The organism is Bradyrhizobium sp. WYCCWR15520 (assembly GCF_056174665.1).
On sequence record NZ_JBWBWM010000029.1, the window covers coordinates 1 to 53,693 of the forward strand.

55 protein-coding genes and 1 pseudogene (1 of these 56 running past the window's edge) are annotated in these 53,693 nt (G+C 63.1%); 23 read left to right on the forward strand and 33 right to left on the reverse strand.

What is annotated here, in order from left to right:
- Both AC0QUY_RS29090 and AC0QUY_RS29095 read right to left on the reverse strand, forming a co-directional pair.
- A pseudogene (locus tag AC0QUY_RS29090) lies at nucleotides 1-554 on the reverse strand (IS630 transposase-related protein); the annotation flags it as partial.
- A gap of 90 nt (nucleotides 555-644) precedes the next feature.
- Complete coding sequence (locus tag AC0QUY_RS29095) at nucleotides 645-875, reverse strand: hypothetical protein (RefSeq protein WP_475389687.1); 231 nt, start codon at nucleotides 873-875, stop codon at nucleotides 645-647.
- Between the two features lie 591 nt (nucleotides 876-1,466).
- Here AC0QUY_RS29095 and AC0QUY_RS29100 point away from each other — a divergent pair.
- Nucleotides 1,467-2,861: an FAD-binding oxidoreductase gene (locus AC0QUY_RS29100; RefSeq protein WP_475389688.1), complete on the forward strand. Its 1,395-nt coding sequence runs from the start codon at nucleotides 1,467-1,469 to the stop codon at nucleotides 2,859-2,861.
- Between the two features lie 35 nt (nucleotides 2,862-2,896).
- Here the strand turns inward: AC0QUY_RS29100 and AC0QUY_RS29105 are convergent, their stop codons facing one another.
- The 3 genes from AC0QUY_RS29105 to AC0QUY_RS29115 form a co-directional block, all read right to left on the reverse strand.
- On the reverse strand, nucleotides 2,897-3,133 hold the full coding sequence (locus tag AC0QUY_RS29105; RefSeq protein WP_161855745.1) for a hypothetical protein: 237 nt from the start codon (nucleotides 3,131-3,133) through the stop codon (nucleotides 2,897-2,899).
- 142 nt (nucleotides 3,134-3,275) lie between these two features.
- Complete coding sequence (locus AC0QUY_RS29110; protein WP_475389689.1) at nucleotides 3,276-3,686, reverse strand: DUF1488 family protein; 411 nt, start codon at nucleotides 3,684-3,686, stop codon at nucleotides 3,276-3,278.
- A gap of 77 nt (nucleotides 3,687-3,763) precedes the next feature.
- Nucleotides 3,764-7,561, reverse strand: coding sequence for a tetratricopeptide repeat protein (locus AC0QUY_RS29115; protein ID WP_475389690.1), 3,798 nt, complete (start codon nucleotides 7,559-7,561; stop codon nucleotides 3,764-3,766).
- Between the two features lie 360 nt (nucleotides 7,562-7,921).
- On the opposite strand from AC0QUY_RS29115, the gene AC0QUY_RS29120 reads away from it, so the two are divergent.
- The gene (locus AC0QUY_RS29120) at nucleotides 7,922-8,143 is read left to right on the forward strand and encodes a hypothetical protein (protein WP_057840383.1); all 222 of its coding nucleotides are present in this window, start codon (nucleotides 7,922-7,924) and stop codon (nucleotides 8,141-8,143) included.
- A 5-nt stretch (nucleotides 8,144-8,148) separates the two neighbouring features.
- The gene (locus tag AC0QUY_RS29125; RefSeq protein WP_246738331.1) at nucleotides 8,149-8,592 is read left to right on the forward strand and encodes a hypothetical protein; all 444 of its coding nucleotides are present in this window, start codon (nucleotides 8,149-8,151) and stop codon (nucleotides 8,590-8,592) included.
- A gap of 45 nt (nucleotides 8,593-8,637) precedes the next feature.
- Here the strand turns inward: AC0QUY_RS29125 and AC0QUY_RS29130 are convergent, their stop codons facing one another.
- From AC0QUY_RS29130 to fliL, 4 genes are read right to left on the reverse strand one after another with little or no spacing between them, the layout of a single operon-like run.
- Nucleotides 8,638-9,420, reverse strand: coding sequence for a MotE family protein (locus AC0QUY_RS29130; RefSeq protein WP_475389691.1), 783 nt, complete (start codon nucleotides 9,418-9,420; stop codon nucleotides 8,638-8,640).
- Nucleotides 9,417-9,857, reverse strand: coding sequence for a DUF6468 domain-containing protein (locus tag AC0QUY_RS29135; RefSeq protein WP_161855750.1), 441 nt, complete (start codon nucleotides 9,855-9,857; stop codon nucleotides 9,417-9,419). The genes AC0QUY_RS29130 and AC0QUY_RS29135 overlap by 4 nt, the downstream gene beginning before the upstream one ends.
- Nucleotides 9,854-11,056, reverse strand: coding sequence for a flagellar motor switch protein FliM (gene fliM / locus AC0QUY_RS29140; protein WP_161855751.1), 1,203 nt, complete (start codon nucleotides 11,054-11,056; stop codon nucleotides 9,854-9,856). Before fliM ends, AC0QUY_RS29135 begins: the two co-directional genes overlap by 4 nt.
- An 18-nt stretch (nucleotides 11,057-11,074) precedes the next feature.
- Nucleotides 11,075-11,566, reverse strand: a complete 492-nt coding sequence (gene fliL / locus AC0QUY_RS29145) for a flagellar basal body-associated protein FliL (RefSeq protein ID WP_475389692.1) — start codon at nucleotides 11,564-11,566, stop codon at nucleotides 11,075-11,077.
- A gap of 388 nt (nucleotides 11,567-11,954) precedes the next feature.
- Between fliL and flgF the strand changes: the two genes are divergently transcribed.
- The 6 genes from flgF to AC0QUY_RS29175 all read left to right on the forward strand — a co-directional run bounded on the left by flgF (nucleotide 11,955) and on the right by AC0QUY_RS29175 (nucleotide 16,373).
- Entirely contained in the window at nucleotides 11,955-12,719 is a 765-nt protein-coding gene (gene flgF / locus AC0QUY_RS29150) for a flagellar basal-body rod protein FlgF (RefSeq protein ID WP_475389693.1), read from the forward strand.
- Between the two features lie 18 nt (nucleotides 12,720-12,737).
- A complete protein-coding gene (gene flgG / locus AC0QUY_RS29155; protein ID WP_057859591.1) occupies nucleotides 12,738-13,526 on the forward strand; it encodes a flagellar basal-body rod protein FlgG in 789 nt (262 codons plus the stop codon).
- A gap of 10 nt (nucleotides 13,527-13,536) precedes the next feature.
- Nucleotides 13,537-14,616 carry a flagellar basal body P-ring formation chaperone FlgA gene (gene flgA / locus AC0QUY_RS29160; RefSeq protein WP_475389694.1) on the forward strand — a complete coding sequence of 360 codons (1,080 nt, stop codon included), beginning with the start codon at nucleotides 13,537-13,539 and terminating at the stop codon, nucleotides 14,614-14,616.
- A 5-nt stretch (nucleotides 14,617-14,621) separates the two neighbouring features.
- The gene (flgH, locus tag AC0QUY_RS29165) at nucleotides 14,622-15,374 is read left to right on the forward strand and encodes a flagellar basal body L-ring protein FlgH (protein ID WP_161855756.1); all 753 of its coding nucleotides are present in this window, start codon (nucleotides 14,622-14,624) and stop codon (nucleotides 15,372-15,374) included.
- Nucleotides 15,375-15,609: 235 nt separating this feature from the next.
- On the forward strand, nucleotides 15,610-16,065 hold the full coding sequence (locus tag AC0QUY_RS29170; protein WP_475389695.1) for a YidB family protein: 456 nt from the start codon (nucleotides 15,610-15,612) through the stop codon (nucleotides 16,063-16,065).
- A gap of 44 nt (nucleotides 16,066-16,109) precedes the next feature.
- The gene (locus tag AC0QUY_RS29175; protein ID WP_475389696.1) at nucleotides 16,110-16,373 is read left to right on the forward strand and encodes a GlsB/YeaQ/YmgE family stress response membrane protein; all 264 of its coding nucleotides are present in this window, start codon (nucleotides 16,110-16,112) and stop codon (nucleotides 16,371-16,373) included.
- Nucleotides 16,374-16,532: 159 nt separating this feature from the next.
- Here the strand turns inward: AC0QUY_RS29175 and AC0QUY_RS29180 are convergent, their stop codons facing one another.
- The 4 genes from AC0QUY_RS29180 to AC0QUY_RS29195 form a co-directional block, all read right to left on the reverse strand.
- Nucleotides 16,533-18,056 carry a tripartite tricarboxylate transporter permease gene (locus tag AC0QUY_RS29180; RefSeq protein WP_475389697.1) on the reverse strand — a complete coding sequence of 508 codons (1,524 nt, stop codon included), beginning with the start codon at nucleotides 18,054-18,056 and terminating at the stop codon, nucleotides 16,533-16,535.
- Entirely contained in the window at nucleotides 18,056-18,529 is a 474-nt protein-coding gene (locus AC0QUY_RS29185; RefSeq protein WP_475389699.1) for a tripartite tricarboxylate transporter TctB family protein, read from the reverse strand. The genes AC0QUY_RS29180 and AC0QUY_RS29185 overlap by 1 nt, the downstream gene beginning before the upstream one ends.
- Nucleotides 18,526-19,488, reverse strand: a complete 963-nt coding sequence (locus AC0QUY_RS29190) for a Bug family tripartite tricarboxylate transporter substrate binding protein (RefSeq protein WP_475389700.1) — start codon at nucleotides 19,486-19,488, stop codon at nucleotides 18,526-18,528. The genes AC0QUY_RS29185 and AC0QUY_RS29190 overlap by 4 nt, the downstream gene beginning before the upstream one ends.
- Nucleotides 19,489-19,787: 299 nt before the next feature.
- Complete coding sequence (locus AC0QUY_RS29195) at nucleotides 19,788-20,036, reverse strand: DUF3551 domain-containing protein (RefSeq protein ID WP_475389702.1); 249 nt, start codon at nucleotides 20,034-20,036, stop codon at nucleotides 19,788-19,790.
- A gap of 300 nt (nucleotides 20,037-20,336) precedes the next feature.
- On the opposite strand from AC0QUY_RS29195, the gene AC0QUY_RS29200 reads away from it, so the two are divergent.
- Nucleotides 20,337-20,696, forward strand: coding sequence for a PRC-barrel domain-containing protein (locus tag AC0QUY_RS29200; RefSeq protein WP_161855763.1), 360 nt, complete (start codon nucleotides 20,337-20,339; stop codon nucleotides 20,694-20,696).
- A gap of 844 nt (nucleotides 20,697-21,540) precedes the next feature.
- Nucleotides 21,541-21,945, forward strand: coding sequence for a ClpXP protease specificity-enhancing factor SspB (locus tag AC0QUY_RS29205; RefSeq protein WP_475389704.1), 405 nt, complete (start codon nucleotides 21,541-21,543; stop codon nucleotides 21,943-21,945).
- A 4-nt stretch (nucleotides 21,946-21,949) separates the two neighbouring features.
- Here the strand turns inward: AC0QUY_RS29205 and AC0QUY_RS29210 are convergent, their stop codons facing one another.
- The 4 genes from AC0QUY_RS29210 to AC0QUY_RS29225 all read right to left on the reverse strand — a co-directional run bounded on the left by AC0QUY_RS29210 (nucleotide 21,950) and on the right by AC0QUY_RS29225 (nucleotide 24,795).
- A complete protein-coding gene (locus tag AC0QUY_RS29210; protein ID WP_475389705.1) occupies nucleotides 21,950-22,762 on the reverse strand; it encodes a hypothetical protein in 813 nt (270 codons plus the stop codon).
- A 7-nt stretch (nucleotides 22,763-22,769) separates the two neighbouring features.
- Complete coding sequence (locus AC0QUY_RS29215; RefSeq protein WP_161855767.1) at nucleotides 22,770-23,555, reverse strand: 2-keto-4-pentenoate hydratase; 786 nt, start codon at nucleotides 23,553-23,555, stop codon at nucleotides 22,770-22,772.
- Between the two features lie 62 nt (nucleotides 23,556-23,617).
- Entirely contained in the window at nucleotides 23,618-23,983 is a 366-nt protein-coding gene (dksA, locus tag AC0QUY_RS29220; protein WP_092509290.1) for an RNA polymerase-binding protein DksA, read from the reverse strand.
- A gap of 200 nt (nucleotides 23,984-24,183) precedes the next feature.
- Nucleotides 24,184-24,795, reverse strand: coding sequence for an NAD(P)-dependent oxidoreductase (locus AC0QUY_RS29225; protein WP_475389706.1), 612 nt, complete (start codon nucleotides 24,793-24,795; stop codon nucleotides 24,184-24,186).
- 114 nt (nucleotides 24,796-24,909) lie between these two features.
- On the opposite strand from AC0QUY_RS29225, the gene AC0QUY_RS29230 reads away from it, so the two are divergent.
- On the forward strand, nucleotides 24,910-25,299 hold the full coding sequence (locus AC0QUY_RS29230) for a winged helix-turn-helix transcriptional regulator (protein WP_161855769.1): 390 nt from the start codon (nucleotides 24,910-24,912) through the stop codon (nucleotides 25,297-25,299).
- Nucleotides 25,300-25,301: 2 nt separating this feature from the next.
- Here the strand turns inward: AC0QUY_RS29230 and AC0QUY_RS29235 are convergent, their stop codons facing one another.
- A complete protein-coding gene (locus tag AC0QUY_RS29235) occupies nucleotides 25,302-25,715 on the reverse strand; it encodes a flagellar assembly protein FliX (protein ID WP_161855770.1) in 414 nt (137 codons plus the stop codon).
- Between the two features lie 268 nt (nucleotides 25,716-25,983).
- Between AC0QUY_RS29235 and AC0QUY_RS29240 the strand changes: the two genes are divergently transcribed.
- From AC0QUY_RS29240 to AC0QUY_RS29255, 4 genes are all read left to right on the forward strand, one after another.
- On the forward strand, nucleotides 25,984-27,102 hold the full coding sequence (locus AC0QUY_RS29240) for a flagellar basal body P-ring protein FlgI (protein ID WP_161855771.1): 1,119 nt from the start codon (nucleotides 25,984-25,986) through the stop codon (nucleotides 27,100-27,102).
- On the forward strand, nucleotides 27,102-27,458 hold the full coding sequence (flgJ, locus tag AC0QUY_RS29245) for a flagellar assembly peptidoglycan hydrolase FlgJ (protein ID WP_475389708.1): 357 nt from the start codon (nucleotides 27,102-27,104) through the stop codon (nucleotides 27,456-27,458). Before AC0QUY_RS29240 ends, flgJ begins: the two co-directional genes overlap by 1 nt.
- Before the next feature lie 18 nt (nucleotides 27,459-27,476).
- Complete coding sequence (locus AC0QUY_RS29250) at nucleotides 27,477-27,992, forward strand: hypothetical protein (RefSeq protein ID WP_475389710.1); 516 nt, start codon at nucleotides 27,477-27,479, stop codon at nucleotides 27,990-27,992.
- Between the two features lie 156 nt (nucleotides 27,993-28,148).
- Nucleotides 28,149-28,535, forward strand: a complete 387-nt coding sequence (locus tag AC0QUY_RS29255; protein ID WP_161855774.1) for a hypothetical protein — start codon at nucleotides 28,149-28,151, stop codon at nucleotides 28,533-28,535.
- 18 nt (nucleotides 28,536-28,553) lie between these two features.
- On the opposite strand, the gene AC0QUY_RS29260 is transcribed toward AC0QUY_RS29255, so the two are convergent.
- The 3 genes from AC0QUY_RS29260 to AC0QUY_RS29270 form a co-directional block, all read right to left on the reverse strand.
- The gene (locus AC0QUY_RS29260; RefSeq protein WP_161855775.1) at nucleotides 28,554-28,919 is read right to left on the reverse strand and encodes a hypothetical protein; all 366 of its coding nucleotides are present in this window, start codon (nucleotides 28,917-28,919) and stop codon (nucleotides 28,554-28,556) included.
- 12 nt (nucleotides 28,920-28,931) lie between these two features.
- Nucleotides 28,932-29,297, reverse strand: a complete 366-nt coding sequence (flaF, locus tag AC0QUY_RS29265) for a flagellar biosynthesis regulator FlaF (protein WP_161855776.1) — start codon at nucleotides 29,295-29,297, stop codon at nucleotides 28,932-28,934.
- Nucleotides 29,298-29,597: 300 nt separating this feature from the next.
- Nucleotides 29,598-31,592 carry a flagellin N-terminal helical domain-containing protein gene (locus AC0QUY_RS29270; protein WP_475389712.1) on the reverse strand — a complete coding sequence of 665 codons (1,995 nt, stop codon included), beginning with the start codon at nucleotides 31,590-31,592 and terminating at the stop codon, nucleotides 29,598-29,600.
- 312 nt (nucleotides 31,593-31,904) lie between these two features.
- On the opposite strand from AC0QUY_RS29270, the gene flbT reads away from it, so the two are divergent.
- Nucleotides 31,905-32,333, forward strand: coding sequence for a flagellar biosynthesis repressor FlbT (gene flbT / locus AC0QUY_RS29275; RefSeq protein WP_161855779.1), 429 nt, complete (start codon nucleotides 31,905-31,907; stop codon nucleotides 32,331-32,333).
- 72 nt (nucleotides 32,334-32,405) lie between these two features.
- Here flbT and AC0QUY_RS29280 read toward each other — a convergent pair whose 3' ends face one another.
- From AC0QUY_RS29280 to AC0QUY_RS29300, 5 genes are all read right to left on the reverse strand, one after another.
- Nucleotides 32,406-34,283, reverse strand: coding sequence for a flagellar protein (locus AC0QUY_RS29280; protein WP_475389713.1), 1,878 nt, complete (start codon nucleotides 34,281-34,283; stop codon nucleotides 32,406-32,408).
- A gap of 7 nt (nucleotides 34,284-34,290) precedes the next feature.
- Complete coding sequence (gene flgK, locus AC0QUY_RS29285; RefSeq protein ID WP_475389714.1) at nucleotides 34,291-36,171, reverse strand: flagellar hook-associated protein FlgK; 1,881 nt, start codon at nucleotides 36,169-36,171, stop codon at nucleotides 34,291-34,293.
- 47 nt (nucleotides 36,172-36,218) lie between these two features.
- Nucleotides 36,219-38,030: a flagellar hook protein FlgE gene (locus AC0QUY_RS29290; RefSeq protein WP_475389715.1), complete on the reverse strand. Its 1,812-nt coding sequence runs from the start codon at nucleotides 38,028-38,030 to the stop codon at nucleotides 36,219-36,221.
- Between the two features lie 177 nt (nucleotides 38,031-38,207).
- Nucleotides 38,208-38,708, reverse strand: coding sequence for a peptide-methionine (R)-S-oxide reductase MsrB (msrB, locus tag AC0QUY_RS29295; protein WP_475389716.1), 501 nt, complete (start codon nucleotides 38,706-38,708; stop codon nucleotides 38,208-38,210).
- A 63-nt stretch (nucleotides 38,709-38,771) separates the two neighbouring features.
- A complete protein-coding gene (locus AC0QUY_RS29300; RefSeq protein ID WP_475389717.1) occupies nucleotides 38,772-40,262 on the reverse strand; it encodes an NAD(P)/FAD-dependent oxidoreductase in 1,491 nt (496 codons plus the stop codon).
- A 95-nt stretch (nucleotides 40,263-40,357) separates the two neighbouring features.
- On the opposite strand from AC0QUY_RS29300, the gene AC0QUY_RS29305 reads away from it, so the two are divergent.
- Together AC0QUY_RS29305 and AC0QUY_RS29310 are read left to right on the forward strand one after the other, a co-directional pair.
- A complete protein-coding gene (locus AC0QUY_RS29305; RefSeq protein WP_475389718.1) occupies nucleotides 40,358-40,912 on the forward strand; it encodes a SixA phosphatase family protein in 555 nt (184 codons plus the stop codon).
- A 157-nt stretch (nucleotides 40,913-41,069) separates the two neighbouring features.
- The gene (locus AC0QUY_RS29310; protein ID WP_161855786.1) at nucleotides 41,070-41,495 is read left to right on the forward strand and encodes a universal stress protein; all 426 of its coding nucleotides are present in this window, start codon (nucleotides 41,070-41,072) and stop codon (nucleotides 41,493-41,495) included.
- A 36-nt stretch (nucleotides 41,496-41,531) separates the two neighbouring features.
- Here AC0QUY_RS29310 and AC0QUY_RS29315 read toward each other — a convergent pair whose 3' ends face one another.
- Nucleotides 41,532-41,768: a DUF1127 domain-containing protein gene (locus AC0QUY_RS29315; RefSeq protein ID WP_161855787.1), complete on the reverse strand. Its 237-nt coding sequence runs from the start codon at nucleotides 41,766-41,768 to the stop codon at nucleotides 41,532-41,534.
- A gap of 175 nt (nucleotides 41,769-41,943) precedes the next feature.
- Between AC0QUY_RS29315 and AC0QUY_RS29320 the strand changes: the two genes are divergently transcribed.
- Entirely contained in the window at nucleotides 41,944-43,284 is a 1,341-nt protein-coding gene (locus AC0QUY_RS29320; RefSeq protein WP_161855788.1) for an aminotransferase-like domain-containing protein, read from the forward strand.
- Nucleotides 43,285-43,286: 2 nt separating this feature from the next.
- Here AC0QUY_RS29320 and AC0QUY_RS29325 read toward each other — a convergent pair whose 3' ends face one another.
- Both AC0QUY_RS29325 and AC0QUY_RS29330 read right to left on the reverse strand, forming a co-directional pair.
- A complete protein-coding gene (locus tag AC0QUY_RS29325) occupies nucleotides 43,287-43,895 on the reverse strand; it encodes a YdcF family protein (protein WP_475389719.1) in 609 nt (202 codons plus the stop codon).
- 95 nt (nucleotides 43,896-43,990) lie between these two features.
- The gene (locus tag AC0QUY_RS29330; RefSeq protein ID WP_475389721.1) at nucleotides 43,991-44,596 is read right to left on the reverse strand and encodes a hypothetical protein; all 606 of its coding nucleotides are present in this window, start codon (nucleotides 44,594-44,596) and stop codon (nucleotides 43,991-43,993) included.
- Between the two features lie 69 nt (nucleotides 44,597-44,665).
- Here AC0QUY_RS29330 and AC0QUY_RS29335 point away from each other — a divergent pair, with 69 nt between their 5' ends.
- Nucleotides 44,666-45,100 carry a hypothetical protein gene (locus tag AC0QUY_RS29335; protein ID WP_057861867.1) on the forward strand — a complete coding sequence of 145 codons (435 nt, stop codon included), beginning with the start codon at nucleotides 44,666-44,668 and terminating at the stop codon, nucleotides 45,098-45,100.
- Between the two features lie 20 nt (nucleotides 45,101-45,120).
- On the opposite strand, the gene AC0QUY_RS29340 is transcribed toward AC0QUY_RS29335, so the two are convergent.
- On the reverse strand, nucleotides 45,121-47,523 hold the full coding sequence (locus tag AC0QUY_RS29340; RefSeq protein ID WP_475389722.1) for an EAL domain-containing protein: 2,403 nt from the start codon (nucleotides 47,521-47,523) through the stop codon (nucleotides 45,121-45,123).
- A 358-nt stretch (nucleotides 47,524-47,881) separates the two neighbouring features.
- Nucleotides 47,882-48,388 (reverse strand): YciE/YciF ferroxidase family protein, encoded by a 507-nt coding sequence (locus tag AC0QUY_RS29345; RefSeq protein WP_475389723.1) that lies wholly within the window; start codon nucleotides 48,386-48,388, stop codon nucleotides 47,882-47,884.
- 389 nt (nucleotides 48,389-48,777) lie between these two features.
- Here AC0QUY_RS29345 and AC0QUY_RS29350 point away from each other — a divergent pair, with 389 nt between their 5' ends.
- Together AC0QUY_RS29350 and AC0QUY_RS29355 are read left to right on the forward strand one after the other, a co-directional pair.
- Complete coding sequence (locus tag AC0QUY_RS29350) at nucleotides 48,778-49,842, forward strand: lysylphosphatidylglycerol synthase transmembrane domain-containing protein (RefSeq protein WP_475389724.1); 1,065 nt, start codon at nucleotides 48,778-48,780, stop codon at nucleotides 49,840-49,842.
- 151 nt (nucleotides 49,843-49,993) lie between these two features.
- A complete protein-coding gene (locus tag AC0QUY_RS29355) occupies nucleotides 49,994-51,922 on the forward strand; it encodes an SGNH/GDSL hydrolase family protein (protein ID WP_475389768.1) in 1,929 nt (642 codons plus the stop codon).
- A 29-nt stretch (nucleotides 51,923-51,951) separates the two neighbouring features.
- On the opposite strand, the gene AC0QUY_RS29360 is transcribed toward AC0QUY_RS29355, so the two are convergent.
- Together AC0QUY_RS29360 and AC0QUY_RS29365 are read right to left on the reverse strand one after the other, a co-directional pair.
- Nucleotides 51,952-52,554, reverse strand: coding sequence for a DUF2147 domain-containing protein (locus tag AC0QUY_RS29360; protein ID WP_161855795.1), 603 nt, complete (start codon nucleotides 52,552-52,554; stop codon nucleotides 51,952-51,954).
- A gap of 115 nt (nucleotides 52,555-52,669) precedes the next feature.
- Nucleotides 52,670-53,693 carry the 3' portion of an NAD(P)/FAD-dependent oxidoreductase gene (locus AC0QUY_RS29365; RefSeq protein ID WP_475389725.1) on the reverse strand. 5 nt of this gene lie beyond the right edge of the window, so only the last 1,024 of its 1,029 coding nucleotides appear in the window; its start codon lies off the right edge, out of view — the gene reads right to left on this strand; its stop codon occupies nucleotides 52,670-52,672.

Below are 53,693 nucleotides of genomic sequence, written 5' to 3' on the forward strand. Positions count from 1 at the left end.
GGAAGGTCATGGTCTTCCAGCGGCCGTGAGGAACCTTGGCGGGAAGCCTTTGCCCGCGTGGCGCCCATCCCCGCAAGGGAGCCATATCAGTCCGGGTCCAGGTCTCGTCGATGAAGACCAGCCGTTCAGCTTTGACGCGACCTTGATACTTTGTCCACTGGGCGCGCCGACGCGCCACGTCGGGACGATCGCGTTCGCCAGCCACCACGCTTTTTTTTGAAGCTGAGCTTCTCGGCATGCACGAAGTCCCATACCGAGTGGTAGTCGACCTTCAGGCCGCGTCCGGCAAGCTCGGCAACGAGCCCCCGCAAAGTGAAATCATCGTTCCTAATCCGCTGCGACAGCCAGACCGCGTGCTCCCCGGAAATCGCCTTCGGCTTGTGGCCGCCCATCTGGCCCGGCGCGACGCTGCCGGTCTCATCGACCCGCTTCATCCAGTTGATTGCCGTGCTGATCGCGACCCCAAACTGCTTGGCTGCCTGATTGCGGGACATTCCGCCCTCGATCGCGGCCACCACACGCTTGCGAAGATCCAGAGAGTACGGCTTGCCCATCCATGCTGGCCTCCTTCCCAGCCAGCATGGTGAATCAGAAACCGACCGATTTGGGAATCCCAAATCGATTCAAGCTAACGCCATCCCGCTTTAGCGCGGCGACGTGCGCTCGAGCGAAGCGCGGATTTCGGCAACCGTCTCGTCGCAATATTTGTTCAATTTCTGGAAGCGCTGCTGCAGCGCCCGCAGTTTCCCGGCGCGTTTGGCCGGCCCTTCCCGATCAATATTGAATCTGTCGGCCGGCGATGGGCGGGAGGCCGCAGCGTCTACGGCGGCAAGCGCCGATCGCATCGATGTGTCGTGGCCGTTGCTGGAAGACATTGCACGCCTTATAAATTGAAGTCCGGCCGGATTGGGTCCGGTCGAATTTTCCGTGTGGTCGCGCGCTGGTGCTCCGACTTTGCACCCTGCAGTGTGTTGTTTGGATGCCCGGTCGGGGTCGATTTGGTGGCAAAAGATGGACGCCCCGCCGCGAACGTGCCGCCATCCTCGTATTCTTACGGACTCCGATTTCCACGATTAAGATGCAATCAGAAGCCAGCTTCACCGATGCATTCATTTATTGCTCAGCGATTCGTTCATATGTCCGTACCGCATTCAGAAACCGGTCTGCCGCCGCGCTGCGAAGCTTGCGGGATAGGCACGGTCCGGATCGGAAAGCTGCCCCGGATCGGACTGCGCCCGCTCGTGTACGTATACAAGTGCGATGCCTGCAACCAGATCACGTCGGTCGAGCCGGAGCGGAAGGAAGAAGCGCTACGCAGCCGCTCGGGCTCGACGCGGCGGCCGCGGCGCTAGTCAAGATCGATAGCCCGCAAAAACGCGGCTTCCCCACGCGCCGGACCGGGTTTCTTCCCGGCCATGCCGCATGTAAAGCTTCGGCCAAACTTCGCGTAAAGAAGAGGCAGGGGCATGTCCGAGGGTTTCATTGACGAACTGCACAACGCGCTCGGCAAGGGCGCAGTGCTGTCAGGCACCGACATCGACGCGCGCTATCATCACGACATTGCCGGCAATCCGGTTCCGAAACCCCGCGCGGTGGTGCGCCCGAAAACGACGGAAGATGTCTCCGTGTTGCTGCGGCTCTGTCATCGCGAAGGCGTGCCCGTGACGACGCAGGGCGGCATGACCGGGCTGGTGCGCGGCGCGCTGCCGAGTGCGGACGAAATCGTGCTGTCGATGGAGCGCATGAACAGCGTCGAAGAGGTCGATGCTTCTGCCGGCGTCGCCATCGCGCAAGCCGGCACGCCGCTGCAAAAGCTGCAGGAACGGGTCGAGCAGGACGGGTTGATGTTTCCGCTCGATCTCGGCGCGCGCGGCAGTTGCACCATCGGCGGCAACATCTCGACCAATGCCGGCGGCAACCGCGTCATCCGCTACGGCATGACGCGTGAATTGATCCTCGGCCTCGAAGTCGTCACCGCCGACGGCACCGTGCTCAAGGGCCTGCGCAAATACATCAAGAACAACACCGGCATCGACTTGAAGCAGCTTTTCATCGGCAGCGAAGGCATCCTCGGCGTCGTGACGCGCGCCGCGCTGCGCGTCTTTCCCGCGCCGGCGGAGCGGCAGGTTGCGCTGTGTGCCCTGCCCTCATTCGGACAAGTCATGGCTTTCCTGAGGATGGCGCGGCAATGTCTCGGCGGCGAATTGACCGCCTTCGAGGTGATGTGGAATGCCTACTACCGCCTCACCGTCGAGCGCGTGAAGGGCGTGGCCGGGCCGCTGCCAACGCATCACCCGTTCTACGTTCTGCTGGAGGCTTCCGGCAGCGACCCCGAACGTATCCATGCCGATCTCGAAAAACTGCTCGAGACGGCGATGGATGACAATCTGATTCTCGACGCTACACTCTCGACCTCGAATGCATCCGTCGCCGCGATCTGGCGCATCCGCGATTCCAGCGTAGAGCTTGGCCGCAGCTTCCCTTACGCCGCGAGGATAGGGTTCGATGTCAGTCTCGCCATCGACAGGATGGAAGAATATGCGGATACGCTTGATGCACGAGTCAAAGCGATCGATCCGCTCGCCTTCACCGTCGTGATGGGACACGTCGGCGACGGCAATTTGCATCCCAGCGTGTATCACGAACATACGCCTGACAAGCACGATGAGTTCGAGAAGTTGGTCTACGACCTCACGGGCGAATTCGGCGGCTCGATCTCGGCCGAACATGGCATCGGCATTCTGAAGCGGCCCTACCTGAAAATGAGCCGCACCGAAGAGGAAATCGAAACCATGCGCACGCTCAAGCGCGCGCTCGACCCGAAGAACATCCTGAACCCCGGGCGAATTTTTACGGTGTGAAGGGCCAGGTTGAACTGGACGTTCGCGACCGCCCCTCACTCCCTGAAATCATACTGCTTGCAGAGGTGGTCGCCGATCTGAACCAGCATGGCGACGCATTCGGGATAGCCAGGCTTGGCGATCGTGGCGTCGTCAGCCTTGGCGCGGAATTCCCAGCTATCGCCGTCGCGGATCACCAATATCTCGATGCCGTCGGGACAATCGACATGGACCTTCAATTCGGCTCGCGCCATCGCAATGAGTTCGGCTTCGGTTTTGGCGGGCTTGCTCATCGTGAAGGCGTCCTCCAGCAGATTGTTTGCCCGCAGGGTGCCGCTTTGACGCGCATCTGTCGAGGGGTGACACAAGGAGGCGATAGGACACACGGACGCAGTCGCTGCTGTGCGGCCGTCGTCGAGTCCAACGAAGCCCGCGTTATTGCGCCGCGCTAGCCGGCCGCGCTTCGGCGATAACCCGCAGCGAAGCGGCCTGGTCCACGGCCAGCCCCGAGCCGGTCGTGACCGGGTCCATGAGCGGTGGCTGCAATTTCTGGACGTGCTTGGTGAAGATCCTGACGACCTGTCCCTTTACGCAGGGTCCTTTGTCGAAAATATCGGATGCGATTCCCTCGACGGCGTCCCGCAGCGACAGGAACTGCGCCTGCCGTGCCATGCTCTCAGTCCCCTTGACACCACCGAGCACGTCCATCGCGGCGTCGCTGATCTGGCACTCGACCGTATCAGCGTCATTCAGCATGGTAAACCTGAACGCCAGGCGTTCGTTGTCGTGTCCTATGATTCGGTCCCGGGTCAGTGGCATCGGACGGCTAGCTAGAGACGATTGCATGGAGCGCCGGAGCGGCGCTGACGTCTTCCCTAATGCGTCAACTGGTCAAAAATTGGCCGAACCTGCGGCCGAATCCGCTACTTCGCCTGCTTCTTCAGTTCGATCCGCCTGATGCCTGATATCGCGGGCAAGGCGCCGGTGTGGACAGGCTCATTCCTGGACATATCCGGCGACAGCGGCGCGCGGGCTGTGGCGTCCGGGAAGCGGTTCTTCATTTCGCGGATGAAGCCGTCGAGCGTATCTACGCTGGCGGCCATCTTGGCGATCAGCGAGAATTCGGCACTGTTGGAGGCGGCCGGCTTGCTCGCGGTCTCGAACGCGAACCGGTCGGCCTCGCCGGTCATCAGGGGCGCGTATTTCTCGCGGAAACGGGCCAGGCCGATCGCGTCCTCGGCCAGCGCATAGCCGACCACGGCGCGGACGATGTCGCTCTTCTCGGCGCCGTTCAGCGGCCTGAAATCGCGCCAGCGGTCGGCGTAGTACAGTTCGATCTGTTCGGAAGCTTCCCGCCACTGCCGCGACGCCCAATAGATGTCCGAGCGCAGGCGGATCGCTTCGCGTCCGCTGATGTTGGAGATGATGTCGAGCGCGAGGTCGTGGCGCCCAACATCGCTTTGCGCGCGCGCCTCGAGGAGCAGGCGCTGCTGCCGCAATTCGCCTGAGAGATCGGAGATCCGCGTCAGGCGCAGCGCCGTGATCGCCCGGTCGGGCTTGCGGTTCATCAGGTAGACCATGGCCAGGCGCGCCGCCACCTGCGCGCGCGCGGCGCCCTCCAGGCGCTTGTCGACCTGATACTGCAGCAGTTCCGCGGCCTGGTCGAGCAGATCGATGGAGGCGAGCCGATCCGCCAGCCGCCGGATCATTTCGTCGCCGCGCCGGCCGATCGGGGTCAATTCGCGATACTCATAGAACATCGCGAGCGCATCGACCGGCTTCATGTCGTCGCCCTTCTGGCCGAGATAGATTTCGGTGAACAGCGCGGACGCGGCATCCTGGCCCTGCCGCGACAGTTCGGAGTTGGGCTGCAGCTTGGTTGCGGTCTTGGCGGCGGCGAGCGCCTCGGCATAACGTCCGTTTTCCGAGTAGAGCTGCGTCAGCTTGTTCAACGCCCTCAACTCGATCGCGTCGCCGCGCCAGGTGACGGACAATATTTCCAGTTCGCGCGTCAGCTCGGCCTGGCCGAGTTCGCCGCGCCGGTGCCGCAGCAGGGCCTGCAGCAGCCTCGCCTCCGCCGATGCCTGCCGGTCGCTGGACTGCGCCGCAAACCTGTAGGCGTCGAGCGCGTCCTTGTCGTGCCCCAGCGCCTCCGCCAGACGCCCGCGCAGCACTGCGATCTCGGGCTTCATCTCGGTCGGAATCCCGATCACCTCGAGTTCGCTGCGCCGCCGCGAGGCCCCGCCATAATCCTTCACCTCGAGCGAGGCCCGCATCGCATCCGCAGTGACGATGCGCTGCAGTTCCAGCGGCAGCGCGGCAATCGAGAATTCGGCGTTCTTGAACTTTTCACGCGCGTCGGCCCATTTTTCCTGGCGGGCGAACGCGAACCCTTTCCACAATTGGGAATCGTAGCCGTTGCCGATCGCCGGACTGGCAAGATCCTTGAGCGCGCGCTCGGGATGGCCGATCAGGATGCTGGCGACCGCATGCACCATTATCACGGCGGCATCTTCGTTGCCCGGATTGGTGTCGGAGAGGATGAGGTTGGTCACTCCTCTCGCTTCCTGATACATGCCGCGCGACATGTAGAAATTGGCAAGCTCGAGCCGGGCTTGGTTCTTTTGCTCAGGCCCCGCTGCGCCCGCGGCCTTGATCAGCGCATCCAGCCGCGGCAGAAATTTCTCTTCCCGGTTCTTGCGCCATTCATTGGCGTCGAACAGCGGCCTCACCGCCGCGGTGGCGCGTTCGGCCGCGACATCGGCGGACGACAGCGTCAATCCGCCGGGCCGGCCGAGCATCACCTTGTCGGCGCCGACCTCGGCGCTGATATCGTCGGAATTCGGATGCACCACCACGCCATGCACGGATTCCAGGAGCGACAGCTCGACGAAATCCTGCCGCTTGATCAGGCCGCGGGTCGGCGGCGGCGCGGTCACGACCAGCAGCGTATCGCCGGCGTCGGGATCGACCAGCCGATGCATCGCGCCGGGATTGGCCAGCGGCACGGTGACGCTGGCGAGCGCTGGATCGGTGATGTTGCGCAGCACCGTCAGCGGCAGCGGCGGCGTCTGGCCGCGGTCGGCGAAGATCAGCGTCCACTCGGCGCCGTTGGCGCGGCCTTCGCTTTCAAGCGAGGGAATCTGCGGCCGGTTGAGCCGGATACGGATCGCCTGCCCCTTGTCCAGCGGCAGCCGAACCACGTCGCCGATGATGGCGCCGCCCTTGGCGCGGATCGGTTCGATATCGACCGGTTTGGTCTGGTCGAACACCAGCCACACCGTATCGGCACGGCGGAACAGCGCCGCCGGGGTCGGCGCGGCAAAGGAGAACGTCACGCGCAGGCCGTCACTGTCGCGCCTCGCCTCGACGGTGGGGGTCTTGTCCTTGGCGCTGCTTTCCGGCGGAGGACCGGACGCCGGCGTTGTCGCTGCCTTCGGCGGCTCCGCAAAAGGTGGCGCCTGCCCGGGTGCGACGGGTTTCGGCGCTTCCGCGACGGCGGCCTGGACCTGATCTGGCTGCGCCACTTTCGCAGTTTCCACCGCTGCCTGCGGCTTTTCCGGTGCGGCCGCCATTTTCTCGGGCGCGGGAATAGCGTTGCCATTGGCCGGCGGCACCTTGTCGACGGCAGGCATTGCCGCCTCCGCCGGTGGCGGCGCCTCGCGCACCTGCGCGGGCTTGATCTCGATTTTGGCCTGCTCGGCAATCATCTCCGACGTGGCCGGTGGAATCTCCGCCGGCTGCGGCGGCGGCAAATCCTTCAGAGCCTTGTCGCGTGACATCCGCGAGGCAGGCCCAGGCTTGGCCGGCGGCGCGACCGGCTTGGCCACGGCCTGCGGCTCGGCCAAAGCGGACTTTTCCGGCTGCTGGAAGCCGACATCGATCACATAGTTCTTCTCCTCGCGGAACGAATGCACGTCGACCTCGCCGATCAGCACGATGTCGACTGCGGAAGAGTCGACATCGGCCCGCTGATTGATCGAGGCGATGTTCGGCGGCGCCGCCACCTTCGCATCCGCCAGATCGAAATTGAGCACGCTGTTGAACTGCAGCGTCAGCTTCTGCTCGTTCAGCACCGACGAGACGTTGACGCCATCCGGCATCTCGAACACGAAGCGGACGAAGGTCGGCTGCACCGAGGCGCGGACACGCACCGGCGGTCTCTTCTTTGCGGCTGCCACCGCCATCTGCGCGCGCAGCGCCCGCTCGGCAGCCCGCGCCCGCTCCGCCAGTTCGCGCACGACCGCGGCAGGAAGCGCGGGCGGCGGACCGGTCCAGCTATCGGACAGGAAGTCGACGAAAATCCGCTCCCCCGCCGTCATCGTATTCACGGTTGCCCGCCGCGCCAGTGACAGCCGGATCGCCGTACCGTCGGGATCGCGCCGCGCCGAGCCGACATAATCGGGCGCTGCGTCCGACAATTTGTCGACGGGAATGTCCACCGGGCGCTTGAAGCGGATGATGATGATCGAACCGGCGGTCGAAACGTCGGATTCGACGTCTTCCGCCAGCCTTAACACCAGCCGCGCGAAGCCGCCTGCGGAGGTGAACGTCGCCTCCCCCCGGACGGGCTCGTCGGCCCGGCAGGCTTGCGAGAACGTCAGACCGGCGAATAACAAAGCAACAGCAAGGGGCTGGCCGAGATAATTAAGGCAACGCTGCGCCGCCCGCGCCAATGCGCGGCCCGGCGATCCAGTTTCAGCGGCAGCCCTTCGCCCCATCCAGAAGATCTCGTGCCTCAATGAATTCAGCGGCGAAGCGCTCTCGCCCGCACGTTTGAATCTTGGATTGGGCGGCTTAAGGCTTTGTTAACGTCAACTTATTGATTTCGTTGAAGGGCGGTCGGACGCTGGGTTGAGCCCCTTCTGAGGTACCCAGTAAGCGCCACAGGCCTGGGCCAAGCGGCTATTGCCATGGCGTCGTCCCGCGCCATGATCTGGATCATTAATCTTACGACGGATGGAACTAACATCAGCCATCCCGTCTTAGGGAAACAATGGACCCGGGACGCGGGGCCGGCAGTCAACCAACGCCCCCGGGTCGCCAAACCTGCCTCAGGCAGTCAATTCGGAGTGCGTGAAATGGCAACCCAGATCGTGATGGATCGTACTGGCGACACCCGGCATACATTCGACATCCATGATCGTGCGGAGGTCGAAAAGGCCGAGCGGCGGTTCAGGGATTTGACCGGCGCAGGATTCACGGCAGCGGTACGATCGGGGCCCGGCGAGCAACGGGTGATCCGCTCCTTCGATCCGACGGCGGAGGAAACGCTGTTTTATCCGCGTCTCGTTGGCGGCTGACGGCTGTGACCCAGCAGATCGCGCTTGCGATATGCTCGTTCGTCCTCGCTTTGCTCGGCACGGCGCTGCTTTCGGCGCTTTCGCTGGTGGTGGCGCGATCCGGTTCCGGCAGCAAGACGTTCCGCTTCGAAACCGAGGCGAGAGCCCTCACGCTCTTGAAGGAGTGGCTCTCGCCGAAGCAGCGCGCCTCTTACGAGCGATTCCGATATTTCGACGTCATCGGCAGCCAAACCGGGACGCGGTATCGGATTCATCATGGCACGCAGACGAACATAGAAGAACTCAGCGACACCGGTCATCACGTCTGCAAATGGTGTTTTGTTCCGGATGGCGATCTCGTCGCGGGCGATGTCATGCTGGCGCAGAAGATCGCCCTTGAAACCAACGAGCGTGGCGCTCTTTCGGTGGCCCACCGCTCGTTCGTTTCATCGGGGCCGCGCAGGTTCTGACCGGGTTAGCGCCGATGCGCTTTGCCGATCTGTCGGCATCCCGCATCAATGGGGCTTTTGCGGCAGGATCTTGCCTTCGATCTTCGGCAGTTCGGCCGTGGAGGTGGATTTATCGGTGCCGGCGCGGCGGGCCAGTTCGACCGTCAGCCGCTCGGCCGCTTCCGGCTGCATCAAGCCCAGAATGTCCGACATCTTCCGTGGCGCGATCTGGGAAGCGATTTCGTAGAGTACGGACATCTCCAGCCGGTCGAACACCTTGGCGGCGTCCTTCGGCTTCATGCCCTCATACATGGTGATGATGCCCTTGAAGCGGGCGGCGTCCTGTTCGGACTTTTGCCCGCTCGCGGTTGAGATCCGCGCCTCGGTGGCTTTCATTTCATCGACGCGGCCCTCGATGCGCTTCTCGGCGGATTTCAACAGGCTCTCGCGAATTTCGATTTCACGCGCCCGCTGCTCCAGTTCCTGGCGCCGCGCCTGCAGCCGTTCAAGGATGGCGCGCTCCGACGCCGACACCGATTGCGGGTTCTGGTCGGGAAACACAACGACGCCGTCGTGCTTCGGCGCCTCGGTAGCCGGCGCGGCCGGCTTCGGCGCCTCTTCTTTCTTCTCTTCCTTCTTGACCGAACCAGTGATGTCGGCGGTGTCTGCCCTCGAGCCGCCGGGGAAGCCCAGATTGTCCTGCGCCCAGGAGCGCTTGGCAGGCTGGCTGATCTGATAATCGAACACGTATCCGCCATCGATCACGAGGCCGGCAACCTTCAGCACTGCAAGGCCGAAGATCGCGACCAGCACGACCGGAATGACACGGATATCGCGAAACGACTTCATGCGGCGAGGCCACTCGCCCTTCGGCGCTCGGAGAATGCTTCAGCTGCTGCGGCAACCGCCTTGGCGCTGGAGACCTTGGGCGGCGCTGCGGGTTCGGCCTCCTGCGAGGGCCGCGCCGCGATCGCGATCTTGGACAGCCGGCGAATGACGCCGTCGCCCTCGGCGAGCATGTTCTTCAGATGCCCCGCCATCTGCGTCGCCGCGGTGAGCTGGCTGCCGAGATTTTCGTTGACGTCGCGCACGGTGTGCTTGAGGCCGCCGATCGCCCGCTCGGCGATTTCGGTCGCGGTGATCAGTTCGGCGATCGTGGCCTTTAGCGAGTGCTCGTCCGCCTTCAGCCGCTTCAACCGCTTGTTGAGCAGCATGCAGTAACCGATCGTGAGCACCAGCAGCACCGCCACCAGACTCTCGATTACAATGCCAAGGGAATGACTCATTGTGCCTCCATCAACTTGGTTTGCTCGTCGGCCTTCTCGAACATCGCGAAGGTGGTATTGGGTTTGCGCAACTGCTTGGTGACGCGGATGGCGACACGGTCGCCGACCCGGCCCATTCGCCCTTCGGTCAGCGTGACGTTGCCGCAGCGGACCGACACCAGTGCGTCGGGACGCATCTCCAGCGGCAAGGTATCGCCGACCTTCAGCTTCATCAGGTGCTTGAGCGGAATGTCGGCTTCATAGAGCACGGCATCGACCGATATCTCGGCCTGCGCCACCTCAGTCGCGAAGTGTCCTTCCCAGATCGGATCACGGCCGAACTTTTCGCCCATGAACATCTGCAGCAGAACCGGGCGGATCGGCTCGATGGTCGCATAGGGCAGCAGCAGTTCGATATTGCCGCCGCGGTCTTCCATGTCGATCCGCAACCGCACCAGGATCGCGGCATTGGCGGGCCTCGAGATCGCGGCGAAGCGCGGATTGGTTTCCAGCCGGTCGATCGAGAACGTCACCGGCGACAGCGGCCGGAACGCCTGTTCGGCATCCGCGAGCACCACCTCGACCAGCCGCTTGACCAGATTGGTTTCGATCGTGGTGTAGGGCCGGCCTTCGATGCGCAGCGAGGTCTGGCCGCGCCGGCCGCCGAGTAGCACGTCGATGATCGAATAGATCAGGCTGGAATCGACCGTCGCCAGGCCGAAATTTTCCCACTCCTCGGCCTTGAACACGCTGAGCACGGCCGGCAGCGGAATTGAATTCATGTAGTCGCCGAAGCGGACCGAGGTGATGCGGTCGAGCGAGACTTCGACATTGTCGGAGGTGAAGTTGCGCAAGCTCGTAGTCATCAGCCGCACCAGGCGGTCGAACACGATTTCGAGCATCGGCAGACGCTCGTAGGACACCATCGCGGAATCGATGATGGCGCGAATACCGGAATGGTCGTCGAGGTTGACGTCGCCGACAGTGAAGCCGAGCAGATTGTCGATTTCTTCCTGCGACAGAACCCGCTCGCCGGAATTCTTGTTGCCGAACTCACGGCCGCCATCCTCGACCATGGCCGCCCATTGCAGCGCCATGCTCTCGGAGAGTTCGTTGGCGGCAGCTTCTTCCGCCGCCGCCGCGGGGTCCTCGGAATCCAGCGACGCTTCCCATTGCGCGGCAATGGCGTCCTGGTCCATCTGGTCTTGATTGACGGCCATGATGCTAGATCCGCCCCATCACTGCACGACGATTTCCTTGAACAGCACGGCGCTCACCTGCTGCGGCGCCACCGCGCTGTTGACCCGCTTGGTCAGTTCTTCCTTGAGGCGGAATAGCCCGGCCGAACCGTTGATGTCGGAGGGACGCAATTCGCGCAGGTAGGTCTGGAACAGGTCTGTCACCCGGGGCAGGTTCGGCTTGATCGCCTCGACCTGCTTCTCTTCCTTGATCTCGAGCACGACCTTGACGCGGAGATATTGCACCCGCTCGCCGGGGGCGCCGACCAGGTTGACCATCATGTCGGGTACTTCGACGAAGGAAGGTGGCTTCGGCGGCGGCGCTTCGGCGTGCTTCTCCTCACCATGGCCGCGCATCAGGAAGAACCAGCCCGCGCCGACGCCGAGGATGGCGACGAATCCGGCGACCGCAATGATCAGCTTGAGCTTGCCCTTTTTCGCCGATGCGGCTTCTGCGCCGTCTGCGCCTTCCGCCTGCTCGTTGTCAGCCATTGCCCCGCCCGCTTCGATTCCGAAAAACGAACGCGGTTGCCACCAGCCTGGGTAACGATGCCCCCACAACGCGAAACAAAAGCCGCCAGCGCACACGCGCTCTCCATACCTGCAACGCTAGGGTAATAATGGTTAACGGAACCTTTCCATTCGCGTCCAAGTAGGAAAAATCTGCCGGGCAAACATGGTCAACAAGACCTTTCTGCCGCCCCCGCCGCGCTCCGAAAATATCCTAACCCATTAACAATTCAGCACTTCCGGACTTGGCACAGCTTTCGCTGAGTAACTGGCGTGACCTGCCGGCTTGGGAGAGCCCAAAGGTTACGACGGATCCGGACCACGGGCTTGGGAGAGCCAGTTTTCGGATCGATCAAGGGGAGAACCACCGATGGAGAATATGCTTCTCGTCGGACTATCGCGGAAGATGACGCTGGAACGACAGTTGGACGTCGTTGCCAACAACGTCGCCAATATCAACACGACCGGCTTCAAGGCCGACCGCTCGCTGTTCGAGGAATATCTGCGTTCGCCGGCGCATGAAGACAATTTCATGCGTGCCGACCGCCGCGTTTCGTTCGTCCATGACCGCGCCACCTTCCACGATTTTGCCGCCGGCCCCTCCGAGCACACCAAGAACCCGCTCGACATTGCGATCGACGGCAAGGCCTTCCTGGTGGTGCAGACGGCCGCCGGCGAGCGCTACACCCGCGACGGCGGCCTGCACATCAACAACCAGGGCCAGCTTGTGACCGCCAGCGGCGATCCGGTGCTGGGCAATTCCGGCCCGATCGTGTTTCAGCCGACCGACAAGCAGATCAACATCGCAGCCGACGGCAACATCACCGTGCTCGAGGGCACCGGCACCACCGACTCGGTTCGCGGCAAGCTGCGGCTAGTCTCCTTTGCCGACCCGCAAAAGCTCGTGAAGGAAGGCGGCAACCTCTATTCCGCGGGCCAGGGCATCGCGCCCCAACCCGACACCACCTCGCGGGTGAACCAAGGCTACATCGAGAAGTCGAACGTCAATTCCGTCCACGAAATGAGCCGGCTCATTGAGATCACGCGCACCTACACGCAGATCTCGGCGATGCTGCAACAGCAGCACGACTTGCACCGGACCGCCGTCGAGAAACTCGCCGACGTCCCGGCATAACGCTCAAGGAATAGATCGATGCGCGCACTCTACACAGCAGCGACCGGCATGGCGGCACAGGAACTCAACGTTCAGGTGATCTCCAACAACATCGCCAATATGCGCACCACCGGCTACAAGAAGCAGCGGGCTGCGTTTCAGGATTTGATCTACGACCATGTACGCCGCGTCGGCGCGCAGGCCTCCGACCAGGGCACCATCCTGCCCGTCGGTGTCGACATCGGCGGCGGCGTCAAGACCGTCGGCACGCCGCGCCTGATGGGCCAGGGCACGCTGTCGCCGACCGGCAACGATCTCGACATTGCGATCCGCGGCGAAGGTTTCTTCAAGATCCAGGTGCCCGACGGCACCTATGCCTATACCCGCGACGGCTCGTTCATGATGGATGCGCAAGGCCGCGTCGTCACCGCCCAGGGCAACCCGGTCCAGCCTACGATCACCATCCCGCAGAATTCCTCCGCGATCACCATCAACGCGCAGGGTCAGGTCACCGTGATGCTGCCCGGCTCGACCACGCCGACGCTGGTCGGCCAGATCGGCCTGACGCGCTTCATCAACAAAGCCGGTCTCAACCCGATCGGCGACAATCTGTTCACGGACACCCCGGCCTCCGGCACGCCGCAGGACGGCGTCGCCAACACCGACGGCTTTGGCGACATGCAGCAGGGCAACCTCGAACAGGCCAACGTCGAGGTGGTGACCGAAATCTCCGACCTGATCGCCGCCCAGCGTGCCTATGAGATGAATGCGAAGGTCGTCAGCGCAGCCGACCAGATGCTGCAGTCCACCTCCAACATGTTCCGCTAAAGGACTGGCCATGATCGCCCGCGCCCTCCTCCTGGCCACAGCGCTGATCGCCGCATCGAGCGCGGCCGCGGTCGCACAGACCCAGGACGCTTTCGCGAACCGCAACGTGATCGCCGCGCCCGTGCTGCGCGCCAATGTGCAGGTGTCGGGAGATCTGGTGCGGATCGGCGACGTCATCGACAATGCCGGCAGCGCTGCGCAGATCGCGATCTACCGCGCGCCGGATCTGGGCACCACCGGCTCGCTGCCGGTGGCGCAGGTGCTCAACACCCTTCGCGCCCATCATGTGATCGGCGTCGACACCCGTGATCTCAGGGAAATCTCGGTGACGCGGCTGGCCCGCACGGTCGAAGGCAAGGACATCGAGCTGCAGGTCGCGCGCGCGCTGGAGCGCCGCAATGGCCTCGGCGACGCGACCAACCTGGCGCTGACCTTCGACCGCGATCCCGGCGACGTCCGGCTGGATTCCGGTTTCAGCGGCAGCCCGCAGGCGACGATCGTGCGCTACGACAACCGCAATGGCCGCTTCGACGTCACGCTTGAAATCACCAATGAGAATGGCACGGCGCCGGTCAAGCTGCGTTTCACCGGCACGGCGATCGAGACCGTCGAAGCCGCGGTGCTGACGCGCAATGTCGAGCGCAATGAAATCCTGAAATCATCCGACGTTGTGGTCGAGCGCCGCCCGAAGGCGGAAGTCGGCGCCGATGCCGCCGCACGCGATCGCGCCGTGGGCATGCAGGCGCGCCGCCAGCTCCGCGCCGCCCAGGCGATCAAGACCGCCGATCTCGCCAAGCCCGATCTGGTACAGCGCGACCAGAACGTCACGCTGATCTACGAGACGACCGGAATCTATCTCACCATGCGCGGCAAGGCGCTGGACAACGGCACCGAGGGCGACGTCGTCAGCGTCATGAACCTGCAGTCGAAGCGCACGGTGTCCGGCACCGTGATCGGCCGCGGCCAGGTTTCGATTACGCCGGTGGCGGCCCGTCCGGCGCAAACCAGCGACGCCGCCTCCTCGCTCAGCCCTGCCGCTCCCGTCGCCGTCGCCACCGTCAGTTCGCCAGTCGCTCCAAAAGCCGAGTAATGTAAATGTCAGTTCCCCGTCTCAACCGCATCATCCTCACCGGCGCCATGCTGTCGCTGGCCGCCGCCGCGAGCGGTTGTTCCTCGATCGACCGTCTCTCCCAGATCGGCGAGAAGCCGAAGCTGACGGAGATCGAAAACCCGACCACGCAGCCCGGCTACAAGCCGGTGCAGATGCCGATGCCCAAGCCGGAGCAGGCCTCCTACAATGCCAACTCGCTGTGGCGGAACGGCTCACGCGCATTCTTCAAGGATCAGCGCGCGGCACGGATCGGCGATTTGCTGACGGTGACCGTCAACATCACCGACAAGGCCAACCTGTCCAACGAGACCCAGCGCAGCCGCTCCGCCAAGGAAGACTCCGGCATCACCGACTTCATCGGATCCCAGACGATCACGCAGGCAAACAAGATCCTGCCCGGCAAGATTCTGACCACGGATTCGACGTCATCGAGCGACGGCAAGGGATCGGTCAATCGCCAGGAGTCGCTGACCACCAACGTCGCCGCCGTGGTAACGCAGGTGCTGCCGAACGGCAATCTCGTGGTCGAAGGCAAGCAGGAGATCCGCGTCAACTTCGAAATCCGCGAGCTGATTGTCGCCGGCATCGTCCGTCCCGAAGACATCCAGAGCGACAACACCATCGATTCCACCAAGATCGCGCAGGCCCGCATCGCCTATGGCGGCCGGGGCCAGATCACCGACGTGCAGCAACCCCGCTACGGCCAACAGGTGATGGACGTGCTGCTGCCGTTCTAGTTTTCAATTCAGAGCTCCCACATCTCGTTGCGAACCTAGGCGCGGCGGAGATGTTCAACGCGGCCCTGGCCAGCTCCCCTGGCGAGGGCCGCGGTCGTTTTTGCCGGATCCATCAACTCAAGCTTGCTACCGCCGGGCGGCACGCGTTCGTCCTCCTCGTGCGACGCCCGCCCGCATAGGAACCGAAGCTTCCGCCCCGCGTTCCTCACAGCACCAACCTCCGAGGGAGCCGACCATGAGCCGCGGAATGCCATCGATGACTGCCCTTCTCGGGCTGCTCGCCATTGCCGGATATCAGAACCGCGACAAACTGGCAGAACTTCTCAAGGGCGTTGGCAGCGGCCAACCAAATGCAGGCGGCGGACAGCAGCCGCTGGGCGGCTTGCTTGGCAATCTGGGCGGACTATTGGGCGGCGCCGGGGTTGGCGGCCTCCTCAGCGGCGGGATCGGCGAGCTGCTCGAAAGATTCCAGCAAAACGGCCAGGGCGACAAGGCTGAATCCTGGATCAATCAAGGCCCGAACAAGGATGTCTCGCCGCCGGAATTGAAGCAGGCGATCGGCTCCGACGTTCTGGCACAACTCGAACAGCAGACCGGACTGTCGCAGGAGGAGATCCTGGCAAGATTGTCGCGCGAGCTTCCGGCAGCCGTCGACAAATACACGCCGGACGGCCGTTTGCCCGCAGCATGAATTGATCGACGGGATGTCGGGGCAATCAGGAAGGGAGCATCGAGATGGGCATACTTTGGACAATCATCATTGGTTTCATTGCCGGCGTGATTGCCAAGTTCATGATGCCTGGAGACAACGAGCCCTCAGGCTTCATTCTCACCACCATACTGGGCATCGTCGGCGCCTTCGTGGCGACTTATCTCGGCCAAGCGCTCGGATGGTACAGGCCCGGAGAAGGCGCGGGTCTGATCGGTGCGGTAGTCGGCGCCATCATTGTGCTCTTTGTCTACGGTCTCTTCGCCGGCCGGCAACGGCGATCGATCTAAAGAGCTGGACTGATGGTCTGCGTCGGGCCTGGATCGGTGGCGGCGCGATTCTTCGTCCCCTTGCCAAGCTGGACGCCACGCGATGCTCGGAGCGGAGCTAAGCGCCGCTCGCCACTGCAGGCGCGCCAACGAAGGTTGCCGAACGGCACATCGCTTCGTTCAAAAATCCGGCGCTTCCTCAGCCATCCGCTTCTGGTGGCGCCAATGCTGCCATATGGCCAGCCCGACCGAGGTCGCCGCCGCCAGCAATAGCAGGCCGGAAATCGGCCGCGTCAGGAAGAGCCAGGGATTCGCGTCGGTCATGATCGCACGCACAAGGTTGATCTCGATCTGGTCGCCGAGAATCAGGCCGAGGATCAGGGGCGCTAGCGGAAAGCCGAGCTTGACCAGTACGTAACCGACGACGCCGAACAGTAGCAGCACGTAGACGCTCTGCATGGTGTTGTTAAGCGCGTAGGCGCCGACGACGCAGAGTACGAGCACGACCGGCGCCAGCACCGCCATCGGCACCGACGTCACGCGCAGCATCAGCGGCATCAGCGCGAGGCAGATCAGCAGCATGCAGGGATGCGCCAGAATGTAGGCCGCGTAGATGCCATAGGCGATATCAGGGTTTTGCGAGATGAACAGCGGTCCCGACTGAATGCCGTGGATCGTCATCGCACCCAGCATCACGGCGGTGACGGCGTCACCGGGAATGCCGAACGCCATGATGGTCATCAGCGAGCCGCTGACATTGGCGTTGTTCGAGGCTTCCGAAGCAATGATGCCCTCGGGATGACCCTTGCCGAAACGATCCGGCGTTTTGGAGAATTTCTTGGCCTGGTCATAGGCCATGACGCTCGATGCGCTGCCGCCGATGGCAGGCAGGATTCCGATGATCAGTCCGACGATCGTTGCCCACGCGAGCAGGAACGGTTGCTTGAAGATTTCCAGGTTCACCTTGAGATGCGAGAAGCGCTCGAGCTTGACCCCGACCAGCGATTCCGCCGCCTGGCCGCGCGGCGAATTCAGCTTCTCCAGATCGGTCATGATCTGCGCGAAAGCGAAAATGCCGATCAGCACGGGGAGGAACGGAAAGCCGCCGCCGATGAACGCCGAGCCGAAGGTAAAGCGCGGCACGCTGCCGATCGGATCGTGGCCGACCACTGTTATCAACAACCCGATGGCAGTCGAGATCAGTCCCTTGAGGAGCGAGGATTCGCTGAGACCCGCTACCATCGCCATGGCGAGCACGAACAGCGAGAAGTATTCCCATGGCCCGAATTCCAGCGCGATCGCCGCAAGCGGCCCGGTGAGGAACACCAGGAACAAGGCGCCGAGCAGGCCGCCCCAGACCGAAGCCCAGACGCCGAGCCAGATGGCGCGGCCCGGCTCGCCGTTGCGCGCCATTGGAAAGCCGTCGAACGTGGTGGCGATCGAAGAAGGCGAGCCGGGAATACCAAGCAGACAGCAGGTGATGAGGCCACCGGTCGATCCGCCGACATAGACGCCGGTCATCGCCGCCAGGCCCGCCAGCGGATCGAGCCCGTAGGTGAACGGCAGCACCACGATGACCGTCATGGTGATGGTGACGCCCGGCAGAGAGCCGCCGATCACGCCGATGAATGTGCCGGCAAACAGCGGCAACAGATATTTCCACTGGGCAATGTTGATGAGGCCGTTCCAGAGTAAATCGAGCATCAGAAGCCCGTCCAGGCGCCGCGTGGCAGCAGCACCAGCAGGTATCGTTCGAAAACGAAGTAGCTCACCATGGCGGTGCCGAGCGCGATCGCGGCGAGTACACCCCATTGCCGCGCCGTTTGCGGCCTGCCCAATGCGGCCTGCAGCGCGCCGACGAACAAGACCGTGGCGACGCGAAATCCCACGAGCGGCAGCAGCACCACATAGGTACCGACGATTGCGAACGCGATCACGACCAGGCGATAATTTCGTCGCGGCGCGTCGCCCGCGCAGGCCGGCGCGCGGCGCTTCAGGAGGTCCTGCAGGACCAGAAGCGCGCTCGCGGCTGCCATCAACGACAGCACGATGGCCGGGTAAAAGCCCGGTCCGACCGGAACGATAGGAAGGGACGGAAGCTGGAACGACTTGACGAGGAGGAACAGGCTGACCGCGAGCAGGATCAGACCGGTAATTCCATCGCGGCCGATACTCATTTTTTGATCAGGCCGAGATCGGTCATGATAACCTTGTTCTCATTGTCGATCTTGGCGAGGAACTGCGCATAGTCGTTGGCATTGAGGAACGCCACGCGGGTGCCCTGCAGCTTCATCGCCTGGGCGAAGCTCGGCTCCCTGGTCGCCTTGGTGCAGGCGTCCTCGAGCTTGGCGCGCACCGGCGCGGGCGTTCCCTTGGGGACGAAGATGCCGCGCGCCACTTCGTACACGATGTTCATGCCGAGCTCCTTGAGCGTCGGCACGTCGGGCGCTTCCGGGTCGCGCTTCTCGCTTGCGATCGCGATGTAGCGCAGCACGCCGGCTTCGACCTTGCCCTTCTGCGTCAGGTTGGAGTCTGTGAGATTGACGTGGCCACCGAGCAGCGCGTTCATCCGCGGAGCCAGGCCGTCATATGACACGAACTTGAATTTCACGCCGGCCGCCTTCTCGATCATTGCCGGGAAGATATGGCTGGTCGAGCCGAGCGTGGCGCCGACCGTGATCTCGCCCGGCCGCCTCTTGGCGTCGTCGGCGAGCTCCTGCCAGTTCTTCCAGGGCGTTTTGGCGCTCGCGGTCAGCACCGAGGGCGTCGCTGAGACCAAGCAGATCGGCTCGAAGTCGCTGTATTTGACATCACTGATGCCCGCGTAGAACGTCAGATGGATATAGTCGTGCACCGCGTAGACCGTATAGCCATCGGGCGCCGCAGCCTTGGCCTCGCGCGCGCCGGTGGTGCCGGATGCGCCGCTGACATTGGCGACGACCACGGGTTGGCCGATGTGCTTCTGAAGTTCGGCGGCGAACGGCCGAAAGATATTGTCGGTATCGCCGCCCGCGGCCCATGGCACGATCATCTTGATGGGGCGGTCAGGATATTGCGCCATCGCCGGCGCCGATAAAGCAGCCAGCACCCCGGTCAGCGCGGCAGCGCCGGCCATCGTCACCAACGTCCTTGCCATCCGTCGTCTCCCGGTGTCGTCTCTCGTGGGCCTTTCAGGCTCTCTTTAGGGGATAATAACAGCCGAGCCCCGCAGGGGAAAGCCCTGCGGCGGGTCGCAACCCCGCTACGGCCAGCAGGTGAGGACGTGCTGCTGCCGTTCTTGTTTTCAATTCCGAGCTCCCACATCTCGTTACGACCCGACCCTAGGCGCGACGGAGATGTTCAACGCGGCCTCCGTCAGCTCCCCGGGCGGAGGCCGCGGTCGTTTTTTTGACCGATCACCGCTAAGGCAACGAATGCCTGTCGCGCCGTCCGACTTCAGCGCGGACGACGCAAGCGGTTCTTGTCGATGAGCTCGGCGCTGGCGCCGAAATTGCGGTTTTCTGTACAAGAAGCTGTTCGGCCCGAAGCCGCGGCCTGGCATTGCGCGTTGGTCGAGTAGATGCACTCGCCAGTCCCGCCGGCGAAATCGTCACCCTGAATGCAATAACGGTAATCCTTCGCCGAGGCCGCGTTTATGCCCGCTAGGAAGACAATTGTCACGAAGGCAACAAATAAGATACGCATGTTTCCCTCCTAAGCTAACGCGACATTCGTTGCGCCCGATCTCGGAAGCGCCGCGTGAGCTATTTCACACCGCCCGTGTCACTGTTGGGTGATGGCGCGATGTAGCTGCGCCTCAGATCTCGTCGCTCCGCGAGCAATTGCCGGAATACTCGACTGGCAGGTGCGCTTGTTCAAAACGTAACGCAGGAACTCCGCTGCTCGCGAGACTCGCATCGCTCATGCGACGATGCGTAGCCTTCCCGTCAGGAACGTTTCCACACGCCCTTCGTTTGCCGTCCATCAATCCCTGGAGGAAAACTCATGGCTTTGGAAGCAAACGAAACCGGCAACCTGATCGGCAGCGACAAGGTTGAGGGAACCGCGGTCTATGGCGCCGATCGCAACAAGATCGGCTCGATCGAACGTGTCATGATCGACAAGAAGAGCGGCAGAGTTTCCTACGCCGTGCTGTCTTTCGGCGGCTTTCTCGGCATCGGCGACGATCACTATCCGTTGCCCTGGCAGTCGCTGAAATACGATACCTCGCTCGGCGGCTACGTCACCGGCGTAACGGAAGCGCAGCTCAAGGGCGCGCCGCATTACGGCAACGACAACACGTGGAACTGGAGCGATCCGGTCAGAACGCGCGCTGTCAACGACTATTACGGCGTCGCGATCTGATCGCTGTCACCCCTGCCCTTCAAAAGGCCCGCCTGGATTGGCGGGCCTTTTTGCTGGCAGGCGTGACAGCGAACGCCGGCTCGCATCTTCCTGCGGGTAGAGAACTATTCCGGCTGCTTCGCGTTGGGATCATTCGAAAGGGCAGAACGATGGGAAAATTCTTCTTGATCATTGTCGCTGTAAGCGTCGCAATTTTGCTGGCGATGAGCGCCTATGTCATCAGCCTGTAACCGCGATGCAGTCTGCCGGCAGGCGATCGGAAAGCAACGGCGCGTTTCCCCACCATCGCTCGCGCGTGTCTCGATGGATGCGGCAATCGTCCTCGCCTGGTGGTTCGAGACGGCGCTCACGTCCCCTGACCATGGCAGTTAATGAATTTCATCTTCACGGTCGTTCCCGTCTAACACGCACCCCACCAGTCAACGGCGGCTGCCTGCATTACGTTCCTGCACATGGCCGGCCGATACGATTGGTTAACGGACGCTGCCGGCGGCGAGACCGCGTGGTCTGATGCATGCCAATGCATCGAGCGCGATCAGGCTTTCGATTAACCATTAGTTCGCGGGCGATGGCGGCACGACGGGTTTAGTCGCCAAGTGAAGACGACATGAACCGTCAGACGATTGCGTAGAATGCACCGACAGATCCCGGCGGGCCCGTCATGATTACCGTGTGCTTACCGCCGATACACACGGGCTGCGGGTGCTACGAAAGCCGTGCGCTCCTGTGCCCTCTTTCTTTTTTGAGGGAACCGGTTAGCATGCCACTCGGGAAAAGTGAGCGAACACACACCCAGGTTGTCGTTCGCTCGCGAAGGCAGGGCGCTATTCCGGTGACAGCAGTGATGGAAACGACAGGTCGCGGCGTGCTGGACGCACCGCAAGCGGCGATACTGCTTCTCCTCCTGGCGATCCTTATTCACGCCTCGCCTGCGTTCGCCGAGCCGTGCAGCAGGCCGACGGCGCGCTCCAAGATCGCCGAGACGCTCAAGCTCGCCTCGGACAAGCGGCCGGTCAATCTCACCTTCCGTACCCATGCCGATGGTGTGAAACTGTCGCCCAGTCTCAAGTCGAAATATCCCGACGATATGACCATCATCCTGCAGAATGAATTCGACCAGTTGAACGTCAAGGACGACCGCTTCGAAGTCTTGATGCGGTTCATGGGAAATCCGGAACGGCTCACCGTCCCCTTCAGTGCGATCAAGGCCTTTTGGGACAAGGCCGAGCTGAAGTGTTCCGACGGCTGACGCCTCACTTCGGTGTCGCGCGCCGAATCAGGGCACAAAGCCCGGTCATCCGCGCGATCGGATGCTCGACAAACAGGCGGCAGGATGCGAGCGCGCCCATCAGCGTAGCAGGCGGCGCGGCAGGTTTCAGTTGTGACGCGAGCGTAGCGCCATGCGCATGCCCAAGCGCGCGAGCCGAAAGCGTGAGCGCGTTCAGTCGCCCATCCTGCTGCAGCGGCACGAGCATGGTTCGGACCAGCGCCAGATAAGCCGGCCAGTAGGCGAGATGCCGGTACATGCTCGCAATCAATTGCGGCTTGGTGTCTTCGCCGAATGTATTTAACTCCTCGACCAGCGCGGCCACTTCGGGATCGAGCGCATCCATCGGCGGCAGTTCCGGGATCTTGGTGCCGGATGGTTTTGGCGCGGTCTCGGCGGTCCTCACCGTATCGGCCGGGCGCGGCTCGTAGCGCGCCAGCAGCGCCGAGAGCACGACGAGCGCGAGCGCATTGGTATATTGATAGCTGTCGAGCACGTCACGAATCAGCACGCGTTCGGTCTCGTCGACGCCGGCGGCGAGCAAGGTGTCGGGGGAAAAACCGGGCCAATCCGGCAGCGCGATCGTTCGCCTGACGGCTTCGGCATGCAACGGCGCATCGCCGAGATAGAGCGGCCGCACCGTAGACCATGTCCATTCCAGCGCGCCCGGCATGGTCGCGAGGTTGCGCCAGATCAGATTGACCACGCTGGTGCCAAGCACTTTGCGGATGTCGGCATAGATCTCGGCGATCTCGCCTCTGGCATCTGATTCGAGAACTGACGGAACGCTTTCAGTCATTACGGAGCTATTTAAACGACGCTTTCACCGTGCCCAAACCGTCGAGTTCCATCTCTACGGTATCACCTGCATTGAGCCACACGGTTTTCACGAGGCTCCCGGTCAGCACGATCTGCCCGGCGTGCAATCCCTTGCCCTCCTCGGCGAGATGATTGGCAAGCCAGGCTAGCGCGTTGTGGGGATGGCCGAGCACGTCGGCGCCGCTGCCGCGGCCGGCCTCCTTGCCGTTGACGACAGCGCGGCCTTCGACCTTGAGCAGATCGGGCGCTTTGATACGCGCCACCGCCTTGCCGAGCACGCAGCCGGCGGCGAAGAAATCATCGGCAACAAGCGTCGGCGCGCCCATCGTCTCCCATTTGACGTAGCGGTCGTCGACGATTTCGATCGCGGGGAAATAAGCCTCGATCGCCTCCATCATCCACTCCGCGGTGAACGGGGCTTCCGAAGGCGCAAGATTGCGCGCGAGCCGCACCGCGATCTCGCATTCGACACCGACACGGACGTAGTCGCCGTAGCGCAGCCGGGCGCCGCTGTCGTGAACGCCCTTGGCAAACACGCCGCCGGCGCAGGGATGGAGGATGTCGAGATATTCCTGCATCACCGCGCTGGTGCAGCCGATCTTGTAGCCGACCAGGTCGCCTGCCTGCGGCAGCAGCAGGTCGTGGACCGCGCGCTGAATGCGATAGCCTTCCGCCTCGTCGCCGGGCGCAAGCTCAGCGGAAAGCGAGGCCAGCGGCGCGCGGTTGCGGCGGGCAGTAGCGATGGTCTGTGCGGCCGCAAGAATGTTGTCCATCAGCGGCGGCTTTCTCTTTTGCAACCCGCAGCGCCGACCGCACGCGGTCAGACGCCAGGTCCCTACTCGTCGCGATAAACCTTCTCGCGCTTCTCGTGACGTTCCTGCGCTTCCACCGACAGCGTTGCAATGGGGCGAGCCTCCAGCCGCTTGAGCGAGATCGGCTCGCCGGTCTCCTCGCAGTAGCCGTAGGTGTTGTCCTCGATGCGTTGCAGCGCGGCGTCGATCTTGGAGATCAATTTGCGCTGGCGGTCGCGGGCGCGCAGTTCGATGGCGCGATCGGTTTCGGAAGAGGCGCGATCAGCGAGATCGGGATGATTGACGTTCTCTTCCTGAAGGGTCTGCAGAGTGATCTTCGATTCCCTCAGGATCTCGTCCTTCCACGCCAGCAGCTTCGCGCGAAAATAATCGCGCTGGCGGTCGTTCATGAAAGGCTCTTTTTCGGAGGGTCGATAATTCTTCAACTTTTCCAAGGCCAGCCCATCTTCACGTGCAAGGCGGGGCGGAAAATTGTCCGTCCGCGCGGGCCTTATATAGCGGCGGGTTGTGACAGACAATATCGTACGTCCCCGTGGGAGTACCGCCCCCAAGGCCTTGCACAGGCAAAGCTATCGGGGCGGCCTGCCCTTTAGTAGCCGACCGTGAAGCGCTGGCGGATATGGGCCGGGCGCTCGATTTCGTCGGCGAGTGCGACTGCGAAGTCCTCGAAGGAAATCGAGCTTTTGCCGTCGGCAGCGGTCAAAAGCTGCTCGGTCCCGAGGCGGAACTTGCCGGTTCGCTCGCCTGCCACAAACAGTGCCGAGGGCGACAGGAAGGTCCAGTTGAGTTCCTTCTCGGCCCGGAGCAGGTCGAGGAAGGCGGCGCCCTTCTCGGCTTCCGCCTTGTATGCCACGGGAAAGCCCGGGGTGGTGACCAGCCGGACGCCCGGGGCCACCTCAAGGCTGCCGGCGCCGCCCACGACGAGGTAGCGACCGACCTTCGATTCCTTCGCGGCAGCGATCAGCTTGGCCGGGTCACTGGCCAGAAAGTGGACCGAGCTGATCGCCGCGTCGTGGCCTGCCATCAGACGGGCAAGCCCGGCCTGGTCCATGACATCGCCCCTGGTCGGCGTGACGCCGGCCTGGGCAGCGACCTTTTCGGGATGGCGGATGATGGCGGTCACGCTATGGCCGCGGCGGGCGAGTTCGGCGGTGATGCGCGAACCGGCGTTGCCGGACGCGCCGATGACGGCGATTTTCATGGAGGTCTCCCTTGCGATACGCGAATTTGGTATCCAATGGTGACTAGATAGCGAAAAGAATGTAGGTGTTAAGAGAGCACTTTTGGGTCACCTGATTACGCCGGAGTAACCGCCGTGAAAGCTGCCAATTCGAAAACCCCGAACGCCTATTCGGCCGAGTGCCCGACGCGCCAGATTCTCGATCGCGTCGGCGACAAATGGGCGGTGTTAATCCTGCTTCTCGTGCGCGACGAGCCGATGCGTTTCAATGCGTTACGCCGCACCATTGAAGGCATCTCGCAGAAGATGCTGAGCCAGGTTCTCAAATCGCTTGAACGCGACGGATTGATCAGACGCCGCGCGATCGCGACCGTGCCGGTGACCGTCGAGTATTCGATCACGCCGCTCGGCGCGACGCTGGCCGACGCGGTCGATCCGTTGCGCGAGTGGGCAGAGAAGAATCTGAAGGAGGTATTGAACGCGCAGCGCCGTTACGACGCGGCGCGCAAGGATATCGCGGCGTAAACTTAGGACCGCCCGGCCTTGGCGAGTTCGACTTCAACCCGCAATTCGATCTCGGCCAATACCGCGTCGAGGCCGGGATCGCCGGAGGAGGACTTCAGATTGGCCGCAGCGTCACGCAACCGGTTCACCGTGGAAGCGTCGAGGTTGCCGGAGAGCAATCCGAGCTTAAGTTCGTCGAGCACGTCGAGCGCGCCCCTGCCCTTCGCCACCGACCGCTTGCGGCGCTCGGTCGGATCTTCGACGCCCTGCAGCGCGAGCAGCGCATCGATGTTGCCGGCGGCCTTGGGTGCTGTGGCCGAGCGCGGCTCTTCGGGCGTAGCCGGCGTTTCCGGCAGCGAGAAGCCGGTCGAACTGGTTCGCCGCGTGTGGCTCGCGGGCGATCCAAGCGTGGTGCCGTTCGGTCCGTAGATGCGCATCGTGGTGATCTCGCCGTGAGAGTCGGAAGGACCTTCGCCTTCCTATGGTTAATGACGCGTAAACGGCCCGGCAAAATCTGCCGACATGCGGCAGTTTCGCCCATCGTGGTGAAGCCGCCGTGGCCTCGCGCTTCCAGCGAACATTCAGCGATATCAAGGCATTGCTTCGAAAACGCGACATGGCACGGCGCTCGCATAGTTAATGGTGGGACCGCCGTCATGGGAGTGGCGCCTGCGGTCCAGTGGAAGTTCTCGAGGGGAGCACAGGATGCCCGGCATCCGTTCGGCAAGACTGATTTGGATGGCCTGCGCCGCGCTGCTGGCGCTATCGCCCTCGTCCGCGGGCGCGACGTCGCGGATCAAGGACCTCGCCAACATCGAAGGCGTGCGGCAGAACCAGTTGATCGGCTACGGCCTCGTCGTCGGTCTCAACGGCACCGGCGACACGCTGAACAACATTCCCTTCACCAAGCAGTCGCTGCAGGCGATGTTGGAGCGCATGGGCGTCAACATCCGCGGCGCCACCATCCGCACCGGCAACGTCGCCGCTGTCATGGTCACCGGCAATTTGCCGGCCTTCGGCACCCAGGGCACGCGGATGGACGTCACCGTCTCCGCCCTCGGCGATGCTAAGAACCTGCAGGGCGGCACCCTGCTTGTCACTCCCCTGCTCGGCGCCGACGGCAACGTCTATGCGGTCGCCCAGGGCTCGCTGGCAATTTCCGGCTTCCAGGCCGAAGGCGAAGCCGCCAAAATCACCCGTGGCGTGCCGACCAACGGCCGGATCCCCAACGGCGCCATCATCGAGCGCGAGATCGAGTTCGCGCTCAATCGCCTGCCCAATGTGCGGCTAGCGCTGCGCAACGCCGATTTCACCACCGCCAAGCGCATTGCCGCCGCAGTCAACGATTTCCTCGGCGTCAAGACTGCCGAGCCGATCGATCCTTCCACCGTGCAGCTTTCGATCCCCGCCGAGTTCAAGGGCAACGTCGTCGCCTTCCTAACCGAGATCGAGCAATTGCAGGTCGATCCGGATCTCGCCGCCAAGATCGTGATCGACGAGCGCTCGGGCATCATCGTGATGGGCCGCGACGTTCGCGTCGCCACCGTCGCAGTGGCGCAGGGCAATCTCACCGTCTCGATTTCGGAGAGCCCGCAAGTCAGCCAGCCCAATCCGCTGTCGCGCGGCCGAACCGTGGTGACTCCCCGCACCGGCGTCAGCGTTTCCGAAGACGGCAAGAAGTTTGCGGTCGTGAAAGACGGCGTCTCGCTGCAGCAGTTGGTCGACGGCCTCAACGGCCTCGGCATCGGCCCGCGCGACCTCATCAGCATCCTGCAGGCGATCAAGGCCGCCGGCGCGATCCAGGCCGACATCGAGGTGATGTGATGGACGCGAGCCTTATCAATGGCATCGGCGCATATTCGAAGAAAAAGACTTCGCTGGTCAACGGCCGCAACGACCCGCAGCTCGCCGACGCGCTCAAGAAAATTTCGCCCGAAGCGCAGAAAAAGACGCGCGCCAAGGCCGAAGAGTTCGAGTCGATGTTCCTCAATTCGATGTTTTCCCAGATGACCACCGGCGTCAAAGGCGAAGGGCCGTTCGGTGACACGCCCGGCACCGGCGTCTGGCGTTCGATGCTGACGGACGAATACTCGAAGTCCTTCGCCAAGTCCGGCGGCATCGGCATTTCCAACGACGTCTTCCGCACCTTGATCCTGCAGCAAGCCAATCGCGCCGGCTGATCCAAAAGGAAATTCGACATGAATCAGCGTCCTCAGGCCAAGCCCGCACAGGCACCAGCACCGGCACCGGCACCGGCACCGGCACGATCGATCTCGACGCCGGCCGAGGCGCGCAAGCTCGCCGAAGAACTGATGGAGGTGATGAGCGCTTTGCTCGGCATCATCGAACGTGAGACCGAACTGGTGCGCGCCGGGAACGTGCGCGAGGCGATGCAGTTGGAAGAGCAGAAAGGCGAGCTGTCGCGCCGCTACATGGTCGCGGTCGAAAACCTGAAGAACGCGCAAAGATATCTGGCGCAGGTATCGCCGGAATTGCTGACCACCCTGCGCCGCCATCACGACACTTTCCGCGCGATGCTGCAGATCAATCTCACCGTGCTGGCGACCGCGCACGCGGTGTCCGAAGGCATCGTGCGCGGCGTCAACACCGAAATCCAGCGCAAGAACATTCCGAGCACCTATACGGCTTCGGGACAACGTGCTGCGCCCGGACCACGCAATATCACGCCGCTCTCGGTCAGCCGTTCGCTATAAGAGAATCCCTTTTGGTTCTCTACAATTTTCATTAAGTTTGCGCGGCCGCATCAGAGCGGGATTCAGCGTATTCCCTAACGCCGTGTTGAGGGGTGCCCGGCTATATTGCAACCGATGAGGGGTTGGATTTGACTCGCAGCAAGCCCGGAGGCTGCCATGAGTACAGATTTCAACATCAAACCGGTGGGGGCACCGGTTGCCGCGCCGATCGTTCAGCATGTGAGCGAGGCGGCACAACGTGCGGTCGCGACCGAATTGCCGGCGAGCCAGAGCGTCTCGGCAGTCGATTCAAGCGCGCGCGCCGGCACCGATTCCGCGGCGGTCCGCGTCTCGATTTCGAATGCCAATCCTTCGGTGTCGAACAATGTGGTGATCGATCGCGACGCCCGCGCTGTCGTCTATCAGGTCATCGACGTCAGGACGAGCCAGGTGGTGAAGCAGTTTCCGGAGGAAGCGGTGCTGCGCCGCCGCGCCTATTTCCACACCCTCGACCTGACCAAGGATGCGCCGCAGCGCCTTCGCGCCACCGACCGCAAGGCTTAGGACGCGCGGCGGCTGAGCTTAGCTCGAGCGTGATGCGTAGGCTTGGTCGAGATAAGTCTGGCCGCTCGATGGATCGGTGACGACGTTCTTGATCTGCGCTTTCCCAAGGGCGGTCAGCGTGAACTTGGTGTCGCCGATCCGAAACGAATTGTCCTTGATCAGCACTTCCTGGAACTTGTTGGTGCCGCCGCTCTGGTATTGCACCTTGGCGCGGAATCCCGTGACGTTAGAGACTGAGATCTTGAACGTCTTCTGGTCCGCATATTTTCCCGTCCAACTACCTTCATAGAGATTGGGATCGACCGCCACGTACGGAGTCTTGGACGGGACGGTCATTCCCACCGTCTTGTAATTGGCTGAGATGATATTCCAGAGGTCAGCCATCTTCCGAACCGGTTAGCCGCGACCGGCCAGGCCAGCGGCGAGATTGCAGTTGATATCGATCAGCGACTTCAGCTTGGCCGGGTCCGGATTCAACTGCATGTCTACCGTCTGCTTCATGACGAACACGCCGATGTTGGCGATGTTCTGACGCACCTCGATCGACTGCGGGTTTTCGTCGGCCTGCGCCGCGCTCATGAAGATCGACCAGAGCCGGCGATTGAACAGCAGCGCGTTCTCCATGGCCTTGCCTGGACCCGCCCAGTTGGTCTGGACCTCCTGGAGCTGTCGTGCGGCCTTCAGCAGCGCCTGCGCCTCGATTTCACGGGGGGACGACGTAGTTTGCGACGTGCGAGCGTAGGCTTGGGCTGCATTAGACATTCACTAACCTCTGTGAGAGCGGTTCGCAGGACGACCGCGGAGAATTCAGGAAAACTGCCCAACTTTCATACAGGTAGCGCGTTTAAATATGGTTAGCGAAGGTTACCGATTGTGTCAGAAGCCCGACGAAATCCATATTTTCACCACCATGCCCGCCATCGGTTCTGATGGAATTAAGATCGCAAACCAAATTTTCCTGAAGAAGCTTTTTCTTTGTGCGGCCGATTCTCGCCGCTCGCTCGCGAAAGAAAAACGGCGGGGTTTGCCCCGCCGTTTTGAAGTTCTGTGTCGCTGCCGTGATTAGCGCAGGAGCTGCAGCACGCTCTGCTGGCTCTGGTTGGCCAGCGCCAGCGCGGACACCGCGATCGACTGGCGGGTCGACAGCGCCTGGCTGTTCGCCGCTTCCTCGTTGGTGTCGGCCAGCGTCAGGTTCGACGAGCCAGTCTGCAGCACGTTGATCAGGTTCTTCGAGAAGTCCTGACGGATCTGCACGATCGAGAGGTTCGAACCGAAGGCCGAAGCCTGCGAGCGAAGCGTAGTCGATGCGCCGTTCAGCGCCGTCACGATCTCGTTGATCGCAGCGTTGTCCTTGAAGGCACCCGTGGTCAGGACGTCGAGGCCGAGGCCGGCCGGGTTGAAGTTCACGCCCTGGATGCTCAGCGTGGACTTGCCGGTTTCGTTGAACGTCAGCTTGAGAGTGTCACCGCCGAGCAGGTTGATGCCGTTGAAGGACGCATCCTGCGCGGTGGTGGTGATCTGATTGATGATGTTGTTGTACTGGATGACCAGGTTGTCACGGGTCAGTTTGGCATCTGGATCAACAACCGGAGCCGGAGCCGTGGTGCCGGCGGCGAACGCCTGGCCGGCGCCAACCGCGGAACCGGTGATCGCACCGATCGTGGCCGAAGCCGCTTCGTTCGTCGTGGTGATCGTCAGCTTGCCGGACACGAAAGTGGCCTGCAGGTTGTTGGCGGCGAGAGCCTCGTTCAGCTCGTTTAGCGAGGAGACACGGCCGGGAGCCTCGCCGAACACGATGTCGGTGGCAACACCGCCGCCGGTCGCAGCGATCCTCAGGGTCTTGCCTTCCAGCACGCCCGGGACTTCCGTGCGAGCCTGCGTCACGCCGCCTGGCAGACCGAGCGCGGTGAGAGCTGCAGCGTTGCTGCTGGTCAGCGTCAGGTCGCTCAGCGTACCGGTGTTCAGCGTGATCTGGCCGCCGGTGATCGTCGAGGCCGTCGACGAGCCGGTCAGACCGTCGATCTTCGCCAGCAGGCCGGTGACGTCGCTGTCGATCTTGATTTGGTTCGGATCGTTGCCGATCGTGTTCGCGGCCACGAAGGTCAGCGTCCTGCCGTTGACGGTGATGGTGTCACCGACCGCGAAGGCGTTCGACAGCGAAGGAGCCGTGCCGTCGCCGACGCTCAGCTTGGTGGTACCGGCCAGAGCACCGGCCGTCAGGGCGCCACCGCCACGAGTGGCGGTGCTTTGAGCGGCAGTGTTGATTTCGAGCGCGGCGGCCGCGGTACCGGTCACGACGAGGTCGGCGGCCGTACCGGACCTCAGGGTGATGATGCCGCCCGTTGCTGTCGAGGCGTTGGCCGGGGTCGTGTTGCCCGACAGGGAGTCGATCGCTGTCATCAAATCGCTCAGCGAGGTATCGACACCCATCGTATAGGCGTTGCCCGAACCGACGAGGCCATTCGCGCCCGCCTGGAACGTGATCGTCTTGCCGTTGACGACCAGCGTGTCGTTAGCAGCAACCGCAACGGTGAGTTGGGACAGCAGCGACGAGGGGGTCGCGTTGACCGGGCCGGCCGTCTGGAGCTGGCCGCCCGGGGTGGCCACCGCGGTGCTGGTATACGCACCGCGCTGCGGAGCTGAAGCACCGGTGAACGTGGCGTTGGTCGGTGCCTGATCGGCGACCAGATTGTCGGCCGTTGCGCCGTCGATCACGACGGATGTGAACGACGACTTGGTCGAGTAACCGACCGTCGTCTGCAACGCCTGATTGGCGACAGATTTGGCGGAGTCAACGAGCTTCTGCAGCGAGGTGATGCCGGTGTTGGCGGCCTGCAGGACCTGCACGCCGTTGCCGATGCCGTCGAGCAGATTGTTGATGTCGCCGGCGCGCGCATCGAGCGAAGCCGCGGTGAAGTAGTTGGTGGGGTTATCGAGGGCCGTGTTGACCTTCTTGCCGGTGGCAAGGCGATTCTGCGTGGTGGCGAGCAGATCGGCGGTCGACTGCAGCGAGAGGAGGTTCTGGCGAACCGAAGCCGAGAGAACAATACCGGACATCTTTCATACCTTTCTGGTGTGAAATAAAGAACGAGCCATGATTCCCAACCTCTCGATTGGGCGACGGCTCACTCTGAAACCAAGTCTCTAAGAAAAAATGAATTTGGTCGGATAAGGAGCGCCGGAAGACGTCGAAATTGAAATTAGTTCGGCGCGCGAACGGGCTTCCGTATTCTTACTGGTGAGACGCGGAAAAGCCCCATCAAATGGGCACAACTCGCATCTTCACCATTGGTTAACCATCATCGGGAAGGATGCCGAATCAGCCGGCGGGCACGACAACGCGCGAAAAGCGCCAATGGGAGAACAGGCATGGCCTTGAAAGTCGAGCTCAAACCGCACGAGCGAATCATCATCGGCGCCTGCGTGGTCACCAACACCGATCAGCGCGCCAGGCTGTTGATCGACGGTGACAGGATTCCAATCCTGCGCGAGAAGGACATTCTCACACCGGAGACCGCCGATACGCCGGCCAAGCTGGTCTATCTTGCGGTGCAGCTCATGTACCTGTCGCCGGACCCGATGGCCCACCACCCGACCTATTTCAGCCTGGTCCGCGACATCCTCACGACAATGCCGAGTGCATGGCCTTTCATCGAGGGCATCAACAACTTCACCCTGAACGGCGATCTCTATCATGCGCTCAAGGAAGCGAAGAAATTGATCGGCCATGAGGAGCAGATCCTGGAAAACGCCCGGAAAATGCAATCGCTCGACCAGCCCGATCGCAAGTCAGCATAATCGTCACTCGCATCTCAAAAGAAAAAGGCCTCCGTAAGGAGGCTTTTGTCGTTGGAGTGAACCGGCGCGCGATCAGATCGGCAGGAACTTGGTCAACGTGGTCTGGTAGAGCATCGACGTGGTTTGATACGAGGCCTGCAGACTGGTCTGCAGTGCCAGGATCTTGGTCGCCACCTCGTCCTGGTTGATGCCTTCGATCTGGTCGAGCATGGTCTGCGCCATGCCCTTGAGCTGGGTCTGGCGGTCGGTCGAAGCCTTGATGGCGTTCTGCGCGCCGGCGAACTCCGCCTGCATGTCCTGAATCGATTGCTGACCGTTCTGCGGCGCCAGGTTCGCCGAAATCCGCTGCTGCAGCGCGTTCACCTGCGCCTTCGAGTTCGGATTGGCGGCATTGGTCGTGACCGCGGAATACACCGCGATGTTCTGCAACTGATAGCGCAGCGCCTGCTCGTTGGCGCGCGCGCCATACTGCACCGTGATCGACTGGTCGATGCGCGCGATCGCGGTGCCGCGTGCCGGATCATTACCGACTTCGCCCGTGTACCAAGAGACGGTGTTGGCGGATGTGCCGCCGATCAGATTGGTGGCCGTGGCAAAAGGAGGGCCGTTGACACGCAGCGGCGCCGGATTTGCGCTCGCGGCGGCGCTGAAGCCCAGTGCTGCGAACGCGGCCGCGTTCGAACTTGAAACCGTCAGGCTCGCGCCGTCAGCGCCGTGCAGCGCAATCACGCCGCCAGTGACGGTCGACGGCGTCGTGGCGCCGGAGATCGAATCGATCTTGGCCAGCAAGGCCTGAACATTGTCGGTGATGTTGAGCTGGTTGCCGGTCGCGCCCGACGCGACGAAGGTGATGGGCGTACCGTTGACCGTGATGGTGTCGCCGGCCGCAAAGCTCGCAGCCAGCGAATCCGTTCCCGCCGCGCCGGACAGCAGCGTGGCGCCGGTGATCGGCGCCGGCACCGCGGCCTGATTGTTGACCGCACTTCCCGTAACCGTCGCGGACGGATTGAAGAAATTGTCTGATGCCGCAATGGCGGACGCGGCAACCAGCGAGGTGTCGCTCAGCGTCTGGATCGAAGATGTCAATGCGGCTTGCAGATTCGCGGTGGTTGCAACCGTATCGACGCCGATCAGAAAGGAGCCTGCCGGCGGCGGATTGGTGGTCGTCGCGGTCAGCGCGATCGACTCGGTGGTGCCATCGGGCAGATTGAAGCTGAACGTGATCTTGTCGCCATTGTTCGGATTGACGGCGCCGAGATCGACGGTGACGGCCGGCGGCACGCCGGTCGGCTGCGTCACGGTCGCTCCCGTCAGCGATGAGCTGATCGGACCAAGCTTCAGCCCGAATGACGAACCATCCTCGGCCAGGCTGGTCACGGTGGTCGTCAACGGCGGCGATGTGACCGTCAGATGCGCCATGTTGCTGACGCCCTGATCGGCCTGGCGGCGTTCGTTGATCAGTTGCTTCAAACCGGCCTGGGTTCCCACGCCGTCGAGCATCACGTCGGCCGGCACCGTCGCTGATATGTCGGTGGTGCGGCCGGAAAACAGATAGCGGTCGCCCGACTGACTGTTGAGCAGCGACACCGCATTCGAGAACGCCGCCTGCGCCGTGATCTGGCCCGAGGTCTGACCGTTGTCGTTGAGGACGATGGTTGACGTGCTGGCCGCTTTCTTGACCGACGTGCCGATGTCGGTCAATCCCTGCAGCGCCAGGTTGACGACGTTGAGTCTCGTGTTGACGTTGGTTGCGGTGTCCTTGAACGCGTCGATGCTGCTGACCTGCGCGCGCAAGCTCAGCGCAAAGCCGCGATTCGCGCCCTGCCCTGCATAGGTCGTCGAGACCCGGCCGCTGGCGAGTTGCTGCGTCAGATCATCGAGTTGCTTGCGGATATTGAGGATCGAGGTCCCGATATAGGATGTTCTGCCGTTAACGCCGTCGATCGACATGAAACCCTCACATGGCCTGCATCAGCGTGTCGTACATCTGCTTGATGGACGACATGACGCGCGCGTTGGCGGAATAGGCATTCTGCAGCGCGAGCAGATGCGCCATCTCGTCGTCGATATTGACGCCCGAGGCATCGGTCACCTTCTTCTGCAGTGTGTTGAGCACCACGGACTGACCGTCGGCGAGTTGCTTGGCAGCGGTCGCGGCCTCGCCCTGCTGGCTGATGAACTGCTTGGCGAAGTTGGTCAGCGTGCCCGTGAAAGGAGCGCCGGTGGTCCCGATGCCAGTCTGCGGCGAATAGCGATAGTTCCCCGACTGCAGTTGCGTGAGAACGAAGTCGGCGCGCGTGGTGTCGCCCGAAGGCGTCAACGGGCTGGTGGAAAACACGACGGTGCGCGAGGGATCGCCGAGCAGCCCTAGATTAACGCTGATACGGCCGGCGAGACCTGTCTGCTGCGAACCATTGGCGGTGATCGCACCGGAAAAGAGACCACCATTATCCGTGAACAGTGGAAGCTGTGGGTTGCCGCTGGTGAGCGACGACATGGTCGTGGTGACCGACGCCGCCAGCACGTCCGAGCGATTTGGCGCGCCATCATCGAGCACGCGCAGGGTCGATCCCGACGGGTTTGAGAACTGCAGATCGCTCGCCCCCAGCGCGGCGTTGAGCTGGGAGACTACCGATGCCATGCCGCCGGAAAAATCGATGCCGAGCACCTCATCGTTCGGATCGAGCGTCGCGGTATTGCTCAGCGGCAGCACGCTCGGATCGTCGACGCGCACGATCGAGAGATTGCGCGTGACGCCGGTGGTGTTGTCCTTGTAGCTGACGTGGATGACGTTGCCGGATTGCAGGCCCGTGAGGTCGAGATCGTAGCCGGCCTGCGGCAACGCGGACGCCGGAGTGGCCGTGCCGGCCGTCGTCTTGTCCGACAGTGCGCTCGCCATCGACGCCGCAAACTGGTCGATCTGCGCCTGCGCCTTCACCAGCGTGTTGTCGCGCAGCTCGAGATAGGCGGCGATCTTGCCCGAACGGATCGAGTTGGTCGACACCAGATCGTAGCTGCCACCGTGCGGGAAATTGATGGCGATGGTGCCGACGTTGTTCTTGGTCGGATCGGAGTTGTACAGCGTGTTGGGCGTCATCGTGCCCTGCGGATTGAAGCTTAGCTGCGCAGCCTCGGTCCCGACGAGTTGGACACCCGAATTCGTGAACACCGTCACCTGATTGAGGTCGTTGACGACCGTTCTGATGTCCATCAGGCTGGACAATTGCGTGATGTACTGATCGCGCTGATCCAGCAGCGACGCCGTCGCCGCATCGGTCTTGCCGTTGTTCTGGAGCTGGTTGTTGATGAACGCGATCTGGGCCATCGCGTTGTTCGCCGTAACGATGGAATCGTTGATGCCCATTTCGGCATTGGCACGCAGACTCTGAATCCCCTGCGTCGCCGCATTAAGCGTCTGCGCCATCGTCTGCGCGGCGCTGACGGCGCCGATCCGCGCCGACTGCGAGTCCGGGCTGGTCGACAGGCCCTGAAACGCGGTCAGCAGCTTGTTGAACGAGTCCTCGATGGTGCCGGTTTCGGCCGGATTTCCGTAAACGTTCTGCAAATTTTGGAGAAAGGTCGAACGGATATCGGCGTAGGCCGCGCCCGAAGTTTCCGTGCGCAATTGGGCCTGCAGATATTGATCGAGCTGCCGGTCGACGCCGTGGAGCAGAACGCTCGAGCCGTAGTCGCCGGTCACGCCGGCGGACTGGATGATCGACTTCCTGACGTAACCAGGCGTTTCCGCGTTGGCGACGTTCGATCCGACCAGCGAGATCGCGGCTTGCGTCGCGCGCAGGCCGGACATTGCGGTGGAGAGAGCTTGACTCAAACCCATGACTAATTGCCCATCTCAAATCGCATCGCGAACGGCTCGTCGCGCGATCAGCGCAGCACGTTCAGGAGATCCTGCACCATCGTGTTGGAAGTCGTGATCACCTTGGTGTTGGCCGAGTAAGCCTGCTGGGTGACGATCAGCTTGGTGAACTCGTCGGCGATATCGGTGTTGGATCCCTCTAGCGACGAGCCGACGATGGTTCCGGCCTTGCCGAACAGCGCCTGTCCGGATGCGTCGGTGACCTCGAACGCACCGCCGTTGACGCGCTTGAGGAAGTTGGTGCCGTTGAAGGTCGCGACCGAGATTTCGGCGAGGTCGAGGTTGCGGCCGTTGGAATAGTTGCCGACGATTCGGCCGTTGGTGCCGACGCCGACGGACTGCAACTGGCCGGCCGGGAAGCCGTCCTGCTGGATCTGGTTGACCTGCACGTTGCCATTGGCGTCCGCGAATTGGGTGACGCCGCCGGTGCCGAAGTTGATGACGGGGCTGCCCAGCGAGACGCCGTTGACGACGGCATTGGTGAGCTCCACGGAGGGAATCGCAGGCGTCATCTGGCCCGAGGCGGAGAAGGTAAAATTGGTGTTGACGTTTTGCCACGCGACCTGGGTACCGGTTGCGTTGGGGTTGACCTGGTAGAACAGGTTCCAGGTATCGGTATGGCCCGCGCCGAGCGTGGCGCTGTCGACCTTGGCCCAGCGGAACTGCAGGTTCACCGGCGCGCCCGAGACGTCGTAGGTCGTGACCGCACCTCCCGCTATCGACTCGGCGAGGAACGTCGAATTGTCGTTGCCGACGACCTGGCCGGTGCCGACGCCGCCGCCGCCGCCGCGCGTCGCCGTCACGGTGCCGGTAAAGCCGAGCGCAGCCCAAGCTGAGGTGTTCGAACTGGAGACCGAGAGATTGGCTGTGGTGCCGGAATGCAGCGTGATCGAGCCCGAGGCGATCGTGGACGCGACTGACGTTCCCTGGAGCGCGTCGATCTTGCCCAGCAAGGTTCCGATGTTGTCGTCGACGTTGATCTGGTTGGCGCCGACGGCGGTGCCCGACGCCATGAAGGTGAGGGTTTGGCCGTTGACCGTGATGGTGTCGCCCGCGAGGAAATTGGTGGAGATCGAGTTGGTGCCGGCCGCGCCGTTGAGCAGGGTTGCGGCGGTGTTCGCAACCGACGGCGTCGCTTTGTTGTTCTGAGTGGTGCCGCTTCTGGAGGCGTCGGTAAAGGGCGCCGCAGGCGTGCCGAGCGCCAGCGGATTACGTCCGGCACTGTATGATCCGGGCACGATCAATTCCGATCCGGGAACGGAAACGTCGTGCTTGGTCGTCAGCGGATAGCTGGCGAGGTTGGCGCGATAGTCGATCCTGGTGGTTTGCTGCGCCGGCAAGAAGTCGTTCTGGAATCGGAGGACCTGTGGCGAACTGCCTGATGGGTTGCCGGTGGTCGGGTCGATCGGAACGCCCTGCAGATAATAGCCGGCGCCGTTGACGAGATAGCCGCTCTTGTCGAGCTGGAAGTCGCCGCGGCGGGTGTAGCGGTCGACGCCGTCGAACACCGGCGTGCCGTCGGTGAAGTTGCCCGGCTTTTGCACTGCGAAGAAGCCGTTGCCGTTGATCGCCATGAAGGTCGCGACCGAAGCCGTCTGCACGTCGCCCTGCACCGAGTTGGTGGAGCGGGATTGCGTGGTGACGCCACCCGCGAGCTGCGCGGTCGCTGAGGTCTGCGGAATCAGATCGAGGAAGGAGGTGTCGACGCGCTTGAACGCCGTGGTCTGTGAGTTGGCGATGTTACCCGAGACGTTTTCCAGCGCGTAGGAGTTGGCGCGAAGGCCGCCGACCGCGGTGGTGAGAGCGCCGAAGATACCCATGACATTTTCTCCAAATTCGATCCGGGCGGCTCGCCGGTGCAGGCCGCGTCGGGAGAAGATGTCGCAAGCGTCGTGCCAAACAGGAAAACTACGATAAATCAACGCCTTAAATAAAAAGCCCCGGTCCAGAGACCGGGGCACATTTGCCGGGCGGGCAACAATTGCCGGGCACAAGCCCTACGAGGCCGAGGGCGCTGCCGGGTGGAACACCATCCCAAATCCATCGATGCAGTAGCGTAGTCCGGTCGGCTTCGGCCCGTCGTCGAAGACATGGCCGAGGTGGCCGCCGCAGCGGCGGCAATGCACTTCGGTGCGCAGCATGCCGAAGGTGCGGTCCTCGGTCTTGCCCAGCGCATTGTCGAGCGGCTGCCAGAAACTCGGCCAGCCGGTGCCGCTGTCATATTTGGTGTCCGAGGAAAACAGCGGCAGATCGCAGCCGGCACAGGCGAAAATGCCCTTGCGTTTTTCCTTCAGGAGCGGGCTCGAGCCCGGCCGCTCGGTGCCGTGCTTGCGCAGGATTTCATATTGCTGCGGCGTGAGCTGCGCGCGCCATTCGGCGTCGGTCTTTTCCACCTCGAATTTCTCCGCGGCTTGCGCCGGCGTGGTGCGCAGCCAGCGGAAAGCGGCCAGGCCAAACAGGCCGGCTACGGATGCGAGCAGGATACGGCGGTCGAACATGGCAATCTCCGTGCGTAGCGGACGTAACGGTTCGCCATCAAATACGGACCCGGTCCGCCGACGTTACATTGATCCGTCCCGAATTTTCTCACTTTCCTGCGAGGAGACGACGGGCATCCCGCCGTCCTGCGGCTCCGCCGGCCGCGGCGGCTGCGGCCGCACCGGGCGTGGCGCGCCTGGCGGCGGACGGTGCGGTGGCCTGGTTCCGGCCTGCCGGTTGGCCTCCGCCAGCCGCGCCTCACGTACGCGTTCCCGGGCACGGGCGCCCTCGCGGTAACGGGCCAGCGCGCCCGCCGCGGCGGCTTGGCCCCGCCCCCACAGGCCGATCAGATGGCCGGCGGCACGACCGGTGACACCGCCCGCCCAGACCAGTTCGAACGGCGAGAACAATCTCCAGCGGTCCTCACCCCACAGGATGCTGCGCGCGATCACCTGCCCTGCCATCGCCGAAGTGTTCAGTCCCTGCCGACCGAAGCCGCTGGCGACCCACAGCCCTTTGCGGAGTTGGCCGATCTGCGGCATGCCGTGCACGGTCACTCCGACCGCACCGCCGAACACGTCCGATATCGGGACTTTGCCGAGCTTGGGGAAAACAGTCGCAATGCGGCGCTGGATGGCCGGGCCAAAGCGGTGCGGCCGCGCGTCCCACGTGGTTTCCGGGCTGGCCCACATCAGCCGATCGCCGTCGACGATCCGGAAATGATCGATGCCGTCGCTGTCGGTCACCGATCCCCTGAATGCGATCACTTCGCCAAGCCGCTCGCCGAGCGGCTCCGTCACCGCGGCATAGCGCCAGACCGGCAGCAACGTCTCCGACAAGCGGCGCAAGGGAGCGCCGAGGTGAACGTTGCCGGCCAGCACGATATGCGAGGCGCGCAGCCGTGCCGAGGGCGTCACGATGCGCTTGCGAATGCCGGACGGATCGATGCTGACCACGGGCGTATCCTCGAAGATACGCGCGCCCGCCCGCCTCGCCTGCGCGGCGAGGCCGTGGATGTATTTGCGGCCGTCGATCTGGAACGCGCGCGGATAGTAAATACCGTGGAAATAACGCCCGGTCCCGAGTTGATCGCGAACGCGATCGACCTGCCACCCCTCGACCTCGGTCTCGAAATCCTCACTCAGCATCTGCAGCCGGCTGATCAGCGTTTCGCCGGCGTCGACATTGGAGACCTCCAGCGCACCCTCGCTCAGCGCAATGCCCGGCATCGCCTCTTCAGTCGCGGCAGCGCGAACGTAATCGGCGCCCTCCTTCGACATCACCCACAATTCACGCGCGTCCTCGAGGCCAACGCGCTCGATCAGGTCGCCGATCGGAAGACTGTAGCCCGGCATCACAGTGCCGAGCTGATGACCGGACGCATTCCAGCCGACATGCCGGCCCTCGAGCACGGCGACGCTGGCGCCGAGCCGTGCGGCCTCCAGCGCTACGGTGAGACCGGCAAGGCCGGCTCCCACCACGCAAATGTCAACATCGAGGTCGAATGAGAGGCGCGAGCGAAAAGGCGCGTCGTCGTCGGGGCCGTTGGTCGCACTTGTGAAAGTCTCGGGCATAGCGTTTCTTAACGGACCGCTGCGGCGCTTGTCACCTTATCCGAGACATGAGCTTGTAGATTAGTCCAGACTAAGACCGAATCGAGATTGCGCCCATGCGCCGTTTGATGCTGCTGCGTCACGCCAAGACCGAACATGACGCGCCTTCGGGCCATGACCAGGACCGCCGTCTCGACGAGCGCGGGCGGCTGGATGCCGCCGCCATTGGAACCTGGATCGGCCAACATCCGCCGCTCCCCGATGCCATTCTGGTTTCCACCGCAGTGCGGGCGCGGCAGACCTGGGAGATCGCACGCGATGCGATCAAGGAAGCAGTGCGGGAACGGCATCGGCAGCCGCAGGTCGAACTGCTCGACGAACTGTACGGCGCCGAGCCGGCACAGCTTCTGCAGATCATCCGCATGGCGGAGGTCACCGACCCCGCGCGGCTGATGCTGATCGGTCACAATCCCGGCATGCATGAGCTGGCGCTGATGCTCACCGGCAGCGGCGACAAGGCGGCGAAGAAAGCGCTTGAAGACAATCTGCCAACCGCCGGCCTTGCCATCCTGGATTTCGCGACCGACGACTGGTGCGAGGTGGCGTTCCGCCGCGGCACGCTCGTTCGCTTCACCAGCCCGAAACTGCTGAAGCAGGCGCTGGACGATTGAGCCCCGCGGACATCCAGGCCCGTCCGTGCTAGGCTGGCGATGACCTGTTTTCGAGCGAATTAGCAACAAGTTCGCGTAAAAGAAAACGCGTCAAAACAATGGGCTGGCGTCGGGCTCTGACAAATCGGAACCGGACCGGCCGCAGCGGGAGGGGCAGATGTTCAAGTCGATTCTCGTGCCGATCGATCTGGCCGATACCGATCTGGCCAAGCCCGCGATTGCGACCGCCGCAACGCTGTCACAGACCTGGAACGGCTCGGTGCGCCTGCTCAATGTGTTGCCGATGACGCCGGTGATGCTGGCGGAATATGTGCCGGCCGATTTCGATGCCCAACAGCAGGCGACCTCGGAGGAAGCGCTCGCGATCGTGGCTGCAGAATCCGGCATCGCCGCGCCGCGCATTTCTACTGCGGTGCGAAAAGGCGGCATCTATCATGAAATCCTCGAAGAGGCGGCCGCGATCAAGGCCGACCTGATCGTGATGACCTCGCACCGGCCGGCGATGCGGACCTATTTCCTCGGCTCCAATGCCGGCCATGTGGTGCGCTATGCCAAATGTTCGGTGCTGGTGGTCCGGCACTGAGGGTAGCGCCGCCGCAGCACGGCGGCGCCGTTAATCTCACATCGTCCGCCCGAACGTCGGATCAATCAGGCCGCGCACGGCCGTCTCGATCTGGCTGCGCTCCACCCCGATATCGCGAAGCGCGCGGTCGTCCAACTCGCTCAGCGTTTTGACGGCTTCGCGGTGCGCAAAATGGGTGATGATGCCGTTCACCCAGCCCTCGAGCAGGCGGAAAAATCCGGTCCGCGCATTTCGGGACGCAGGCTGACCTGCCGTCTGGGATACCGTCGTCATCGTTCTTCTCCTTGCTTTTGCGCGGCAAACCGCTGCCGCCGACGCAAACGCCCAATGCGCTTGCGCCTATTGATCCGATTGCTTGCACCCCTCTCAGTGCAATCTCTGGCTTGATGGGTTCAAAATGATCCGATACATTTCTCGGTGCAAGGAAAACATTGCTCTCGGTGCAATTATGTCAAAGTTCGAGTACCTGAAGCTTGCCGATACCGTCGCTGCCGAGATCGCCAATGGCGCGCTCAAGCCCGGCGACCGCCTGCCGCCGCAGCGCAGCTTCGCCTACGAGCGCAAGATCGCAGTCTCGACCGCGAGCCGCGTCTACACCGAGCTGTTGCGCCGTGGCCTTGTGGTCGGCGAAGTCGGGCGCGGCACATTCGTTTCAGGTGAGACGCGCCGTGGTGTCGCGATGCCGGTCGAACCGCGCGGCGCGCGCATCGACCTGGAAGTGAATTATCCGATACTGCCGACGCAATCGGTGATGATCGCAAGAAGCCTTGCGGGACTGGAACGCCCCGAAGTGCTCGATCTCGCGTTGCGGCACTCGACCACGACAGGCACGCTGGCGGCGCGGACCATTTCCGCCGAATTTCTCTCCCGCGAGGACTGGACCCCGGCCCCCGATCAGCTCGTCTTCACCGCAAACGGCAGGCAATGCATCGCCGCCGCCCTTGCGGCGATGGTGCCAAGCGGCGGCCGCTGCGGCGTCGAGGCCTTGACCTATCCCTTCATCAAGGACATCGCCGTCAGGCTCGGCGTGACGCTGGTGCCGCTCGCGATGGACGAGCACGGCGTTCGCCCGGACGCAGTGCAGAAGGCTCACCGCGAAGCGCATTTGTCGGCGCTCTACCTTCAGCCGACGATTCAAAACCCGCTCGGCATGACCATGCCGCCGGCGCGCCGGGCCGATTTGCTGCGCGTGGTCGAGAAACTCGGCCTCACCATCATCGAGGATACGGTCTACGGCTTTCTCGACGAAGAAACGCCGATGGCCGCGCTCGCCCCGGATAGCTGCATCACCCTCGACAGCCTGTCGAAGAAGGTGGCGCCCGGCCTTGCGCTCGGCTTCATCGTTTCGCCGCCGCGCCTTCGCGAACGCGTCATGGCCGCGGTTCGATCGGGCGGATGGACGGCTTCCGGATTTGCGTTTGCTGCCGGGCAGCGGCTGATGGCTGATGGCACGGTCGCCGAACTGTCACGCCTGAAACGGATCGACGCGGCGCGGCGCCAGCAGATGGCGGCCAAATACCTCGCCGGCTTCGAGGTTCAGGCCAACGTCAAATCCTACCATCTTTGGCTGACCTTGCCGCAGCATTGGCGCTCGCAGACATTCGTCGCGGCCGCGGCCCGCCGCGACATCGCGCTGACGCCCTCGACCACCTTTGCGGTAACTCCCGGTCATGCCCCCAATGCCGTTCGCTTGGCGCTCGGCGCCCCCACCACCGAACAGCTCGATCTGGCGCTGCGCACGCTGTCGGGGATGCTGACGGCGAAGGAAGACGTCGACACGACCGAATAGCGCTATCGGTCGCAGGTTTCGCCCGCCGGCCACTCCGCGATAAAGCCCCTCGCCTTGTAGGGCTCGATCTTGTCCCATTCACCGAGCATGCGGCGGCTGAATTCCGCGTCGGCGTGCCAAAGCGCCCGCGGCGTCTTGAAGCTATCGACCATGACCAGCATCTTCTCCACTTCCGGCCAGTGCCGGTGCAACGTCATCGGATAGCGGCGCGCCGTCCAGGTATTGCCGAGGCAGATCACGCTGCGGATGTTGCCGAGCCCCAGCGCGGCGTCGATGATGGGCAGCGAATAGATCACGTTCTCGCCGGTGTTCATCGCGCGATCCTCTCTCAGGATGATGTTGGCCGGAACGCCGCGCGCCATCATTGCATCGGCAATGATCGCGCATTCCGAGCGGTCCGATCCCGGCGTCACTCCGCCGCTCACGATGGTCCAGCGGAAATATCCCGCCCGCCACAGCCGGCAGGCTTCGTCGACACGTTCGTCGACATCCTGGCGCGTACCGAACACGAACAGCAGGTCGGCCGGCCGCAGCGGTGTCTCGACCAGATGCCGCGCATTGATCGCGGCAATCTCGGCTTCGGTCGGCGATCGCGTCGTCGGAATTGTCACGGCCACTCGCTTCGTATCAGGGAATGCCGCACAAAGTGCCGCGCCTTGTGGCGCTTCGCGAAATCACATTTCGTGTCGCTTGATTGCGAATCAGACTACGGCAGCAGTGTCTCGGGAAGCGCGTCGAACGAATATCTGCGCGGCCGATTGCGCTTGATGAAGCCGCCGACGGTCCAGGAAAACCAGATCGCCATGCCGACCAGAAACAACGCGCCGATGAATTCGGATGTCGCGAGCGCCCGTACAAGAAGTCCGACCATGGCGACGGCCAGCAGCGCCAGCATTGCAACTGCCACGGCATAGGTCACCGTCCCGATGCCGCCGGTCAGGGAAGCCGTACTGCCCGCCGCCTTCATCCTTCGATGCAGCTCGGTGATGAAGGCGCGGTAGCCCTGGTCCTGCGGCGTCATCAATGCAACCGTCTGCCAGCTCGTCGAAAGGATGGCGATCCGTCCGCCGCCGGTCCTTGCGATATCGGCGCGAAAGCGGTGGGATTGCATCGTCATCGGCCGATATGACAGGCGGATCGAAGCAATCTCGGCATAGGGCCATACGCCGGACCGGCTGCCGATCCGCCACGACAATCCGGCGTCCGTCAGTTCGAATTGCTGCGCCGACGAGATCAGCGACGCCTTGTAGGCGTAGCTGACCGTGCGCGCGCCCTCGCCTTCCGTTGCCTGGTTCGGTAGTGATGTCGGCAATTCAAAATATCCGTGACGTTTGAGCCCGCCTGCTTGCGCGGCGCGCCGGCTTTACCTTACAAGCGGGCCATGGCCCAGACGACTTATTTTCCGCGCCGCCTGATCCTGGCCGGCGCGATAGTTTCCGGAGTGCTGCTGGCGCTTGCCGTGCACATGCTGGGCGCGCGCTACGGGCTCGATCTCGGCGGCCTGTGGCGGTCCAATACCGGCGAGTTCATGCCCGCGGGCGCGGCGATCGCGTGGTGGCTGATTGCGACCGTGGGCTTTTCCGGCGGCTATTTCACCGCCAATTTGATGCATGGCGCGGCCTCGGGCCAGATTCCGCAACGGATGCGGCAGTTCCTGATCGTGGTCGGTGTGCTGATCCTTGCCGGAGCCGGACAGGCCGCCTCGGCGCCGAGCCCGGTCCCGACCGTATCGGGCGTGCTCGCCGGTCTCGCCGCCCTGTGCCTCGGTGCCGTGATGGCGTTTTGCGGCGCGCATTTCGCGCTGCGCAAGGCCTGAGGAAAGCAGGCTTAAAACAATCAGGCGACGACCTTCGCGCGGGCCTTCGACAGCATCGTTTCCACCTCGGCCACGGGACGCGGCGGGCTGAACAAATAGCCTTGCGCCTGTGTGCAACCTTCCTGGCGCAACAGGTCGAACTGCTCGACGGTCTCGACGCCTTCCGCCGTGGTGACGATGCCCAGACTCTTGCCGAGGCCGGTCACGGCGCGGACGATCGCCATCGAATCATCGCGCGTCGCCAGTTCAGTGATGAACGAGCGGTCGATCTTGATCTTGTCGAACGGGAAGCTGCGCAGGTAGCTGAGCGAAGAGTATCCGGTTCCGAAGTCATCGAGCGAAATCCGCACCCCGAAGGCGCGAAGCTCGTGCAGAACGGAAAGCGTGGCCTCACTGTTCTGCAGCAATACCGATTCCGTGATCTCGAGCTCAAGCCGGTCCGCCGGAAGACCGGAGGCTTTCAGCGCCTCCTTCACCGTCAACACCAGATTGGGATTCTTGAACTGCACCGGCGAGAGATTGACGGCGACACCGACATCCCGCGACCACCGGGCGGCGTCCATGCAGGCCTGGCACAACACCCACTCGCCGATCGGCACGATCAGGCCGGTTTCCTCCGCCAGCGGAATGAAGTTGACCGGAGAGATCATGCCGCGCAGCGAATGATTCCACCGCACCAGGGCTTCGAAGCCAACGACGACGTCTTTGGCGACGTCGCGGATCGGCTGGTAATAGACTTCGAACTCCTTGCGCTGTAGCGCCGCGCGCAAGTCGAGTTCCAGGAGCCGCCGCGCCTGCGCGCGGGCGTCCATCCCGGTCTCGAAGAAACGATAGGTGCCGCGGCCGTCTTCCTTGGCGCGATAGAGCGCGAGATCGGCCTTCTTGAGCAGCTCGTCGGGATTCTTGCCGTCTTCCGGCGCCAGCGAAATGCCGATGCTGACGCCGATGACGAGCTGGTGGCCGGCGATCTCGTAAGGCGCGGAAACCTGCTCGACGACGTGGCCGGCGAGCAAGGCGACGGCGGACGGATCGCAATCGTTGCAGAACTGCACGATGGCGAATTCGTCGCCGCCGAGCCGCGCCACCGTATCGTTCTCGCCGATGCATGCGCCGAGGCGACGGGCGACTTCCTTCAACAGCGCGTCGCCAACGGGATGGCCGAGCGAATCGTTGATGTCCTTGAAGTGGTCGAGGTCGAGACAGAGCACCGCGAGCTGATCGCTGCGCTTGGCGAGCCGCAACGCCTTTTCGAGCTGCTCGCGGAATAGTATCCGGTTCGGCAGATTGGTCAGCGCGTCATGGCGCGCCATGTGGGAAATCTGTTCCTGGGCCTGCTGCCATTCGGTGATGTCTTCGAAGGTAGCGACCCATCCGCCGCCGTTCTTGGGCTGATCGACCACGCGGATCGACCGTCCATTCCGGGTCAACGTCCTGGTCACGCTGTCGCCGGCCCTGGCGGCGGCAATCACGCTGGCGACGAACTGATCGGGATCACCGTCCCAGCGATTGAGCGCCTTCTGCTGCCGAAGCACGTCGAGCAGCAAACGGCCTTGAAGAGCCATGCCGGTGCGCCCCATCATTTCGGCATAGCGTTGATTGTTGAGCAGGATGCGGCCATCCGCATCGAACATGCAAAGTCCCTGCGACATGTTGTCGAGCGCGGTATCGAGCAGGACTTTCTGACTATGGAGTTCGCCCTTGGCGCGGCGGTCGATCATCGCCGCCAGCAGCGACAGGCCGAGGATGGCGAATGCCGCGACCGCCGTCAGGAACGATAGCGCGGTCGGGGAAATCGACATCGTGTCGGAGCCGAGAGTCGGATCCGGAATCAACGTGACCGCGCCCATCGCCGTGAAATGATGCGAGACGATGGCAACCGTCAGCAGCCCGGTGGCGGCCATGGTATGGACCGGATTGTCACGGCGTATCGCGACAAGAAGCGCGATGGCCGCGAACAGGCTGCCAAACACGATCGAGGCCAGCACGAGGCCGTGCGACCATACAATGAACGCCGGCAGCTCGAGCGCTGCCATGCCGGTATAGTGCATCGCTGCGACACCGCCGCCGATGACGGCGCCGCCAAGGGCAACCACCCACCGACGTGAACTGGATAACGCAATGCAAAGACCGGTGGCCACGATGGCTATCGCGAAGACCAGCGACAACAAGGTGACGGGTATGCTGTATCCGGCACCTGCACCCGGATCGTAAGCCAGCATCGCGACGAAATGAGTGGCCCAGATTCCACAGCCTCCGACAGCCGCGTCGAGGCCGATCCAGACCGCGCGCGTCCGGCCGCGCGACGCCCTGGCGCGATGAAACAGGCTGATGGCGACAGCGCTGGCGAGCCAGCAGATGGTGCCTGCCAATACGACCAGGCGCCAATCATGTTCAGTGGTGAGGCAAGTTAAGACGCGGTACATTACAGACTCCCCCAGCGGTCTGTAACAACGGTCCCATTCGTATATTTGGAGTAACCACCGCAATCCGGACTGGGCGGATGGTGAACAAACGTTTTGGAACTCAACCGGCCGCAGCGTGCCGATGGTTAACGGGCGTTAGCGAGCACCACAGCTGCAGCGGGGCCCGAAAAGCGGCCTGGATCTGAGGTGAGCGTTGCGCATGGGTCATCCCTTCAGGGCGCCCATCCGCTCAAACGGGTCCGTTTCAATATAACATTTCGCTAGAGATCGAAGCATGAATGCAACCGCCGCCCGCGCGAGAAAAACGCCGCGCGAGATATTCTTCCCGCGCGGCGTTTTGCCTCAACCAGGGCGACGATCAGCTAGCGGCGCGCAGGTTGACCTTGCCTTCCGCCAGCGAGGTCAGCTTCTTGTCGGTCGTCTTTTCCTCGTCGAGCGTCTGCTGCAGGATGCTGGCGCAATCGTTGCGCCCAAGCTGCCGCGCCCACGCAATCAGGCTGCCGTAGCGGGTAATTTCATAGTGCTCGGCGGCCTGCGCGGCGTTGATCAGCGCTGCGTCCAGCACAGCCTTGTCTTCGACCTCGGCCGCAACTTCATCGGCTTCCTCGATGATGCCGTCGATTGCCGGGCAATCGACCGCCTTCACCTCGGCGCCGTGCATGCGGAACACCTCTTCCAGGCGCTGTACATGCGTCCTGGTTTCGTCGAGATGCGTCAAAAAGCCCTGCTTTAGCTGCTTGTCGGTGGCCTTGTCGGCCATTTTCGGCAGCGCCTTCACGAGTTGTTTCTCGGCGTAATAGATGTCCTGCAATTGGTGGATGAACAGGTCGTTCATGGTCTTGATGTCTTTGGTGAAGAGTCCCATTGCCGTCGTCCTCCGTTTGGAACACGCGGGTGCACGGCCTGGTTTTTGGCCCCGTCGCGCGCTTCGTGTTCGATGCTGATGGAGGCTAACCGGCTCGCGAATGCGATGTTCCTAATGGCCCCGAAAACGTCGCGATGGAACGCTGGAACGCCGCGGCCAAAAACAGCACCGCGGAAACGGACCTCATTGCGACTCAAAATCGTTAACGCAGCGACATATGTAGGGCGTATGACAAAGACGGCGAGCGAAGCCAAAAGGCATGCTTGTCAAGGGCTGCACAACCGTCCGGTTTTGGCTTATGGGTTGCGCGCACGGTGCCCTCTGCCCGTCGACTGTCACGTGCCGTGACAGGCCCACCTTTACCTATTGCCGCCCCGCCGGGAGGATGAATGCATCGGCTGCTGACCGCGCTCGGGCGCGGCTTCAAGGAGAAGATCGGCTGGAAACGGCTAGGAATCGCTGCGAGTCTTCTCATCATAGCTCTTGCGATCACCCATCTGGTTCGCACCCTCAGGGGTGTCGATACCGGGGTGATTCTGACTGCGCTGACCGAAATCGCGCCGCATCGCATTGCGCTAGCGGCGCTGTGCGTGGTCGGTGCGTTCTGCACGCTCACTTTCTATGATTTCTTCGCATTGCGAACCATTGGCAAGAATCACGTCCCTTACCGCATCGCCGCGCTGTCGAGCTTCACCAGCTACACCATCGGCCACAATATCGGCGCCACCGTCTTTACCGGCGGCGCGATCAGGTTCCGGATTTATTCCGACTACGGCCTGACGGCGATCGATGTCGCAAAAATCTGCTTTCTCTCGGGCCTCACCTTCTGGCTCGGCAATCTGTTCGTGCTCGGCTGCGGCATGGCCTGGCATCCCGAAGCGGCATCGGCGATGGACCTGCTGCCGCCGGCGATGAACCGGCTGATCGCGATCGGCTGCCTGGCCGGCATCGCGGCGTATTTCGTCTGGTTGCTGATGGGCAAGGGCCGCCGCGAGCTCGGGCAGAACGGCTGGAAAGTCGTATTGCCCTCGGCGCGACTGACGCTGCTGCAGGTCCTGATCGGCGTCGTCGATCTCGGCTTCTGTGCGCTGGCGATGTATCTGTTGATGCCGATGTCGCCGCATATCGATTTCGTTTCGCTGGCGGTGGTGTTCATCCTGGCGACGCTGCTCGGCTTTGCCAGTCACGCGCCCGGCAGCATCGGCGTGTTCGACGCGGCGATGCTGGTGGCGCTGCCGCAGTTCGGCAAGGAACAATTGCTCGCGACGCTGGTGGTGTTCCGAATTCTATATTTCCTGATCCCGTTCGGCATCTCGATCTGGATCATGGGGACGCGCGAGCTCTGGCTCAGCGTGGTGCAGCCTTGGCTGGAACGCCGCCGGCTCAGCGAAGCCTGCACCGCCAAGGCCAGGGTGCGGCAACGTGTCGAGAGAGGCCAATCCCGCGGCCAGTAACGCCGTCGTTATCTGCGCCGTCTGGTCTTTTGGGCCGAAGCTGGCTCATTCTCTTATTTCCGCCTTACCGCTAACGTCAAACGACGCCATGGCTGGAATTCTCATACGTTCGATGATGTCGGTCGCGCTGATTGCCGCTGGGCTGGTCGGCATGTCCGCATCCGCTGCGCAGGCCCAGACCGCCGGCGGCTATGGGCCGCTGCAGATTTCCTGGGAAGTGCGCAACCGCTTCCGCCTGTTCCGCGAGGAGCGGGACTTCCTGCTGCACGCAGAAGCCGGGCGCGGCCGCAGCGTGCTGGCGTCGGAGCAGGTGCTGGCAATCCAGAGCGACGGTCGCGGCTGGGCGCGCAACACCGTGAACCGACTCTGTATCGATCTCGCCGGCCGCGTCAGCGAACCCTGCAACCGCGACAACGTCAAGGAAAGCTATCTGACGCCGATCGATCATCCGGTCGTGATCCGTCTGACGGGCCCGATGCCGGTCGGCGCCACCTGCGCCTGGACGGTGGACGACGGCGACGGCCCGCAGACTTCGACCTTTGACTGCGCCGAACCGGTCAATCTGCGGGTCCGCTATGGCCGCACCACAGTCGTGACCGCCGACATATCCAGTTCGGAAGGCACTCAGCGCGCTTTCACCGAGATCGCGGTGCGCGACATCTTCATCGCAGGCATCGGCGACAGCATCGCTTCCGGCGAAGGAAATCCGGACCGCCCGATTGCGCTCGCCGATGAAGGCTTTTGCTTCCGCTCCTATCTCGGAACGGCAGCCGCGCAATATTACCGGCCGAGCCGCGCGGGCTATAAAGGCGGGCGCGCCTGCGAGGCGCCCGATTCTCTCACCGTCTGGCAGCGGCAGAGCGCGCTCTGGTTCAACCCCGCCTGCCACCGTTCGCTCTACAGCTATCAGACCCGGACCGCGCTGGCGCTCGCCATCAGATATCCGCACATCGCGGTGACCTATCTGCCGCTGGCCTGCACCGGCGCCACCATTGCCGATGGACTATTCGGCTCGCAGCGCGCCCGCGATTGCCTGCCGTCGAAAGCGGGCGGCGCATGTCAGGGCACCGTCAACGGACAACTGGCCGAGTTGCGCGAAGCCGTCGCCGCCGCAAAGCGCCGGCAGTCGGACCGTCAGCTCGACCTGGTGCTGTTGTCGATTGGCGCCAACGACATCTATTTCTCCGGCCTCGTCGCCGACGTCATCGTGGACACCGCGACCGAACGCGCGCTGTTTCGGCGCAGCGGCGTGATGGCTTCGGTCGACGATGCACGCAGCGCCATGGCGCGGGATCTGCCGCAGGGCTTTGCCAAGCTGCGCGAGGCGCTCAAGCCCCTTGTCGGTGGCGACCTGTCGCGGGTCGTCTACACCTCCTACGCCAATCCGACGCTTGTGAATGGCGGTGCTCCCTGCCCCGGCGGACGCGGCGGCTTCGACATTCATCCCTCCTTCAATGCCCAGCCGCAGCGGCTGACCGCCGTGTCAAACTTCGTCGAAAACGAATTCCTGCCGCAGCTACGAGGGCTGGCGCTCTGCGAGGGCGGCATCTTGTGCCGCAATCCGCGCACCGACCGCATGACCTTCGTCGACAGCCATCAGGCTGCTTTTGCCAGCCACGGCTTCTGCGCGCGCGCCGAAAGCGATCCCGAATTCGACCGGCAGTGCTTTTCGGCGAAGGGCGACAGCTTCGATCCCGATATCGTCACGGCGGCCAACCAGCCGATGCTGTGCGGCCGCAGCGCCGGCGAGTATCGCGCCTATCTGCCGCGCGCGCGCTGGATCCGCGATGCCAATGACAGCTACTTCGCCGCGATGACCTATCCGCAAGGCCTGCCGACGTCGCAGCAGCCGTCCGACATCCATGACGCAACTTGGGGCGTGTTGTCGGCGGTCTATGGCGGCGCGGTGCATCCGAGCGCCGAGGGCCACGCTGCAATGGCGGATGCAGCCGTGCCGGCCGCCGCCGCCGTGCTGCAGCTAGATGCGGCGGTGCCTGAAGTCACTTCGCAGCCGATCGCGCCACCGGCACAGATGCAAAATGCGCCGCGGCCGCCGGGCCGCAGCGGCGGGCTGTACTAGCAAGGCGACATCGCTTCGCAGCGCGTTTGCTATTTGGCAGGCGCGGGTGCCGCAGGCACCGGAGTGGTGGCCTTCTTGACGGCCGGAGCCTTCGCCGGTGGTTGTTTCATCGCCGCGGCGTGCGCCGGCAGATATTTGGCGATGATCGCAGGATCGACTTGCGCCAGCGTCGTGTCCGGCAAGCGGTTCCAGACCTCATCCTTGCCCAGCAGCGAGATGCCGAGATAACCGCGCATCGTCAGCGTCTGCCCGTCGGGACTGAGCGTCATCTTGGCTTTGTAGATCTTGCCATCGCGCGGATCGAGCACGTTGCCGTTCTCGTATTTCAGGCCCTCCCGCTTCATGTCGCGGATGAAGGAGAGCCCGAGCCACGGCGCATCCTTGCGATCGTCGGTGCATTTCGCGCAGGTCGGATTGGGCGGATCGCCGGGCTGGAGAAAGAGCTTGGCGAACACGCCTTCGAACAGGCCGTTGCGATCGACCACCAGGAACCATCCGACCGGCTTGCCCTTCTCGACCTTCTCCCACAGCCCCGCCGCGGAAGGCTCCGCCGGTTGCGCGGCGAGCTCGCCGGTGAAGGCGAGACCGATCACGATCGAGAGCACCAGTTGAAATCCGGTCAGCTTGCGCATCGTCATCACCTGATCAATTCCCTAAATGAATGGCCGCAGACTAAGGCCATTTCGCGGAGGGTTCCAGTCGCGATCGTCGCCCCAACCAAGCACCGCGCCTAACATTTTTGGGAACTCAGGTGACCCCGAGCTTTTTCTGCAGGCTCGACGACGAGGTGGTGTACTGGAACACCAGCCGCTTGTCCGGATAGACGTAGCGGTGCGCTTTCTGCGCCATCAGCGCGCCCTCGTGGAATCCGGACAGGATCAACTTGAGCTTGCCGGGATAGGTGTTGATGTCGCCGATCGCGAAGATGCCGGGAACGTTGGTCTCGAACGCCGCGGTGTCGACCGGTACCAGATTGTTCTCGAGCGCGACGCCCCAGTTCGCGACGGGACCGAGCTTCATGGTCAGCCCGAAGAACGGCAGCATCGTATCGCACTCGATTTTCGAGATCGCGTTGTCGTTGCCCTTCATCACGGCGCCAGACAGCTTGCCGCCCTCACCTTGAAGCGACGTCACCTGACCGATCTTCAAATCCATCTTGCCGCTCGCGACCAGCGCGCGCATCTGCTCGACGCTGTGGGGCGCGGCACGGAAATCGTCGCGCCGGTGCAAGAGCGTCACGCGCTTTGCGATCGGATGCAGATTGAGTGTCCAGTCGAGCGCGGAATCGCCGCCGCCGACGATCAGGATACTCTTGTCGCGAAACTGCTCCATCTTGCGCACGGCATAGAACACCGAAGAGCCTTCATAGGCCTCGATGCCCGGCACCGGCGGACGCTTCGGCTGGAACGAACCGCCGCCTGCGGAAATCACCACCACCTTGCACTCGAATACCTTGCCGGCATCGGTCGTCACGCGGAACAGCGGATCGCCGATCTTCTCGATCGTCTCCACCATCTCGTTGAGATGGAAGGTCGGGCCGAACGGCTTGACCTGTTCGAGCAGCGCGTCGGTGAGGCCCTGCCCGGTGACGAAGGGGATGCCGGGAATGTCGTAGATCGGTTTTTCCGGGTAGAGCTCGGCGCACTGGCCGCCGATCTTGTCGAGGATGTCGACCAGATGCGTCTTCATGTCCAACAGGCCCAGTTCGAAGACGGCGAACAGTCCGCACGGACCCGCGCCAATAATCAGCACATCTGTTTTGATCGCTTCG

Excerpts from the sequence above, each read along its gene's own strand:
- AC0QUY_RS29320 (WP_161855788.1), top strand. The coding sequence starts at position 41,944 with ATGTCAAAGTTCGAGTACCTGAAGCTTGCCGATACCGTCGCTGCCGAG.
- AC0QUY_RS29310 (WP_161855786.1), top strand. The coding sequence starts at position 41,070 with ATGTTCAAGTCGATTCTCGTGCCGATCGATCTGGCCGATACCGATCTG.
- flgG (WP_057859591.1), top strand. The coding sequence starts at position 12,738 with ATGCGCGCACTCTACACAGCAGCGACCGGCATGGCGGCACAGGAACTC.
- flgA (WP_475389694.1), top strand. The coding sequence starts at position 13,537 with ATGATCGCCCGCGCCCTCCTCCTGGCCACAGCGCTGATCGCCGCATCG.
- AC0QUY_RS29095 (WP_475389687.1), bottom strand. The coding sequence starts at position 875 with ATGTCTTCCAGCAACGGCCACGACACATCGATGCGATCGGCGCTTGCC.
- AC0QUY_RS29280 (WP_475389713.1), bottom strand. The coding sequence starts at position 34,283 with ATGTCGATCGACGGCGTTAACGGCAGAACATCCTATATCGGGACCTCG.
- AC0QUY_RS29180 (WP_475389697.1), bottom strand. The coding sequence starts at position 18,056 with ATGCTCGATTTACTCTGGAACGGCCTCATCAACATTGCCCAGTGGAAA.
- AC0QUY_RS29255 (WP_161855774.1), top strand. The coding sequence starts at position 28,149 with ATGAGTACAGATTTCAACATCAAACCGGTGGGGGCACCGGTTGCCGCG.
- flgJ (WP_475389708.1), top strand. The coding sequence starts at position 27,102 with ATGGACGCGAGCCTTATCAATGGCATCGGCGCATATTCGAAGAAAAAG.
- AC0QUY_RS29185 (WP_475389699.1), bottom strand. The coding sequence starts at position 18,529 with ATGAGTATCGGCCGCGATGGAATTACCGGTCTGATCCTGCTCGCGGTC.
- AC0QUY_RS29305 (WP_475389718.1), top strand. The coding sequence starts at position 40,358 with ATGCGCCGTTTGATGCTGCTGCGTCACGCCAAGACCGAACATGACGCG.
- AC0QUY_RS29350 (WP_475389724.1), top strand. The coding sequence starts at position 48,778 with ATGCATCGGCTGCTGACCGCGCTCGGGCGCGGCTTCAAGGAGAAGATC.
- AC0QUY_RS29315 (WP_161855787.1), bottom strand. The coding sequence starts at position 41,768 with ATGACGACGGTATCCCAGACGGCAGGTCAGCCTGCGTCCCGAAATGCG.
- AC0QUY_RS29335 (WP_057861867.1), top strand. The coding sequence starts at position 44,666 with ATGGCCCAGACGACTTATTTTCCGCGCCGCCTGATCCTGGCCGGCGCG.
- AC0QUY_RS29200 (WP_161855763.1), top strand. The coding sequence starts at position 20,337 with ATGGCTTTGGAAGCAAACGAAACCGGCAACCTGATCGGCAGCGACAAG.
- AC0QUY_RS29260 (WP_161855775.1), bottom strand. The coding sequence starts at position 28,919 with ATGGCTGACCTCTGGAATATCATCTCAGCCAATTACAAGACGGTGGGA.
- dksA (WP_092509290.1), bottom strand. The coding sequence starts at position 23,983 with ATGAACGACCGCCAGCGCGATTATTTTCGCGCGAAGCTGCTGGCGTGG.
- AC0QUY_RS29290 (WP_475389715.1), bottom strand. The coding sequence starts at position 38,030 with ATGGGTATCTTCGGCGCTCTCACCACCGCGGTCGGCGGCCTTCGCGCC.
- AC0QUY_RS29130 (WP_475389691.1), bottom strand. The coding sequence starts at position 9,420 with ATGAAGTCGTTTCGCGATATCCGTGTCATTCCGGTCGTGCTGGTCGCG.
- fliM (WP_161855751.1), bottom strand. The coding sequence starts at position 11,056 with ATGGCCGTCAATCAAGACCAGATGGACCAGGACGCCATTGCCGCGCAA.
- AC0QUY_RS29115 (WP_475389690.1), bottom strand. The coding sequence starts at position 7,561 with ATGGGGCGAAGGGCTGCCGCTGAAACTGGATCGCCGGGCCGCGCATTG.
- AC0QUY_RS29205 (WP_475389704.1), top strand. The coding sequence starts at position 21,541 with ATGGAAACGACAGGTCGCGGCGTGCTGGACGCACCGCAAGCGGCGATA.
- msrB (WP_475389716.1), bottom strand. The coding sequence starts at position 38,708 with ATGTTCGACCGCCGTATCCTGCTCGCATCCGTAGCCGGCCTGTTTGGC.
- AC0QUY_RS29300 (WP_475389717.1), bottom strand. The coding sequence starts at position 40,262 with ATGCCCGAGACTTTCACAAGTGCGACCAACGGCCCCGACGACGACGCG.
- AC0QUY_RS29190 (WP_475389700.1), bottom strand. The coding sequence starts at position 19,488 with ATGGCAAGGACGTTGGTGACGATGGCCGGCGCTGCCGCGCTGACCGGG.
- AC0QUY_RS29215 (WP_161855767.1), bottom strand. The coding sequence starts at position 23,555 with ATGGACAACATTCTTGCGGCCGCACAGACCATCGCTACTGCCCGCCGC.
- AC0QUY_RS29195 (WP_475389702.1), bottom strand. The coding sequence starts at position 20,036 with ATGCGTATCTTATTTGTTGCCTTCGTGACAATTGTCTTCCTAGCGGGC.
- AC0QUY_RS29225 (WP_475389706.1), bottom strand. The coding sequence starts at position 24,795 with ATGAAAATCGCCGTCATCGGCGCGTCCGGCAACGCCGGTTCGCGCATC.
- AC0QUY_RS29135 (WP_161855750.1), bottom strand. The coding sequence starts at position 9,857 with ATGAGTCATTCCCTTGGCATTGTAATCGAGAGTCTGGTGGCGGTGCTG.
- AC0QUY_RS29340 (WP_475389722.1), bottom strand. The coding sequence starts at position 47,523 with ATGTACCGCGTCTTAACTTGCCTCACCACTGAACATGATTGGCGCCTG.
- AC0QUY_RS29110 (WP_475389689.1), bottom strand. The coding sequence starts at position 3,686 with ATGCAATCGTCTCTAGCTAGCCGTCCGATGCCACTGACCCGGGACCGA.
- flgH (WP_161855756.1), top strand. The coding sequence starts at position 14,622 with ATGTCAGTTCCCCGTCTCAACCGCATCATCCTCACCGGCGCCATGCTG.
- flaF (WP_161855776.1), bottom strand. The coding sequence starts at position 29,297 with ATGTCTAATGCAGCCCAAGCCTACGCTCGCACGTCGCAAACTACGTCG.
- fliL (WP_475389692.1), bottom strand. The coding sequence starts at position 11,566 with ATGGCTGACAACGAGCAGGCGGAAGGCGCAGACGGCGCAGAAGCCGCA.
- AC0QUY_RS29360 (WP_161855795.1), bottom strand. The coding sequence starts at position 52,554 with ATGCGCAAGCTGACCGGATTTCAACTGGTGCTCTCGATCGTGATCGGT.
- AC0QUY_RS29120 (WP_057840383.1), top strand. The coding sequence starts at position 7,922 with ATGGCAACCCAGATCGTGATGGATCGTACTGGCGACACCCGGCATACA.
- AC0QUY_RS29105 (WP_161855745.1), bottom strand. The coding sequence starts at position 3,133 with ATGAGCAAGCCCGCCAAAACCGAAGCCGAACTCATTGCGATGGCGCGA.
- flgK (WP_475389714.1), bottom strand. The coding sequence starts at position 36,171 with ATGGGTTTGAGTCAAGCTCTCTCCACCGCAATGTCCGGCCTGCGCGCG.
- AC0QUY_RS29170 (WP_475389695.1), top strand. The coding sequence starts at position 15,610 with ATGAGCCGCGGAATGCCATCGATGACTGCCCTTCTCGGGCTGCTCGCC.
- AC0QUY_RS29175 (WP_475389696.1), top strand. The coding sequence starts at position 16,110 with ATGGGCATACTTTGGACAATCATCATTGGTTTCATTGCCGGCGTGATT.
- AC0QUY_RS29240 (WP_161855771.1), top strand. The coding sequence starts at position 25,984 with ATGCCCGGCATCCGTTCGGCAAGACTGATTTGGATGGCCTGCGCCGCG.
- AC0QUY_RS29345 (WP_475389723.1), bottom strand. The coding sequence starts at position 48,388 with ATGGGACTCTTCACCAAAGACATCAAGACCATGAACGACCTGTTCATC.
- AC0QUY_RS29235 (WP_161855770.1), bottom strand. The coding sequence starts at position 25,715 with ATGCGCATCTACGGACCGAACGGCACCACGCTTGGATCGCCCGCGAGC.
- flbT (WP_161855779.1), top strand. The coding sequence starts at position 31,905 with ATGGCCTTGAAAGTCGAGCTCAAACCGCACGAGCGAATCATCATCGGC.
- AC0QUY_RS29250 (WP_475389710.1), top strand. The coding sequence starts at position 27,477 with ATGAATCAGCGTCCTCAGGCCAAGCCCGCACAGGCACCAGCACCGGCA.
- AC0QUY_RS29355 (WP_475389768.1), top strand. The coding sequence starts at position 49,994 with ATGTCCGCATCCGCTGCGCAGGCCCAGACCGCCGGCGGCTATGGGCCG.
- AC0QUY_RS29100 (WP_475389688.1), top strand. The coding sequence starts at position 1,467 with ATGTCCGAGGGTTTCATTGACGAACTGCACAACGCGCTCGGCAAGGGC.
- flgF (WP_475389693.1), top strand. The coding sequence starts at position 11,955 with ATGGAGAATATGCTTCTCGTCGGACTATCGCGGAAGATGACGCTGGAA.
- AC0QUY_RS29270 (WP_475389712.1), bottom strand. The coding sequence starts at position 31,592 with ATGTCCGGTATTGTTCTCTCGGCTTCGGTTCGCCAGAACCTCCTCTCG.
- AC0QUY_RS29210 (WP_475389705.1), bottom strand. The coding sequence starts at position 22,762 with ATGACTGAAAGCGTTCCGTCAGTTCTCGAATCAGATGCCAGAGGCGAG.